Source organism: Massilia sp. GER05 (assembly GCF_052056005.1).
GTDB lineage: Bacteria > Pseudomonadota > Gammaproteobacteria > Burkholderiales > Burkholderiaceae_D > Telluria > Telluria orientalis.
The window spans coordinates 4,984,072-5,041,335 of sequence record NZ_CP178858.1; the positions used below are offsets into that span (position 1 = coordinate 4,984,072).

Genomic DNA, 57,264 nt, shown 5'->3' on the forward strand with positions numbered 1-57,264 from the left:
ACCTCGCCATAGCTGTCGTCACAGGTGCGAGCGCCTCACGCTTGTGGCTTGGCCGTGACGTATCCAGCTGGGTCGAGGCGCGTCGCCAGCCCGTCCGCAAGGCCGCATTCGCCGGTGCCGCGGTCGCGTTGGTCGCCAATGTCGTGCTTCTGTGGCTGGAATCGGCGTCGATGGCTGAGGTCCCCGTCACTGAAGCGGCCGGTGCTGCGTGGTCGATGCTGACTTCGACACACCTTGGGCTCGCGTGGTCCATTGGGATGTTCGGGCTGGCCATGGCTGCCGTGGGGACTTGCTTGCGCGGCGATCGAAACCAGGGTCCTGCACTACTGACTTTGGCGTCGCTCGCCGTGTTCTGGTACACGCGCAGCATGGTCAGCCACGCTGCCAGCGAGGGCGACTTCAGCCTGCCCTTGCTGGCGGACTGGATCCACCTCGGCCTGATCAGCCTGTGGGTCGGGGAAGTGTTCCTTGCTGGCGGGGTCATGTTGAGGGCAAGCGAAAACATGGCCGCGGCCGACAGGTGTGCGCGGGCGGCTTATGTGGCGTCCCTGTCCAGCTCGGCGACGTTGGCGCTCACCGGCATTTTCGCCACAGGCCTGTATGCAAGCTGGCGGAACCTGGGCGGATTCGAGCACCTGTCCGGCACCCCGTATGGCAACACCCTCGTGGCGAAGCTGCTGCTCGTGGGCATTGCGGCGGTGCTGGGTGGGATCAATCGCTTTTTCGTGATGCCGCCATGGCTCGCACGCGAGTCCACAGGAACTGCCGTGCCGGAGCTTCTGCCGATGCGCTTCAAGCGCATACTTTGGATCGAAGCCCTTGTCTTGCTGGCCGTTGTCATTCTGGCCGCCTGGCTTGCATCGACATCGCCCCCGGGCGAACAGATGTAGGACGTTCCAGCTGACTGGTAGTCGTTTTTACGCCGGCAGCCGACCACATCCGTCGGCTGCCGGCACACTGGAGAAGAATTATGTTCATCGGAAAATTCAAGAACCTCGCGGTCGCTGCCCTGATCGGGCTGCCGATGCTGGCCAGCGCCGCAACCCAGGCCGTCGAGGTCTACAAGACCGCAACCTGCGGCTGCTGTGAAGCGTGGGTCAAGCACCTGCGGGCCAACGGCTTCAAGGTCAATGCGCACGATGTCGCCAATCCATCCGACACCCGCGAGAAAATGGGCATTCCCGATCGGCTAGGCTCATGCCACACCGCAGTCGTCGGCGGGTATGCGATCGAAGGGCATGTGCCAGCCGCCGAGATCAAGCGGCTGCTTGCTGCGAAGCCGAAAGCGAAAGGTTTGGCGGTCCCGGCAATGCCGCCAGGTTCTCCGGGAATGGAAGGCCCGACGCGCATGCCGTACGACGTTCTGCTGGTCCGCAACGACGGCAGTACCACGGTCTACAAGCACTACAACTGAGCGATCGGGCGCCTGCAGCTACTTCGCTGTGCCGCGCAGGCGCAGCGCGTTGGTGATCACGGATACCGAGCTCAGACTCATCGCCAGCGCCGCGATCATCGGTGACAGCAGGCGGCCGGTGAACGGATAAAGCGCGCCTGCGGCCAACGGAATCCCGAGCGCGTTGTAGAAAAAGGCGAAAGCCAGGTTCTGCCACATGTTTCGCACAGTCTCCAGCGACAGCAGGCGCGCCCGCGCGATACCGCGCAGGTCGCCCTTGACCAGGGTGACGTGGGCCGAATTGATGGCGACATCGGTTCCGGTACCCATCGCGATACCCACATTGGCCTTGGCCAGTGCGGGGGAGTCGTTGATGCCATCCCCCGCCATCGCGACCGTCTTTCCTTCAGCCTGAAGCCTTTCCACCAGTGCCAGCTTGTCCTGCGGCTTGACCTCGCCATAGACTTCCTGGATCCCGAGCTTTGCCGCAACCGACCTGGCGGTGGTGACACCGTCACCGGTCGCCATGACGACCGTGATGCCGGCGTCCTTGAGGGTTGCCAGCGCTTCTGGCGTGGTCTGCTTGACCGGGTCGGATACCGCCACGAGCCCGAGGAGCTGCCGGTTGACTGCCAGGTACATGACGCTCGCGCCTTCCTGGCGCCAGCTTTCCGCTTGAGCCGCGAGGGGTTTCCAGTCCACCCTTTCGATGTCCATGAGCGCTGTATTGCCAAGGGCAATGTGCTTGCCCTCGACAACGCCACGCACGCCGATGCCGCTGGACGACTCGAAAGTCTCCGGCTTTGCCAGGGACAGGCCGCGGGTGCGCGCCTCAGTGACAATTGCATGGGCCAACGGGTGTTCGCTGCCCTGGTCGATGCTCGCTGCGATCCGCAATACCTCCTGTTCGTTCCCGCCGGGCACCGCGGCAACCGAATGGAACGCCGGCTTGCCTTCGGTGAGTGTCCCCGTCTTGTCCACGATCAGGGTATCGATCTTGCGCATGTCCTCGATGGCCGCCGCATCACGGAACAGGATGCCCTGCGTGGCGCCGCGGCCAGTGGCTGCCATGATGGACATCGGCGTCGCCAGCCCAAGCGCACAGGGGCAGGCAATGATCAGCACCGAGACCGCATTGACGAAGCCGTACACCCAGCTCGGTTCTGGCCCGAAAAGCCCCCAACCGAGCAGCGTCAGCAAGGCAATGGCCACGACAATCGTCACGAAGTAGCCTGCCACCACGTCGGCCAGGCGCTGCATCGGTGCGCGCGAACGCTGTGCCTGGGCGACCATCTGGACGATTTGCGACAGCATGGTTTGTGAGCCCACTTTTTCTGAGCGCACGATCAGGCTGCCACTGGCATTGATGGTGGCGCCGATCACCTTGTCGCCCGGGCGCTTGGTCACGGGCACAGGCTCGCCGGTCAACATGGATTCGTCGACCGCGCTTTCGCCCTCCAGAACAGTGCCGTCGACCGGCACCTTTTCGCCCGGACGCACACGCAGCGCATCGCCGACGTGCACATGAGTCAACGGAATGTCTTCTTCCGTGCCATCGGCATTGATGCGCCGCGCCGTCTTCGGCGCCAGGCCCAGCAGCGATTTGATCGCAGCGGATGTCTGTGATCTTGCCCGCAGCTCGAGGATCTGACCCAGCAGGGTCAGGGAAATGATGACTGCGGCCGCCTCGTAGTACACCCCGATGCGCCCATGCATGAGGAAGGTTTGTGGGAACAGGCCCGGGGCCACGGTCGCAACCACGCTATAGCCGTAGGCCGCGGCGACGCCGAGCCCGATAAGCGTCCACATGTTGGGGCTGCGATTCCTGATCGACTGCACCGCGCGCGTAAAGAACGGCCACCCGGCCCACAGCACGACCGGCGTGCTCAGCACGAGCTCGATCCAGCTTTGCCCAGGCAGACCGTCCGGGAAAATACGATGCCCCGCCATCGCAAGCACGGTCACGATGACCGTCAGCGGCAGGGTCCACCAGAAGCGGCGCTTGAAATCCACCAGTTCCGGATTTTCCTCTTCTTCCAGCGACGGAAGCATGGGTTCGAGCGTCATGCCGCAAATCGGACAGTTGCCGGGCTGCGGCTGCCGAACTTCCGGGTGCATCGGGCAGGTATAGATCGCGCCTTCCGGCGCGCTCGTCGGCGGTTCATGGGCAGCGGAGCCTATGTACTGCTGGGGCGCCATCCGGAACTTGTCCATGCACCTGGAACTGCAGAAATGATAGGTCTGCCCTTCGTGCCGAATTTCTTTGGCGGGGTCGGGACCGACTTTCATCCCGCACACCGGATCGGTGAACGGCTTGTCACCGGTTCCGCTCCTGTGATGCATGTCGTGGCCAGTTCCATGGCCATGATGATGTTCGTGGCCGTTGTGGTCGTGATGCGAATGATCGTTCATATCGAAACCTTTTGTGGGTTCGTTATTGAAAGCTCACATTAGACGCTCACCCGGACTCAGGCCGCGTCTACCTGGCTTGCAGGATAGCCGGCAGCGGTAATCGCGACGGCGACTGCGTCCGGTGCTTCCACGCTTTCCACGCGGACCAGCCTGTCTTTCAACAGCACCTCGATTTTTGCGTTCGGATCCAAGGCCTGCACGGTACGGGTAACCCGGTTGGCGCAGCCGCCGCAGGACATTTTTTCTACCTTGAGCGTGTACATGGCGTTCCTCCTGTCTGATTGCTCTGGCTACAATGTAGACCTTCCCATGATGGGAAGGTCAAGCCTGATCTGCGCGGCCAGGGCCAAGACGTTTCAATGCTCGCTCGACTGTTGCTACGTCGGTCGGCCGTTCGACATTGACCCTGCGCGTTTTCAAATCGATGCCGACTTTTAAGCAGGGGTCGATTGCCCGGATTGCCGCTTTCAGCCGGTAGGCGCAAAACATGCAATACATACCGTTCACTTGAAACTCAACCATATAGCCCTCCTGAGGGGTAAGTTCAGGGAAGCGTAAACCTTCCAATAATGGCAAGGTCAATGGGTTCCGAAATCGGGCGATGTCGTAGCAGAGCCATGGCTCTTGCGTGTCGCACGTTAACTTGCTCGTTCCGACACAGCCTGCTTGATCCTTGACTGTTGACGCAAACCTCGTCGCCGAATCAGCAAGTAGACCACCGGCACCACGAACATCGAAAGCAAGGGCGCCGTAATCATCCCGCCAACCATCGGCGCGGCGATCCGCTGCATGATCTCCGAACCGGTGCCGGCCCCGACCATGGCCGGCACCAGGCCGCCGATGATCACCGCGACCGTCATCGCTTTCGGCCGCACGCGCAGCACGGCGCCCTCGCGGATCGCGTCGACCAGGTCGGCCTCGCTCCCCTTGCCTTCCGCCAGGCGCACCTCCCAGGCATGCTTCAGGTACAGCAGCATGATCACGCCGAACTCGGCCGAGACGCCCGCAAGCGCAATGAAGCCCACCCCGCCCGCCACCGACAGGTTGTGCCCCAGCAGCCATAACAGCCAGGCCCCGCCGGCCAATGCGAACGGCAGGGTCGCCATAATCAGCGCAGCCTCGTCGAAGCGGCCGAAGGTCAGGTACAGCAGCACGAAGATGATGGCCAGCGTCGCCGGCACGACCACCTTCAGCTTCGCAACCGCGCGCTCGAGGTATTCGAATTGTCCGGACCAGGACACAGAGTACCCGGCCGGCAGCCGCACCTCCTTCGCGACGACCTGCTGCATCTCCCGCACCGCCGACCTCAGGTCGCGCCCCCGAACGTCGACGTACACCCAACCCGACAGGCGGGCGTTCTCGCTCTTGAGCATGGGCGGCCCATCGTTGATGCGGATGGCGGCCACGTCGCCAAGCCGGATCTGGGCGCCCGCTCCGGTGAGCACAGGCAGCTCGCGCAGCTTCTCCAGCGAGTCACGCACCTCGCGCGGGTAGCGCACATTGATCGGGAAGCGCTGCAAGCCCTCGACCGTTTCGCCGATGTTCTCGCCGCCGACCGCGGCGGAAATCACGCTTTGCACGTCCGCCACGTTCATGCCGAAGCGGGCCGCGGCTGCGCGGTCGATCTGCACGTCGATGTAGCGCCCGCCGTTCAGCCGCTCGGCCAGCGCCGACGAGACGCCAGGCACCTTGCGCACCGCAGCCTCGATTGCGCCGGTGACGCGGTCGATCTCCTGCAGGCTATTTCCCGCCACCTTGATGCCGACCGGGCTTTTCACGCCGGTCGCCAGCATGTCGATGCGGTTGCGGATCGGCGGCACCCAGACGTTGGACAGACCCGGCACCTTGACGACCCGGTCGAGCTCTTCGACCAGCTTGTCCGGCGTCATCCCGGCGCGCCATTGGTCCCGCGGCTTGAACTGGATGGTGGTTTCGAACATCTCGAGCGGAGCAGGATCGGTGGCGGTTTCGGCCCTGCCCGCTTTTCCGAACACGGTTTGGACCTCGGGCACCGTCTTGATCAGGCGATCGGTCCGCTGTAGCAACTCCGCCGTCTTGCCCACGCCGATGCCCGGCAGCGCCGATGGCATGTACAGCAGGTCGCCTTCGTCCAACGGCGGCATGAACTCACCGCCAAGACGGCTGACCGGCCAGATCGTCGCGATGGCAATCAAGGCAGCGACCGTGAGCGTGCCCTTCGGGTGGCGCAGCACGGCGTCGAGCAGCGGCCGGTACGCGCGGATCAGGAAGCGGTTGAGCGGGTTCGCGTCTTCCCGCGGAATCCTGCCGCGGATGAGGTAACCCATCAGGACCGGAATCAGGGTTACCGCTAAGCCCGCGGCCGCGGCCATCGCATAGGTCTTGGTGTATGCCAGGGGTGCGAACAGCTTTCCTTCCTGCGCCTCCAGTGCGAACACGGGAACGAACGAGAGCACGATGATGAGCAGCGAGAAGAACAGTGCCGGCCCGACCTCGGCGGCCGCCTGTTCGATCACCTGCCAGTGTGCGGCGCCTTCCAGCCTCTTGCCAGGATGCCGGTGACTCCAGGCTTCCAGGTGCTTGTGGGCGTTCTCGATCATGACCACGGCCGCGTCGACCATCGCGCCGATCGCAATCGCGATGCCGCCCAGCGACATGATGTTCGCGTTCACACCTTGGTAATACATGATCGTATAGGCAGCAAGAATCCCCAGCGGCAAGGAGACGATGGCCACCAGTGCCGAGCGCAGATGGAACAGGAACAGCGCGCAGACCACTGCGACGACAATGAACTCCTCGACCAGCTTGTGCTCCAGGTTCGTCACCGCACGCGTGATCAGGCTAGACCGGTCATAGGTCGGCACGACTTCGACCCCCGCAGGCAGGCTGGTCTTGAGCTGGGCTAGCTTCGCCTTCACGGCACCGATGGTCTCAAGTGCGTTCTTCCCAGAGCGCATGACGATGATGCCGCCGGCGACCTCGCCTTCCCCGTTCAGCTCCGCGATCCCGCGCCGCATCTCGGGACCGACCTGCACGCGCGCGACGTCTCCCAGGGTTACCGGCACACCGCCGGCGCCGGTCCTCAGCGGAATGTGCCGGAAATCGTCGAGCGTCGCTAGGTAACCGGAAGCCCGGACCATGTACTCGGCCTCGCCCAGTTCGAGCACGGAGCCGCCGGCTTCCTGGTTCGCTTTCTGTACCGCATCGACAACGGTAGCGTGCGTGATCCCGTAGGCGCGCAGTTTGTCGGGGTCCAGTTGGATCTGGTACTGGCGCACCATGCCCCCGATGCTAGCGACTTCGGACACGTTCGGTACCGTCTTCAGTTCGTACTTCAGGAACCAGTCCTGCAGGGCGCGCAGTTGCGACAGGTCGTGCTTGCCGGTGCCATCGACCAGCGCGTATTCGTAGACCCAGCCGATGCCGGTCGCATCCGGCCCAAGCGCCGGCTTGGCCTGCGGCGGCAGGCGCGACTGGATCTGGTTCAGGTATTCCAGCACCCGCGAGCGCGCCCAGTAGGGATCGGTCCCGTCCTGGAACAGGATGTAGACGAAGGAGTCGCCGAAGAACGAGTAGCCGCGCACGCTCCGTGCGCCCGGCACCGACAGCATGGTGGTCGTCAGCGGATAGGTCACCTGGTTCTCGACGATCTGCGGCGCCTGGCCCGGATAGGTCGTGCGGATGATCACCTGTACGTCCGACAAGTCCGGCAGGGCATCGACCGGCGTACGCTGAACGGACCAGATACCCCACGCCACCAGGCCGACGGTCGCCAGCAGCACGAGGAAACGGTTGGCGATCGACCAGCGGATCAGGCGCGCGATCATTTACCGTCTCCAGACGCGCTGGCGGTGCGCGAGATAGAGATGATCTTGAACATGCCGTCATCCGACGCCTGGAATTCGAACTGCACGGTGTCCCCGACCTTGATCTCCTTAGGCAGGCCGCCGGCCGGCGGCGCGAAGCCCATCGTCATTGGCGGCCACTTCAGGCTGGGAACGGGCCCATGCGAGATCGTCACCTCGTCCTTGGCTATCTGTTCGACCTCGCCGGTTGCCCGATGCGTCGGGTTTTTCGCCGTTATGGTTGGCATGGGCTCCGCGGAGGCGGCTCCGCCAAGTCGCTGCAAGGTGCCGCGCAGACTCGCCTCCGAATCGATCAGGAACTGGCCCGACACCACGACTTTCTGGCCTTCGCTCAGGCCTTTGACGACTTCGGTCTGTCCGTTCGCCTCCGCACCCGTGGCGATCTCCATAGGCGCGAATTTTCCTTTCTCAGGCGCAGTAATCACGACGGTACGTGTACCAGTCTGGATGACGGCTTCCGATGGCACCAACAGCGTTTCACTGCTCTGCGCAGGCGCCATGTGAATGGTCGCGAACATTCCCGGCACCAGTTTCCCGCCAGGGTTGGCCAGTTCGATACGGGCCTTCAGCGTACGCGTGGCCGTGTTCACATCCGGCAGCAGTGCCTCCACCTTGCCGCTGAACTCCGTACCAGGAAAAGCCGGGCTGGTTGCACGGACGGCCATCCCCGGTCGGACCTGCGCCGCTGCACTCTCCGGCACCTCGGCATTGACCCAGACCGTGCGCAGGCCGTTAATCCGGAACAGCGGGGCCCCGAGCGAGACTGCCATTCCTTCGCGTACCGTCAGTTCGCTGACGACGCCGTCGACCGGCGCGGTGACGGTAATGCGGGGGCTGACCTTTGATCGTGCACTCACCTGCCTGACCTGTTGTTCGGTCATGCCCACCAGGCGCAACCGCTGTAGCGCGGCATCGAGCAAGCCCACGGTCTCGCCACCGGCCGGCATGCGCTTGATGGCCAGGTATTCCTCCTGTGCGGCCACCCAGTCGGGCACATATAGCTGGAGCAATGCCTGGCCCTTGCGCACCGGATCGAGCGGCGCGCGCACGAACAACTTTTCCACGTAGCCGCTGCTGCGGGCCTGGAGCAGGACGAGGTCGCGTTCGTTGAACGCCACATTGCCCACGGCGTCCAGGGTACTGGCCAGGGAGCCCTTCCGGACCTCGGCGATCCGTATGCCGAGATTCTGCTGGACGCCTGGGCTGACGGCCACGCCGCCTTCCGACTGGGCTTCGTCCGCATAGACGGGCACCAGGTCCATGTCCATGAAGGGCGATTTGCCAGGCTTGTCGAACTTCTGGCCAGGCACCATCGGATCGTGCCAGTACAGGACTCTCCGTTCCGTTTTATCGGTTCCGGGGGTGGCGATGGCTGCCGGGGCTGCGCCGTGTGCGCCCGCCCGAATACCGAGGTGATAGGCTCCGGCGCCAGTCAATCCGAGCACAACCAGCGCGCCGATGACTGAAATGATGACGCGACGGTTCATGGCCTTGCCTCCGGCTGATTCATGGAAGGCGGCATGCTGCGGCCCGACGGATAAAGAAAGTTTAGCTGCGCCCAGCGCTTTGCCGTCTCGGCCTCAAGCTGCAAGGCTTGGAGGCGGACGTCGAGTTCGTTGCGGCGCGCTGCCAATACCTCGGCCAGCCCGGCCTTGCCGCCACGGTAGGCGGCGAGAACGGCCGTGCTCTGGTCGGCGGCGATGGGTTCAAGCTCGCGTTTGTAGCGGGCGAGGCGCTCACGGCCGCTGCGCCACTCGTCCAGCATCACCCGCACTTCCGCGGCATGGGCGCGCAGCACCTCCTCGCGCTCGTCCCTGACCTGGTCGGCTTGCATGATCTTTGCCGCGAGTTCGCGGTCCTGGCGGTTCTTTCTATCCCACTGCAGCGGTACCGATAGCCCCACAGACAGCATGTTCGAATAACCCTGCCCCCGGTGCTGCAGCGACACCTCGACCGACCAGTCAGGATGCCGGTTTGCCGCGGCAAGCTGGGCTTCCGTGCGCACGATCGCTTCCTGGCGGTCGAGCACAGCGATCTCGGGGTGGTGCGCAAGCTGGCTGTCGATCGAGTCGGGATCGAGCCGGACCTGGTCGATACTTGGAAAACTTTCAGGCGCGACGTCGACATCGGGGCCCGCCCAGCGCGCTAAGGTGCTCTGCGCTGTTCTGACACGCGTATCGAATTCGCTTACCTTGTCCTGGGCAGCGCCGATACGGCCTCGGGCCGCGAATACATCGCCCTGGCTGCCCTTCCCGGCCCGGTATGCGGCTTCTGCGGCCTCGAGATCGAGCTGCGCCTGGCTGACCTGTTGGCGGACGAGGTCGGCCATCTGCTTCGCGAAATACAGGTCGATCCAGGCCTGCGCGGTTTCGCGTTCAATCCGGGCGATGGCCACTTCCTTTTCCGCTGTGGCCTTATCCGCCGTCCGGTCCAGCTGCGCCGCTCGCAGGCGCCGCTTGTCGGACCCGATCAGTTCCTGCATCACGCCGATCCTGCGCATGGTCATGAAGTCGGAACCGATATTGAAGCGGTCGGAACCGCTGACCGGCAGATTGTCGATGCCGGCACGGAGGACCGGGTCGGGCAAGCGGCCGGCGGCGACCGCGAGTGCCCGAGCAGCTGCGATGGAGGCGTCCTGTGCTGGCAATGAGCGCGAGCGCTCCAGGGCGCGCTTCTGCGCCTCCGCCAGCGTCAGGCGTGCGCTGGCGGCGGCGGCCTGATCATTGGGTAAGGCAAGGCACAACAGCATTGCGAGCGCAAGCGTCGAGCCGAACACGTCGGGGCGACAGGGGGTGCGCCTCCTGGTGAGGTGAAGGAAATGCATGTAATAGCTCCAGAGTGCGAAGAACGGCACCGCCGCGTACTTAACGCGGCGGAACGATGACTCGGCAACTGAAGGCTATAGACGGAAACAGCAGTGGCGTATCGCTATCGGTGGCGACGTGCCGGAGGCGTGCAGGAAGACTAAAGGAGGTGTCGGCATCGCGCCCCTGTCCTCTGGCCACAGAAGGGACAGCGCAAACCCAGCCGCGACGAAAGGCATCACCGAAGGACTAGCCGGCTTCTCGAGCGAGACGGTCTGCTTGTGCGTGTCCGCGTAGCACAGCGTGGGGCTTTGCTTGTCGGCCTCCGGGCAATTTGCCATCGGCTGGCCGGAACTGTCCAGCATCGGCATGCTTTGGGCTGGCGTCAGATTTGGACAGGCGTAGGCCGCCAGGGCCACCTGCATGAACAGGAGGCTCAACAGCGCGACAAGGGCGCTCACGAGGCGGATTCGGCGGGGATAGCGCATTGGACGATAACAGGTTCGTCACATTATATGAGTGCAATCGGGGTTGTGCTAGCGGGCGCTGCAAGGTGTCCAAACAACGTCACTAGCAACTGCGCTCTCCGTAGACATTATTCCCATAATGTCTGGAAAATACAGGCGCAGTGTAAGCGCATCGTTTGGCCTGTACTGCGCCAGGCCCTCAGCAATAAGTGTGGCTCAAGTGGTAAAGTTCGGTTAAAATCAACCATACGGAATTTACCAGTAATGCTATCTCATTGTTTCCAAAGGATCGTCGTGGAAAGCTTCCCGCGAAAAGAACTCGTTAATATTGTGCAGTCCGGCATGACCGGCTCGCGTAGCGCCTTCGCGCTCGCCGTCGGCCGGTTCGCGAGCAAGCTGAAACAGACAGACATGGCCCTGGCGCAGGAAATTGCACAGTTTCTCTCGTCCGAGAACGTCATGCGCGGCGCAGGCGACTTCGTGCCGGCACCTGTCGACGCGGACTCGCGCATGGAGCTGGTCGAGACCGTCTATCCGGTCGTCGTGCCGAAAAGACCGGTCTTCAACGGTACCGTGCAGGACGTGCTTGACGATGTACTCAAGGAATGGCGCAGCCTCGACGTGCTCATCCAGGAAGGACTCGCTCCTGCGCGTATGCTGCTGTTTTGTGGCCAGCCTGGCGTCGGCAAGACCCTGGCCGCGTACTGGCTCGCCCAGGAACTCAAACTTCCCCTGCTTACCCTTAATCTTGCGACCGTCATGAGCAGCTTCCTGGGCAAGACCGGGAACAACGTGCGCGCAGTGTTCGATCACGCCATGTCCAGGCCGTGTGTCCTGCTGCTCGATGAATTCGACGCCATTGCCAAGCGCCGCGACGACGACAGCGATGTGGGCGAATTGAAACGGCTGGTCAACGTCCTGCTGCAGGCGCTGGACGACTGGCCGGCCAACGCCCTGCTGATCGCTGCCACTAACCATGGAGAATTGCTCGATCCCGCCGTCTGGCGCCGGTTCGACCACGTCATCCAGTTCGCGCCGCCCTCCGTTGAGCTTATCGAAACCTACCTGGCAGACCTGGCCATGGAAGAGAAGATTCGCAAGAACTTGGCTGCGCTGCTACACGGGGAATCGTTCAGCGGTATCGGCCAGATCGTAAACGCTTCGCGCAAGACCGCGCTGCTGGAGAAAGTCGAGCTCGTGCCCACACTGGTCAAGAACGCCGTTAGGTTGCGACTAAGTAAAGGAGATATGGCAAAGCCCCATGAGGGCGAGATGTTGCTCATGTACTTGGCTGGTCACTCGCGCAGGGAAATTGCCACAAGCCTGGGCAAGACCCATCCAACAGTCAGCAGTGTCATCAAACGTTACCTCGGGGAGTAATCAGGAATGGCGGCAACGAACATCATCTTGGGCTATGGCGAAACACTGACGCATCCATTCAAACTCGATCGCGGCTCGGGTGACAAGAAATACCCGTATCAAATCGCAGAGCAGCGCGAGTCGCTCGGCAAGCAACTCGGAAGGCTCCTAGAGGGGCAGCAGTCCCAGCCAGCCATCGTCAAGCCGCGCGGCGAGTCCGTTGCCAAGTTCACACTCCATCCTGCCTTCCTGGCCAAGACGCATCACCCGAACGGTCTACTCAAGGCGAGCGGCCTGCGCTGCGTTGGCAGCCGGTCGGCCTATGTCGTGCCGCGCAAGGTTGCCAGCACCCGCCAGAAGAGTGGTGAGTCGCTCTTTACGGCTGCGCTGTACGTGGCGGGCCCGGATGAGGCCTTCCGGCGCCTGACCGACATGCTGTTTTCGACCAAGATCGCACAAACGCACCAGAAGGCGTTCTGCCGCTTTGAACTGATGCAGTTATTTGCAGCCTCCGACAAGAATTTCGTTGACGAGGGTACCCTGAACCAGCCGACACTTGAGGTTGTGCTCCATGCGTCGGCGCAGGATGACGATATCGTCAAGGCGTTTGCCCGCTACGCCGAATCGCTCGGCGGAGTGGCTGACATCGCGCGTGCGTTAAATGTTTCTGGCCTGACCTTTGTGCCGGTACGCCTGCCGGCGGCGAAAGCGCATGGCCTGTCCGCCTTCCAGTTCGTCCGCGCCGTGCGGGTGATGCCATCGCTACGCATCGGCGGCAGGGAGATGCGCACCTCGAGTATCGCGGCCCCTGCCTTGCCTGCCCTGTCGGCGATCGACACTTCGCTCAAGGTGGCAGTTTTTGATGGCGGGATAGGCCACTCCGACCTAAGTGCCTGGGTTCAGGAGACGGTGATGCCGGGTGCAGAGTCGACATCCGCAGCGTACTTGCATCACGGGAATGGCGTAACCAGTTCAGTCCTGTTCGGGCCGATCGATGAGGCGGCGAAAACGTTCCCCCGCCCTTACGCGAATGTGCACCACTACCGCTGCATCAGCCCTGCGTTGGCGACGCCCGACGGGATTCCTGACGCAGATCTGTACGACGTGCTTAAACATATCGATAACGTCCTCAAACGTGAGCAGCCGGAGTTCGTTAACTTGAGCATCGGGCCATACATGCCCATGAACGATGATGAAGTCCATCCCTGGACTGCCTTGATCGACAGCCACCTTGCCTCGGGGAAGACCTTCGCCGCTGTCGCGGTAGGCAATGACGGCGAAAAGGAATGGCCCGAATCGCGCGTCCAGCCCCCTTCCGATATGGTCAACGCTCTGGCGGTGGGCGCGTGCGACGTTACCGCATCAGGCTGGGACCGCGCCCCATACAGCTCGCACGGCCCAGGACGGAGCCCGGGCATGGTCAAGCCGGACGGTGTCGGATTCGGAGGATCGGAAAAGCAGCCGTTCGTCGTCTACAATGCGCTCACGGGGCAATACGCCCACACGAGCGGCACGAGCTTTAGCTCGCCGGCGACCCTACGGACGGCCATTGGCGTGAAGGTGTCCCTCAACTCGCCACTCAGCCTCCTCGCGGTGCGGGCGTTGATGTCGCACCACGCGACGCGACCTAAAGCCATGCTAATGAGTCACGTTGGCCATGGCCGCTTCCCTCAGAGTGTCGACGAGGTGCTGACCTGCGACGACAATGAAGTACGGGTCATCTACCAAGGCACCTTGCAGGCGGGGCAAAACCTCCGCGCCCTGATTCCCTTCCCGACCCTGCCCCTGAATGGCAGGGTGACGCTACGCGCCACGCTGTGTTTCGCCAGCCACACCGACCCGGAACATGCGGTGAACTATACCCGCGCCGGCTTGACAGTCATGCTGCGTCCGAAAAAATCGCAGAAAAAGACGGTCACGTTCTTCTCCTCGTCGAAAATGTACACAAGCGAGCTCGAAGCGCGCATGGACGACCAAAAGTGGGAAACGACGCTCAAGCACGAGCAGCGCTTCAACGTTGTCAGCAGCGGTTGTAAACTGATACAGGCAGCGATTGAAAACTGATACACCGATTTGAGAAGATGGCCGCTTTGCGGAGCGGCCTTGAAACCCAAAGAGGTGTACGTGGAAGTCAAGCTACTGAAGAAGCATGGGTTGAGCCTTCGGCAGATTGCCGCTGAAGTCGGCTGCGCAGTGAACACGGTGCGCCGGCATCTGGCTCTGGAGGCCGTGCCGAAGTACGAGCGCAAGGTCAAGCGCCAGACGAAGCTGGCGCAATTCGAGCGGTATCTGAGGGATCGGCAGCAGGCCGCCCAGCCCGATACGATTCCAGCCACGGTGCTGTACCGTGAGATCGCAGCGCGCGGCTACGAAGGCGGCATGAGCCAGCTGCGCGCCTTCATGCGCACGCTGCGCCCGACGCCGCCGGTAGATCCGGTGGTGCGTTTCGAGACGGCGATGGGCGAGCAGCTGCAGGTGGACTGGGTCGAGTTCCGCAAGGGCAGCGCGCCGCTGTATGCATTTTGCGCCACGCTCGGCTTTAGCCGGGCCAGCTATGTGGAGTTCGTCAGCAACATGAAGGTGGAAACCCTGATCGCTTGCCACGAGCGCGCTTTCGCTGCCTTCGGTGGCGTGACGCGGCGGGTCCTGTACGACAACATGAAGACGGTGGTACTGGAGCGCGACGCTTACGGCGAAGGCGAGCACCGCTTCCATGCCGGCTTCCTGGACTATGCCAGGCATAGCGGCTTTGTGATCAAGCTGTGCCAGCCGTACCGTGCCAAGACCAAGGGCAAGGTCGAACGCTTCAACGGTTATCTGCGCCGTTCGTTCTACGTGCCGCTGGTGAGCCGGCTGGCGCAGAGCGGCCAGAAGCTTGATGTCGTAACGGCCAACGTGGAAGTGGCTCACTGGTTGCAAGAAGTGGCCAATGCACGCATCCACGGCACCACCGGGGAGCCGCCAGCCGCGGCGTTGAAGCGGGAGTCGGAGCACCTGCAGCCACTGCCAGCACCGTGGCGGGCAGACATTGCGGCAGCCCGGCCGCAACCGGCAGTAACGGCGCCTGCGGCACCACGGCCGGCGGCAGTGGTGGAGCGGATCGCGCAACCTTCTCCGGTACAGCATCCGCTGCAGGTCTACGACGCGCTGCTGATGCGGGTATCGGAAGGAGTGGTGGCATGAATCTGCAGCATGAGCGGATCGCGGCGCTGTGCGAGAGCCTGAACCTGCCGTTCGTGGCGCAGGGCTACAGCGCCGCAACCCAGAAGGCAGCCAAGCAGGGAACGGCCTACAGCGACTTCCTGGAAGGCTTGCTGAGGGAGGAAGTAGCTGGACGCAATGTGCGCAAGCAAAGCACGCTGACCCGGCTGGCCGGATTCCCGGCAGTGAAGACGCTGGATGAGTTCAACTACGACTTTGCCAAGGGCGTCAAACGCAGCCAGGTCGAGGAGTTGGCCGGCCTGGGCTTCGTCGAACGGCATGAAAACGTGGTACTGGTCGGCCCCAGCGGCGTGGGCAAGACGCACTTGGCAATGGCCCTCGGTTACAAGGCCACGCAGGCCGGCATCAAGACGCGCTTCACGACGGCAGCCGACCTGTTGCTGGCGTTGACGACGGCGCACACGCAGAACAATCTGAAGGCGGTGATGCACCGCGCGATCAAGGCATATCGGCTCCTGATCATCGACGAGATCGGCTACTTGCCGATGAACCGGGAACAGGCCAATTTGTTCTTCCAGGTGATCGCGGCCATGTACGAGCGCAGCAGCCTGGTCGTGACCAGCAACCTGCCGTTCGGGCAATGGGACACGACCTTCGCGCAGGACACGACGCTGACTGCGGCCCTGCTCGACCGGTTGCTGCACCATGCGCATATCGTGCCGATTGCAGGGGAAAGCTATCGCTTGAAACACCAGCGACAGGCCGGAATGATGAGGGGGAACGACGTTGCAGAACTGGGCTGAACACGGACGGTGTTCGGCGACGGCGGTGTATCAGTTTTAAATCGCTGGCATGACGAAATCTGTATCAGTTTTCAATCGCCGTTGACAAACGTCGACACACTGGACGACCCCTTGTTCGATATTACTTATGGCGCCCGCGAAGACGGGCAAAGCGTCGATAACGAAACCCTGCCACCGCTTCCCTACGCCATGGTTGTGACGATTTCGGCCGAAGACACGCCAGGCGTCTATAACAATATCAGGCAACGCTACCAGACGCTCCAGCCCGTCGAGGTCCGTCAGGAGGTGCGGATCCAGAGCGGCACCGGTCGGCCGTGACGCGCACGCGGCCTTTGTCAGCGCAATGCACCGCCAATGCTGCCAAAGGCTTGCCCACCTCGCTGCCACGCCGCAAAATCCATCACGAGCCGGCATCGACCACGTGCAGTTGCGGCTGCCAGTGGCAGCGCATCGCCAAGAAGCTCGACTAAAAGCTGGGCGCGTTTGCCGTCGAACGTCATGTGCGCGGCAAATGGGTGTGCAAGCAGTGTCAGACGCTGGTGCAGGCGCCCGCGCCGCACGTCATCGACAAGGGTATCCCGCCCACCGGCCTGCTGGCTCATGTGCTTGTAGACAAGTATTCGGACTATCTCCGGCTGTACCGGGAGTCAAGTACCTTCGGACGCGCCGGCCTGGCGACCGCGCATCCCACGCTAGCCCACTGAGTTGGCAGCTGCGGCGTTGAACTGCAACCGCTCGTCAATGCGTTGCGGGATGTACTGCTGTGCGAGACAGTACTGCATGCTGACGAGACGCCGGTATCGATGCACGAACCCGGCAACGGCAAGGCGCACTGAGCCTATCTGTGGAGCTACTGCAGTACCAGCCTGAGCACGACGCAGGCGATGGCGTTTGACTTTGCTGAGGCACGCGCCGGAGAGTACGCCTGCAGCCGCCTAGAAGACAGGCGCGGGACTTTGGTCCGCGACCACTACAGCGACCACAAAGCCCTGTTTAGTGCATGCGTGACTGAAACCGGCTGTATGGCCCACGCACGTCGAAAATTCCACGAACTCTATGCCAGCAACCAAAGCCAGATCGCCGAGGAGGCGCTCAAGCTGTTTGGCCTGCTGTACGACATCAAGCGCACGCCTTGGGCCTGGACACCGACCAGCGGCATCAACTCCGACAACAGACGAAATCAATTAAGTATCTGTCGCTTGCTGTCTCGACGTCATAGGGACTGCTATGGCATCCTGAGATAGACTCGCTCAAGCTGAGCCATCATGGACCGCCAGCGATTGCCCCATACCCTGCAACCAACCCGGCCTTCTCGACAAGAAGGGCTAGTTCGGCTTCGGGGAGGTAATCGAAAAGTCATGCCACGTATGTTCCTCTTTGATTACGTGCGGCTTTGATGACGTCATTAGAACGATCTAATGCGTCTTTCGGCGCCATCGGCACGGCCTCGCTATCTACTTCATTCGCGATCCAGCTATTAGGAAAGTGGAACCATTTCGCGAGCGACCAGCTATCCGCGCATTCGCCGTATGCCTTCAATATCTTTCTGACGACGGGCAGAGGTTGAAACATCACGTTGAATTGGTAACGACGAAAATATTCTTTTCCATCATATGAAACACTGAAAATACGCCCGCTGCGCTTCCAATCAATCGCTGGCAGCGACTTTTTTGCTGGCGGCCTTCGCTGCAGCGTGTTTATATCTTCTGCTGTCAACCAGTCGCCTTCTTCGAACTCTTTTTTTACTGAACGCATCTGACAATTAATACGCTCTTCAAGCATGATGCCGCCCAGACGAACTTGGGTGACAACTAACCGTGCCAAGTTATACGCAGATTCGGAGATATCTTCAAGAGCAGAGCTTCCTGCAAGTATCTGGACGGCTTCCGCTATGCCCTTTTCCAGCGGTTCTGTAATGCCTAACGGAAGGTGTCGCGGAACTTTGACCGTCAAGCCAAGCACCACCATATCCTCTTCCCTCCACAGAGCGCTCATCGATTCCTCGCTTTTTAACTTTCTAAATTGGTGGTTTGCACTAAACTTGCCACTACCATACCAACCCACCGCGAAAAGATTTGTACACGACCTGCTAAGGTGAGAACGTATAAGCTAGCTGTCGATATACGACACTTGTGTGCACTACAAGCGCGACTTCGTGACTGTGCAGGAGCCGGAGTCTGCCTCCAGCTCAACAGTTACTACCGTAAGGCTCGTCATGCAAGAACGGGGCTAGAATTACCAGGGCGACCCTACGTCACCGCTATCTTCAACGCGGCATGGGTCGCCTGGTTGAGGCGGGTATACTACTCGCCAAGCCGGCTCATTAGCGTCGCGCTTATAGCTGCTGGCCCCTACGTAGTAGCTCGAGTGCTGCTGACAGTTCGTCCACCACGCCAGGCTGTGCAAGGCCCTGCCAAGAATCCGTTGGTGCTATAACCAGATGACGCCGGTCCGCGGGCCAACCCTCGATGTCATCGTCCAGTGCTAGCCAGCGCTCGCCCCCCCCCCGTTCTTCGGCATCGACGGTAATGGCGTCATGTCTCCGCTGCGGGGGGGAACCGCAGCATCGAACCCTGCCAGATTGTCCCTACTACTCGCGCGCGCAGCGCCGGTGGCAGCTGCTGCACAGCAAATTCGTAGCCCAGTATTCGCACCCAACTGGTCGCTAGCGATATACGGACCTCTGGAAATGCCTCCAAAATACATGCTAAAAGTGGTGCATTCTCGAAGAGAAGGCGATCCGTCGGCCGCCCATTTTGATATATCCGCGGCCGTAACGGCTCAGCCTTAGTAATCCGTACATCAGATGGGTGCAGAACGCCATCATAATCGAGATAGAGTATAGGGCCCATACAAAATAATCTACGCCTGCGAGAGCGAAAACACATACAACTCTCTACAGCATATTAAACTCCGGCCTCGATTTCGTTTAGACCCACTAAACCGTAAGTTCAAATCCATTTATCGCCAGCGGCTTGCCGCGACGATTACCGTGCTGCCGGAGCGCGTGGACCTCAAGGGACAGTGCGGCCAAAGCGTCAGTGCTCGGCTGCGCTCACGATAATGGACGAGCGCAGACTGGTTAACGCTATCCCAATCCATTAAAAACGCAAGCATAAGCGTACCGATTGTCGTCAATAAATTGATGATAACGGCCGAGAGTACATATACGCTAAGTGTACACGCAGTATTCCATTCTCAACAAATGCTCTCTTACCAACTGTACCTCACCAGCCTGTACTAAATCAGCTGGCCGCATTCCGTTGAAGGCGAGCGCTGGCTTGGTAAACCAGTCCCAAGCGGCTGAATAGTCATTTCCAAACACACGAAAAACATAGGGCGAGATGGCATTCCATATCTTTAGATTCCCGCCGAAGATTACATAAGTTTTTCGTACGTTGTAACGGATGGCGCGGTTAAGATGAAAATACCGCCGCCTCTTACGATTTCTTGTATTCATACTCTGGAACCTGGCTGCTATTGCGAAATAGTTGAATACCGGCAGGCGGGGTACTACACGGACGCCGACATGGGAACTGACCAATTTAGGATATCTCCCATGCGCCGAACAATCCACTTTGCTTCGCTCAATGTCATCCAAGATTTACTCAATATGTCCAAGTACCATTGGAGCATCTCGGATTCGGTCCGACGCGTCAACTTGTCGGCCTTATCTCGCTTGGCTTCAGAAGCGAGCTCTTGCGCAATCTCTTCACAGCCTATCCAACGCTCATACACCTCAGGAGGCGTAGACCCCGCAGGGTAGAAGGTACCTTTGTACTGCACTACAAGGATTTTCAGCTGAGTACCCGGAACCGCGCCGGTCGAGACGCCACGAGGAAAATCTGACGGAACTTTCGCATACTCGCTTTCGTCATATTCGGTCATAGCACGATCCCATTTTCACGTTTGACAAACACTCCGACTGCTGGGGATAGGAGCGGAAATGTAAAACGATCTTTCTACCGCATCTACCTTCGCCTCAAACCGCGAAGCTTACGAGCCTAAGTACAATAAAAAAACCATAAGTACCGATCCGACACCACGGGTCTCCGTCACTTAGAGCGACCTCCATGCCACACAACTTTAGTTTAATAGCATGCACGTTTACGCTTGCACAACTTAAATGCTGACGTCCTTAGAAACCCGGGTCAAATTCCTTTACCTCCGACCAAACACAGCGCGGAGCAACGATATCTTCCCCACTTACCTCAAGGAAATCATCTTTCTCGACTGACCCGTCGGCCGCTACAAAAATTCGCGCAAACCCGCCTTCGGCTACGGCCCCTTCCAAAATCTTAACAACTCGCTTTAACTGGAAATTTCCTCTACCATCTCGTCGCGTTTGAACATGAATCCGGAAATCAGAAATTTTCTCGCAAAGACAGAAATCAAAAATGTCCTCAACCTTATCGAATATGAAGCGCTGCTGCGGACCATACCCCCCCACAGGGGAAATATCTAAATGAAATATTTGCGAATTCAGCGGCACTTCAAAAAACCGATATCTGCGTAAGCCCGGCTGTTGAAACATCTGGCGTATCACTTCTAAACGATCGCTGTCTTCCCAGTTGTCGTAAGCATGGAACACTTGTAATACCTTCCAATATAAAGAGCCCGGCTGCGCATAGCGCGGCAAACCAGAGGAAGTACCGCTCACTGGCGCGCAAGCGCAGCGCTGTAGTAACGTTTGTAGACTATACACTACATTTAAATGTAGCGTATAGTACATCGTAAGAACCGTGGTCCGCGGGCATCATGCCAGCCATGACCTCGACACCCGAAAAAAATACCGAACACAGGGATCCGGTGTGCACGGCTGTTGGCAGGACGTTGAAGCGTCTACGAATCTCCTCAAAAATGAGTCAAGAGGGTCTTGCGTTCGCAGCGGAGGTCGACCGGGTTTTTGTCTCCAAGATTGAGCGTGGGATTGCGAACCCATCTCTTTTGACGCTAACTAGTCTATGTTTAGCGCTCGGCGTGACACTTCCGGATCTTCTCAAGGACGTAGATCTCTCATCAGTTTCGCGCAACGGACAGCGCCGACGGGCGAACTCAGCACAACCTGTTCTAAAAGCTCAAAAGGGACGTTTAAGGTAACAGACGCACCTGTTGATGGCTTACCATTATGTGTTCAGCAAGAAAATTCGCATTTACCGGCTGTGGATATGTTGGGCGAGCACCCGCCCAACACCGTGGGGATAAGCTATGCACGGGGGTGCACAACATGAACCCGTTGTACACGCCCCGCACACAGCTTACCCCCACTTACCCACAGCAGCCGGTTGGACCTCATGCATCTACAGCGACCACCACTATTGAGGGAGATAGCTTGTCCAAAACCAAAGAGCATCATATGAGTACAGAATCTCTGAGTTATGACAATGTGACCAAACCGTTCAACATCGCGTCGTACGCGCTGCTCACGCACATGATGGCGCAGCAGGCCGGCCTGGACGTCGGCGACTTCGTGTGGACGGGCGGCGACTGCCACCTGTACTCGAACCACATGGAACAGGTCGAGCTGCAGCTGTCGCGCGAGGAGCGTCCGCTGCCCAGGCTGGTCATCCACCGCAAGCCCGACTCGCTGTTCGACTACAAATTCGAAGACTTCGAGATCGTCGGCTACGACCCGCATCCGGCCATCAAGGCGCCGGTCGCCGTGTAAGCAAGGAGGTTCGCATGGCTCATCATCTGTCCCTCGTCGTCGCGATGGATGCCAACCGCGGCATCGGCGTCGACAACCAGCTGCCCTGGCACCTGCCCGAGGACCTCGCGCACTTCAAGCGCGTGACCCTCGGCCACCCGATCATCATGGGCCGCAAGACGTTCGAATCGATCGGCCGTCCGCTGCCGGGCCGCCGCAACATCGTCGTCACGCGCAATACCGGCTGGCGCCACGACGGCGTGGACGTCGTGCATTCGCTAGCCGATGCAGTCGCCCTCGTCGGCAACGATTCGGCCAGCATCATCGGCGGCGCGCAGATCTTCGCGGAGGCGATGCACGTCGCGGACCGGCTGGTCGTCACGCACATCGACAAGGCCTACCGCTGCGACACGTTCTTCCCGGAGATCGACAGCGCGCAGTGGGCCGCCGTGTCGAACGAACCCCTGCACTCGCCGACGGCCGGCGTCGACTACGCCATCGTCACCTACGACAAAGTCAGGTAACACATGTCCGGACACGGGGTGTCACGTACACGGGCCGCACGATCACGCGGTCGAACACGCCGCCCGGCCTCTGGCCACTGAGCGGCGCTCGCGGTAGTGCTTCCTCAGCACCGCGTGGCGGTGGCGGAAGAAGCGCTCGATGATCCAGCCGACGACGGGGCCGGCGAAGCGCGGCGTGAATTCCAGGCGGTCGACGACTTTCGAACCGTCCGGGGACGGCGTGATGATCCGTTCGTGCCGCCAGCTCTTCATCGACAGCAGCGGCGACTGCTCGACGAAGCGGCGCCCCGGCTCCATCTCGGTAAAGGTCAGCCGCGACAGATCGACCGGCACGACGCCGAACAGCAGGAACCGGTAATCGCCCAGCGGCCGCCCGAGGTTGCTGCCGTCGCGCGGGATGTGCGTCATCCCCTCGGGGAAATCGAGCTTCAGGACCGGTCCCATCTCGGTCACGACGCCCTCGACGGACGTGCTCCAGTCCCACAGCTCGGCGGGCGAACGGGGGACGTTGCTTTCCAACTGGACGCGGACGGTGGACATGATGGCCTCGGCTGCAAAAAGAGTCTCCACTCTATGCCCGCCGGGTGCCCGCTTCCGTTAATCCCTTAACGCAGCGGCAGCTCCGTCATCCCCTTTACACAAGAGTGCGCCACAATCTGCCCCGTGTGGCTAACCTATTAAAAATTTTTGCACGGGACCCCGCGATTTCTGCGAAAATCCGCTTCTTCATTTTTCCGGTGCCGTGCCCGGCCGCCTTCCCTCCCGGATAGCGGCGCGCACGGCGCTTCGCTTTGGAGCTGTCCATGAAATTTCGTTTCCCAATCGTCATCATTGACGAGGATTTCCGTTCCGAGAACACCTCCGGTCTCGGCATTCGCGCGCTTGCGGCCGCGATGGAAAAAGAAGGCATGGAAGTGCTCGGCCTGACCAGCTATGGCGACCTGTCGCAGTTCGCCCAGCAGCAGTCGCGCGCTTCCGCCTTCGTACTGTCGATCGACGACGAGGAATTCGGCGGCGGCACCATCGAGGAGACCAATTTCGCATTGAGCGGCCTGCGCGCGTTCGTGCAGGAGATCCGCCACAAGAACTCGGACATCCCGATCTACATCTACGGCGAGACCCGCACGAGCCGCCACATCCCGAACGACATCCTGAAGGAGCTGCACGGCTTCATCCACATGTTCGAGGACACGCCGGAATTCGTCGCGCGCCACATCATCCGTGAAGCGAAAGCCTACCTGGACAGCCTGGCGCCGCCGTTCTTCCGCGCGCTCGTCAACTACGCCAACGACGGTTCGTACTCCTGGCACTGCCCCGGCCACTCGGGCGGCGTCGCGTTCCTGAAATCGCCGATCGGCCAGATGTTCCACCAGTTCTTCGGCGAGAACATGCTGCGCGCCGACGTCTGCAACGCCGTCGAGGAACTGGGCCAGCTGCTGGACCACACCGGCCCCGTCGCGAAGTCGGAGCGCAACGCCGCGCGCATCTACAACGCCGACCACTGCTACTTCGTCACGAACGGCACCTCGACGTCGAACAAGATGGTGTGGCATTCGACCGTGGCGCCGGGCGACATCGTCGTCGTCGACCGCAACTGCCATAAATCGATCCTGCACTCGATCATCATGTGCGGCGCGATCCCCGTGTTCCTGATGCCGACCCGGAACAACCTCGGCATCATCGGCCCGATCCCGCTGGAAGAATTCTCGCCGGAGTCGATCCGCCGGAAGATCGAAGCGAACCCGTTCGCCCGTGAAGCCAAGAACAAGAAGCCGCGCATCCTGACGATCACGCAATCGACGTACGACGGCGTCGTCTACAACGTCGAGACCTTGCGCGAACTGCTGGACGGCGAGATCGACACCTTGCACTTCGACGAAGCCTGGCTGCCGCACGCGACGTTCCACGACTTCTACCGCAACATGCACGCGATCGGCCGCGACCGCCCGCGCGCGAAGCAGTCGATGATCTTCTCGACGCAGTCCACGCACAAGCTGCTGGCGGGCCTGTCGCAGGCGTCGCAGGTGCTGGTGCGCGAATCCGAGACCGTCGCGCTGGATCAGGACGCGTTCAACGAGGCGTACCTGATGCACACGTCGACGTCGCCGCAATATTCGATCATCGCGTCGTGCGACGTCGCCGCCGCGATGATGGAAGCGCCGGGCGGCACCGCTCTCGTCGAGGAATCGATCTACGAAGCGCTGGACTTCCGCCGCGCGATGCAGAAGGTCGACGAGGAGTACGGCGACGACTGGTGGTTCAAGGTGTGGGGCCCGCAGGTCACGAGCGAGGAAGGCATCGGCACGCAGGCCGACTGGATGATCCACGCGGACGACGACTGGCACGGTTTCGGCAGGCTGGCCGAAGGCTTCAACATGCTCGACCCGATCAAGGCGACGGTCGTCACCCCGGGCCTGTCGCTGGACGGCTCGTTCGGCACCTCCGGCATCCCGGCGTCGATCGTCACCAAGTACCTCGCCGAGCACGGCGTGATCATCGAGAAGTGCGGCCTCTACTCGTTCTTCATCATGTTCACGATCGGCATCACGAAAGGCCGCTGGAACACGCTCGTCACCGCCCTGCAGCAGTTCAAGGACGACTACGACCGCAACCAGCCCATGTGGCGCATCATGCCGGAGTTCACGGCCGCGAACCCGCGCTACGAATCGTGGGGCCTGCGCGACCTGTGCCAGCAGATCCACGACTTCTACAAATCGCGCGACGTCGCCCGCCTGACGACCGAGATGTACTTGTCGGACATGATCCCGGCGATGAAGCCGTCGGACGCCTTCGCGAAGATGGCGCACCGCGAGATCGAGCGCGTGGCGATCGAGGAACTGGAAGGCCGCATCACCGCGATCCTGCTGACGCCCTACCCGCCGGGCATCCCGCTCCTGATCCCGGGCGAGCGCTTCAACAAGACGATCGTCGACTACCTGCGCTTCGCACGCGACTTCAACGAGCGGTTCCCGGGCTTCGAGACGGACGTGCATGGTCTCGTCAAGCGCGAGGTCGATGGGAAGCTGGGATACTTCGTCGACTGCGTGAAGCAGGACTGATCGCTGGCGCTCGGTGGGCTCGGGGAGCCCACCCTACGGCAATCGACAAATCGTAGGGTGGGCACCCCGTGCCCACGATGCGGCCGCGTGCCACGAACGCAAAAAGGAGGCCTCGGCCTCCTTGTTTTTTACGTCTTCAACCTGTCAGGCCTTCGGCAGCGTCACGCCGTGCTGGCCCTGGTACTTGCCGCCGCGGTCCTTGTACGAGGTCTCGCAGACCTCGTCGCTCTCGAAGAACAGCACCTGCGCGCAGCCTTCGCCGGCGTAGATCTTGGCCGGCAGCGGCGTCGTGTTCGAAAACTCCAGGGTCACATAGCCTTCCCACTCCGGCTCGAACGGCGTCACGTTGACGATGATGCCGCAGCGCGCATAGGTCGACTTGCCCAGGCAGACGGTCAGCACGTTGCGCGGGATCTTGAAGTACTCGATCGTGCGGGCCAGCGCGAAGGAGTTCGGCGGAATGATGCACACGTCGCTCTTCACGTCGACGAACGAGTTCGAGTCGAAGTTCTTCGGGTCGACGATGGTGCTGTTGATGTTCGTGAACACCTTGAATTCGTCGGCGCAGCGGATGTCGTAGCCGTACGAGGACGTGCCCCACGAAATGATCTTGCGGCCGTCCGTCTCGCGCACCTGTTTCGGCGAGAACGGTTCGATCATGCCGTGTTCTTCCGCCATTCGGCGGATCCATTTGTCGCTCTTGATACTCATCGCTGGGGGTCTTCTCTAAAAAGGGGAATAACAATCCCGCAATTTTACGCGAAAAGCGCCGCCGGACGACCGGCCTTTTTTTCCTCGGACTGCGCCAGCAGCCGCGCGATCATCGCGCGCGTCAGCTGCGCCGTCAGCGCCGGCTTCTCCATCGGATACAGGTGCGTGCCTTCGATTGTGACGAGATTGTCGCCGACCAGCCGGCGCGTCCCGTCCAGGCCAGCCTGGCGCAGCTCCGTGGAATCCGTCCCCGCGATGAAGCCGACGGGCACGGGGAATGGCGCGCGCAGCACCCGGGCCATGTCGTGCGGCAGCGTGCTGTAGATCGCCGCTTCGACGTCGCGGTCGAAGCGGAGTTGCACGCCCTCGGCATGCGGTTTCAGGCCGTGCTCCAGGTAATCGTCGAGGGCACCCGGCGCCCACGCCTGGAACACGGGTTTCGCCATGAAATGCTCGAAGGCGGCCGCGCGCGACGGCCACACGTTGCGCCGCCGCCGGGCGACGTTCCCCGGCGACAGCCGCATGCGCAGTCCGAGCATCTTCGCGAACCGCCACACCCACGCCCGCCAGCCCGCGACGACGGGCGAATCCAGCATCACCACGCAGCGCACCAGGTCCGGCCGCCGGTGCGCCGCCAGCATGCCGACGGCGCCGCCCAGCGAATGGCCGACGAGGATCACCGGCCGGCCGTACCCCTCGAGCTGCGCGATCAGCTCGTCGATCAGCGTGTGCCAGTTGTCGCGCACGGGAAAGCGCGGGTCGTGGCCCAGCATGTCCGTCGTCCGCACGTCGAAATCGCGGCGCAAGTCGTCCAGCAGGCGGCCGTACGAACCGGACGGGTAGCTGTTCCCGTGGGTGAAATGGAGTAAAGGCTTGGACATCGGGAATGGGATGACGCGGCACCGCGTAGTCAAGACAACACCCATTGTAATGTCATTATCTCCGAGTATTTAGAGGGAAACGCCTACGGCCGCTCGCCCCCATCGTGCCCGCGCATGCGGCGCTGGCTCAGCTGCTCGCGCTGCTCCGGCGTCAGAACGGCCTGGATCTGCGCGTCGGTGCGTGCCCGCAGCAGCGCCTGGGCCGCCACCGCCTGGCCGAGGTCGCGCGACAGCGCGCCGGCCCTGGCCTCGTCGAACCGGTCGGCGCGGCCCAGTTCGCGCAGCGCGTCGTGCGCCTTGCGGATCGCCTTGTCGTAGTCGCGGTGCTGCGGCTCCTGGGCGTGCATGATGGCGAACACCTTGTCCTGCTGGGCTTCCGTCAGCTTCAGGCGGTGCAGCGGAACGTGGCCGAAGGGCATGCCCGGGCCCCGCTCGTGGTCGCCGCCGGGACCGCGCTGGCCGGCGGGCGGCGGCGCATCCGGTTCGCCGGTGGCGAAGGCCGGGGTGGCGGCAAGGCAGGCGGCGAGCAGCGCGGCTGCCGCGGAAAGGCTTGTGAATTTCATGTCTGTCATCCTTTTTTGTTCGGAGACGCCATTCTCGATTGTCTCGATGTTAAGGCGTGTTGTCGGCGTGTAAAAGCGCGTAAAGAGCCGGCGGCGGTCGTGGCCGGCACAGTCGCGCTGCGCTAAGATGCGAGCATGAACCAAGTCCTGCTTATCGACGACGACACCGAACTGGTCGGCATGTTTTCCGAATACCTGGAACAGGAAGGCTTTGGCGTCGCCTGCGCCCACGACGGCGAGACGGGCGCGCGCGAAGCGCTGACCGGCCAGTACGCAATCGCCATCCTCGACGTGATGATGCCCCGCATGAACGGCATCGAGACGCTGCGCCGCATCCGCGCCGCCAGCCGCATGCCGATCCTGATGCTGACGGGGCGCGGCGACGACGCCGACCGCATCCTCGGCCTCGAACTGGGCGCCGACGACTACGTCACGAAGCCCTGCACGCCGCGCGAACTGACGGCGCGCGTGCGCGCCATCCTGCGCCGCACGCAAAGCTCGCCCAACGACGGTCCCGGCATCACGCTCACCGTCGGCAAGCTGACGATGCTGCCAGAGCAGCGCCGCGCCATGTGGGACGGCCAGCCGCTGGACCTCACCAGCACCGAATTCAACCTGCTCGAAGTCCTGGCGCGCAACGCCGGCCGCCCGGTCAGCAAGAACGACCTCTCCGAGCAGGGACTGGGCCGCCCGCTGGCCCGCTTCGACCGCAACATCGACGTCCACCTGTCGAGCCTGCGCCATAAACTGGGCACGCTCTCCGACGGGCGTTCCTGCCTGCAGACCGTCTACCGTCTCGGCTACCAGCTGATCCGCGAGTAGCGATGGGCCGGCTGTTCTGGAAGTTCTTCCTGTCCATCCTGCTGGCCCAGGTGGCCGCGACGATCGGCGTCGGCGGCACCTTGTGGCTGCGCGACCAGGCGCGCCAGCGCGGCGGCGAACCCACGCTCGACAAGAGTCCGCCCGCCACGATCATGCTCGACGCCGCCGCCGCGACGCTGAAGCACGGCGGTGTCGACGCCTTGCGCGACCTCGCCGCCGGCAGCCGCCGCATGCATTTGTATGTGCTCGACGAACAGGGTCATGAACTGCTCGACCGGCCCGTGCCCGCCAGGCTGCGCGAGGAAGTCGAGCGCAACCTGAACGGCGACGGCCGCACACACGCCGTCGCCCAGCTGACGGGCGCCGACGGCCGCCGCTACACGGCCTTCGCCTCGCGCGCATGGCATATGCCGGGCATGGACGGTCCTGGTCCGCGCGGCTTCGGCATCGGAGCGAGCGCCGGGCCGCCGCCGGCCGGCGCGGGCGGCGGCGACCCGGGCGCGCGCATGGACGGCGGACCCGGCGGCCCGGGCGGCCCGGGCGGCGGCTGGTTCGGCCTGCCGCCGGAATTCAGCCGGCACGTGGGCCCCTGGCTGCCGATCGTCGCCGCCACGCTGGCCAGCCTCCTGTTCGCCGCCCTCCTCGCGTGGTATTTCTCGCGCCCGATCCGCGCCCTGCAGCGCGCCTTCGATGCCGCCGCAGCGGGCGACCTCGCGCCCAGGTTCGCCCACGCGGCGCCGCGCCTCATCGGCGACGAGCTCGCGGAACTGGGCCACGATTTCGACCGCATGAGCGCCCAGCTGCGCGCCCTGATGGACGGCCAGCGCCGCCTGCTGCACGACGTCTCGCACGAACTGCGCTCGCCGCTCGCGCGCCTGCAGGCCGCCATCGGCCTCGCGCACCAGCGGCCGGACCGGCTGCAGGCGTCGCTCGAACGCATCGAACGCGAAAGCGTGCGCATGGACCGCCTCGTCGGCGAGCTGCTGACCTTGTCGCGCCTGGAAGCGGCGACCACGTTACCCGCCGCCGAAGCCGTGGACCTCGTCGAGATGGTCGACCAGATCGCCGACGACGCCCGCTTCGAAGCCGGCGCGGTGGTGGACGTCGACGCGCCGGAACCGGTCACGATACGCGGCGCCCCGGACCTGCTGTGGAGCGCCGTCGAAAACATCGTGCGCAACGCCGTCAAGCACGGTCCGGGCGGCCCCGTGGACGTCCGCGTGCATCCGGACGGCGACCTCGTTCACATCGAAGTCCTCGACAAGGGCCCCGGCATCGCGGCCGAACACCTGGGCGACGTGTTCGAGCCCTTCTTCCGCTCCAACCCCACGCGCAACAACGTCGACGGCCACGGGCTCGGTCTCGCGATCGCCAAGCGGGTCGTGGAGACGCATGGCGGACGGATCTCGGCCGCCAACCGGGCCGAAGGCGGCTTGCGGGTCACGATCACGCTGCCGCGCGTGGTCTGATCAGCGCCCGTACCAATAGCGCGCGTGGTCGGTGCGGTAGCCGCGCCAGGCCACGTCGGCGCCGACCTCCAGCGCAAGCGCGCCCGCGTCGTCGGTCCTCAGTCGCTCGACCCCGAGCGCACCGTAGCGCTCATACACCTCCAGCTTCGGGTGATGGTAGCGATTGCGGTATCCGACCTGGAACACCGCGACTTCCGGCCGCACGGCCTGCAGGAAGGCCAGCGTGGACGACGTGCCGCTGCCGTGGTGCGGCGCCAGCAGGACGTCCGCGCGCAGGCGATCCCGAGCACGCTCGACCAGCGCCGCTTCCTGCGCCGCCTCGATGTCGCCGGCCAGCAGCACCGTGCGCCGGCCGTTGCTGATGCGGAGCGTGCAGCTGCGGGCATTCGTCTTCAGGTGCGCGTCATCGTAGCTGGCCGGCGTCGGATGCAGCATGTCGAACGCGATGCCGTCCCACTCCCAATGCTGGCCGGCGCTGCAGCGCACGTGGCGCGGCGCCGCGCGGACGATGGCGTGATCGGCGGGCAGCGACGAGGCGAGCCAGCCGGCGCCGACGCCTTCCAGCACCGCCAGCGCGCCGCCCGTGTGGTCCGTGTCGCCATGGCTGACGACGATCCCGTCGAGCGTGGCGATGCCGCGCATCCGCAGGTAAGGCAGGATCACGCGGCTGCCGCCGTCCGCGCCGGGGGCGTACGCGGGGCCCGTGTCGTACAGCAGGCGGTGCCGCCGCGTTTCGACGAGCAGCGCCATGCCCTGCCCCACGTCGAACGCGGTTACGCGAAAGGTGTTGTCGCGGGGATGGTCCGGGAGCTGCAGCAGCATCGGCAGCAGCGCGGCGGCCCCGGCCCAGCGGTGCGGCCAGCCGCGCGGCATCAGCATCCACAGGATGCCGCCGAGTCCGAGCGCGAACACCCACGCCTGCGGTGCCGGCGCGCGCCACACGGCGCCGGGCCAGCCGGCCAGCAGCCGCAGCAGCCAGGCGAGCATCTCCACCGTCCAGTGCGCGAGCAGGAGCAGCCAGTCGCCCGGCGGCCCGGGCACCAGGCTGCCGGCCAGCGCGAGCGGCGTCACGACGAAACTGACGAGCGGAATCGCCACCGCATTCGCGGCCGGGCTCACGATCGACACCTGGCCGAACAACAGCAACGTCAACGGCACCAGCCCGGCCGTGACGGCCCATTGCGTCCGTCCGGCCAGCAGCAGCGCGCCGCGCGGACCCGCGGGCGGCGGCCCGATGCGGCCATGACCCGCGAACAGGATGACGGCCACGGCCCCGAACGACAGCCAGAACCCCGGCCACAGCACGGCCCACGGATCGAGCAGCACGACGACCGCGAGCGCCGCGCACAACACGTGCGACACGGCCGCGAGACGCCCCATCCACAACGCGAGCGCGACGACGGACAACATGTACAGGGTGCGTTGTGCCGGCACGCCGAAGCCGGCCAGCAGCACGTACAGGAAGGCGACGGTGGTGCCGGCCAGCGCGGCGGCCTTCTGTGCCGGCAGCCGCAGCGGCAGGCGCGCATCGGTGAAGAACGAGCGGCGCCACAGCGCCGACATGGCCCACGCGGCCAGTCCCGCGATCATCGTGATGTGCAGGCCCGAGATCGAAATGAGGTGGCCGATGCCGGTGCGGTTGAACACCTGCCAGTCGGCCTGCTCGATGCCGCGCTGGTCGCCGATCACGAGCGCCACGATCACGCCCGCGTACGTGCGTCCCGCGAGCGCCGCCTGGATGCGCGCACGCAGCGCCGCGCGGACGCGCTCGACGACCGCGCCGGGACCGGCCACGAACGCGTCCAGCAGCCGGTTGCCGTCGTCGGCCCGCACATAGCCGGTGGCGCGCACGCCCTGTTCCAGCAGCCACGCTTCGTAATCGAATCCGCCCGGATTCGCGTTGCCGTGCGGGCGCTGCAGGCGCACCGTCAATTGCCAGCGCTGGCCGGGCTGGACGTCGCCCACGGCCTGGCGTATGCCATAGCGGCCCTGGTACCACGACAGCGCGATGTGGGAAGGCACGCGTACCGGGTCATCGATGGTGCGCTCCACGCGGAAATCGAAGCGGACGCCCTGGTCGAAGCGGTAAGGCAGCGTCTCGACGATCCCGACGACCCGCACGTCGCGGCCCTCGTCGCGCCTGGCCAGCTCCGCCGACAGCGTCGCCTGGGCCAGGAAGGCGGCCCACGCGTAGCCGGACAGCAGGCCCGCGGCGGCGAGCGCGATGATGCGTGCTGGCGGGGGGCGGATCATGCCGGCGCAGGCCAGCACCAAGAGCGCCGTCGCTGCGCCGGTGGCCAACTGACCGGATGTCGGCAGCGTGGCGCTGGTTTGCAGGTACGTGACGCCGGTGACGAAGCCCAGGATGCAGCTGCGCATGGCAGGCGGGCCGGGAGCCGGCAGCCCTCACGCGAGCCGCGACGGCCCGACCGGGGGCGGCGCCATGCCGTCTTGCGCCTCCTGCCCACTATCGGCAAGAAGCGCGGCACATTCGGCTTCGGCAAGGCGCATCAGTTGCCAGGTACTGCGCCGCTGGATCACTTCCGGACCGGCGGAACGGCCGAATACGCCGACCGGTATCTGGAACGTCGCGGCCGGAAGCGTGCTCCCACGGGGAAACCAGCGTGTCCCGTCGAGGGCATGCGTCTCTCCGCAGCGCCACCAGCCGCTGGCGGGACAGACCTCGCCGGTCCGGACGTTCGCGCCGAGTGCCGCTGCCGGTGCGTGGACGGCGTCGTCTTCCAGGGCCGCACCGACCGGTCCGGGCGGGGCAAGCGTAACCAGCGTAGGCGTACGCGGGCGCAGGCGCTTGTCGACCAGTCTCCACATGGTCGGCCGCGACGGTTCGATGCTCGGCTGGAGGCCACGCAGCTTTTGCCACAGCGTCTGCCGCGGTAACAGCAACGCCTGCGGCATGCGGTCGCCTTTGCGAATCCACTGGACTGCACCGCCTTGCACATCCACACCGGGTCCGCCTTCACGGCATTTCCACCAGCCTGACTGTGGGCAGACGTCCCCGGCCGAAGCCAATGCTCCCAGCGCCGGTCCGGGCGGTTCTGGCGGAGGCTCGGCCGCCGGCGCCGGGCCGGACTTGCGCAAGCGGATGCTGGACGAGATACTGTCCCATAGGGCCAGAACGGCGTCTTCGTGCAGGCTGGAGTCGACTGGCTTACCGCCCGGACGCGGGTTGGTGCCTGTCTCCATATTCAGCAACAGATGTGGCTGCAACAAATCGTCGGCGCCCCCACCGGCCTCCCACATGAAGCCATAGCCGGTCGTAAAATTCAGTTCGCGCACGCGCTCGAGGACCTCTTCGCCCTCGATTCCGTTGATGTTGCGTTTGCCCGAACGTAGCTTGGTTACACGCAGCATCTCGTCGGCACTCGCTTCTGCATCCGCGAGAGCGACGCGCTCGAGCAACCCGTCGTCGACGTGGCCGCCCGCGACGCTGCTGAGAGCCAGCCCCATGTCAGGATGGCCTGGCAGGCCGAGATGAAAGACGACGTGTTCGTTCGTATGCTCAGGCAGCGGCTCCGCGAATACGCCGCGCCAGACACAAAACCCTGGAAACGCCGGGATGTCGTCGCTGCCACGCACGTGCAGGCGCGTCAATAATGCTTCAGCCAATCTTGTGTCGCCCTCATTGGCAACTTTTTTCGACAGGGTAAAACTGACCCCTTCCAGGTGAGCATGGACCTCCACCGATACCCATTCGACATCGACACGACGCCCACCCTCGAATCCATAGGTGCGATCCCTGCCATATTCGAGCGCGCGCCCAATCATTCCGGCAATTCGTAGATCGCGTGCTGCGATCATCCCTCCTGCCCGGGCCGGGTCCGCATCGTTTTCTTGCGCAGCTATGGCGGACTCTCGTGTGTTGACCCGTGCCCGAAACGCCGCCTCGCTTTCTTCGACCGTATCGATCGAGAATCCGGATATCATTTCCCCGGAAAGGCTCGTTTCTGCCTCGCTCGGCACATCGACCAAGTAGCGTCCGACACATACCGTTTTCATCTGTTCGGTCATTTTTGCCACCTCGGATCTGTCTCGTATGCTGCGGACCTGACCGGCGGCCCAGGTTCCCGCACAGGCGAGAGCTGCGCACAATACGATGAGCTCTCGCCATCCGCGCTTCCACGTTCGCGTCATGGCAACATCGACACCAGCTTGACGACAGGGTCGAAGGCTGACGATCGCGGCGACTGCCGCTCGAGCGCAGTCCTGTCGTCAAACCTACCGGTGTCAAACATTACCTCACCTGACCTGCATACTGGTTTGTCCAATGGCAAGCAAGCCCGTTGCCCTGCCGCGTACGCGTCGACACAGCCCGACACCAGGGGCAAGACAACTGCCTTCCGCAATCCGCGTTTCAATGTGCGCTTCATGGCAGCTTTTGCACCAGCTTGACGATAAGGTGATGTGTCAGCAACAGGATCGCGTCGGCATTGAACGCGCCCTGATGATCGAAACCACGGACATCGAATAGCTGGCCAACTTTACCGCGTGGACCCGCACCGGACTGGTGCGGCACGGTACCGTCGCCAGCCACATCCTGGCGTGCCGGCACGAAGTGCAGATTGGTGCGCCCCTCGACTTGCACGCGGCGCCCTCCGGACGGGCCGTAGCCGTGACCGACCGCGCCTCGCAGGTTCGATTCCGTGAAAACGGCACCGGTGCCGGGGTCGCGCGCGACCCAGCGAACGGCGCCGAAGGACATATGTCCGGGATCGGCACCATAGAAGGCATACGTGTTCGGATGATAGTAGGTGCCCAGCGTCTGGCGATGAAACTCTTCGGCACTGCCGATTGCCTTCCACATGATTTCCCTGATTCCGGGACTGCCCTTGTACTTGCCGGCAGGGTCTGCGAGATCCGGGTCTGCCAGGCGATACCATGCGTCGAAGTCGCGATACATGTCATATGGATTACTGACCGGTAGATGCACAACATCCCTCGGTACATCCTTGTTATTGATCCGGCTGACCAGCGAGACATGCAGCCACGGTTGCGGATACAAATGGTTGGGCAGTAATTGCAAAGCACCTGGCGCGGTGGCCATGACCGCCATTGTGTCTTTCGGCATTTCACCGAGGATTTCAGCGATGTGCTCAGCTTTGACGTTGTCCACTTTCCCATTGCTTGGGCTCCACTTCTCGGTTCCGCAAGCGATCCGGCGATAGCAAACAGGTGCGCCGAGTGCCGGCATCGCGCCATGAATCACCCCAAGGATCAGATCGGGTATCTCCTTGGCGCAAGCGCGCGCGACCAGGCCGCCCATCGAATGGGTCACCAGGATGACTTGTCGGCACTCACGCCTGCGCTCCGTCCAGAACGCAATGATGCGCTCGATGCGTTGACGCAGCCGCCTGGCCGAGTCCGCGCACGATTCGAGCCAGTTATAGCCACACGCGTAAACCGGATAGTAATAGCCAGCGTGCTTTTCCAGCTCTTCCTCGCTGACCTTGTCGATACCGCGCACGCCCCACTTGGCGGGGTCGCACTCCATGACGTCCTTCCAGTGGCGGCATATCACGCGCACGTTGTCGAGCTGATCCATTTCGAACGTATGGTTGAGACCCACATGCAAGCCGTAAAGCAGGTTTCCGTAGGAATCCCAGTGCACTTCGCCCCACGACCGTTGGCGCACTTCGGCCTCCGTCATCCCGTAATTGCGTGCCTCAAGAGGCAAATGGATGTCGCCGCGATTATCGGTCTCGAGTGTTCGGCCATCCAACAGGAGTTGCCGTGTCCCGGCATCGTATTTCTTCCATTTACGCGACGTGTTCAACCCCTCGAACGTCCCATTCGGTGCCCGCCACGCCGGCTCCCCCGGATCCAGCAGCTCGTTCGCCCGCATCGCCGGACTGGTCGCGGCCCGCAGATTGCTCCCCATGATCCCCGGTACGACGATGACCGGAACGACCTTCGACGGCGGCAAGGTGAACAGCCCGCGTGTCGTGAACGAGGTGGGGGTCAGGACGGTTCGGCCCGTCCAGCTGCCGTCGGGCTGCGGGACGAGGTTGGGCAAGGGGCGGGTCGGGTCTGCCATGCGCGCTCCGTGGTCTGGGTTGAGTATGCGGAAAATTCGGCGTCAACGGGCCGGGTCGTCGTCGGGGAGGAAGGCCATGGCGACGTCGCCGATCATTTCGCCGATCAGCAACGAGGTGCGGCCCTGTTCGTCGGTGCGTCCGGTGACGGTGCGGCCGCCTTCGAACGTCGCCTGGTAGCGTTGGTTCGGGACCGGCCTGCCGGTCTGCTGGTGGCGCAGCACGACGTATTCGTCCGTGTGCAGGTGCGACGTCGGCATGCGCACGCCCTCCGGTGTCGCGCCGCCGGGGCCGACCTGGTCGAATTCGCTCGCCTTGAAGACCTGGCGGCCGCTCGTCTGCTGGGTGACCGTGCCGTCGGCCCAGTCGGTCTGCGCGCCCGGCGCGATGATCTTCACGGCCGGCGCTTCCAGCTCGATGCGTTCGGCGGCGATCAGGCTGATGCGGCCCGCCGACTTGATCTGGATATTGCCCACGTGCGTGTGCACGATGATGTCGCCGCGGCCCGCGACGAGGCGCACGCCCAGTTCGTGGGCGAACAGGCTCAGGCGGCGGGCGGCGCGCACGAAGATGTTGGCGCCGGCCGCGACCTCGGCGTCGCCCGCGCTGACGACGTCCACCTTGCCGCCCGCGCCCAGCGCCAGGTTGTCGTTGCTGGCGACGATGACGCCGTTCGGCGCCGTCGCGGCCAGGATAGGTTCCCCGCCCCCCGCCGCGCCTTCCGCGACGTTGCTGCCGGCGTGCCACCGTTTCAGCTTGTCGACGAGGGCGGCAAGGCGCCGGCCCGTCGGCTCGTCGTCCGTGTGGACGGCCGCCAGCTTGCCCACTTCGTCGAGGATGCCCTGCATGACGTCGGCCAGGCCCGCCAGTCCGGCGCGGTCGAGCTGGCCCCCTTCCGCCTGCGGGCTCGCCTCCGCGCTGATCAGGACGCCCTGGGCGCCGCGCACGGCCACCGACAGGTCGCTGCGCAGCTCGGCGCCCTCCCCGCGCGGCGTGCCGGTGCCGTCGGCGCGCGGCCGCGTCAGCCAGCCGAGGTTCAGTTCCGACGTGCCGTGGTCGCTGGCCAGCTGCGCGCTGATCTCGCCGCGCGTGTCGTCGAAGCGCAGCTGGTTGCCGCGCGCCCCCTGGATCTCGTGCGTGCGCGTGCCGGATACGTAGCGGTTGCCCGGCAGCGCGCCCGCCTGGCTGAACGCGGGCGGCGCCGTGCGCTGGTTGTACAGCTGGGCGAGGATGATCGGGCGGTCCGGGTCGCCGCCGAGGAAGGCCACCAGCACTTCGGAACCGACGCGCGGCAGCGCCAGCGCGCCGGCCTGCTGCTGGCTGCCGTTGCCGTTGCCGGCCCAGTTGGAGGCGACGCGGACCCAGGCCGAATCGGAGGGCGAATCGGACGCGCCGGCGCCGTGCGCATGGCGATGGTCGGCGACGCGCATGCCCGGGAAGCGGATTTTTACCCGGCCCAGCGCGTCGCAATGGACGTCCTCGCCGGCCGGCCCGACAACGATGGCGCTCTGCAGCGGCGGCTGCGGCAGGTCGGTGCGCGGATCGTAAGCGGGCACGATTGGAATGCCGCGCCGGACGGCGGAAAAGCTGACGCGCACGCGCGCCTGCCCGTCGCCAGCGCGCGGCGCCGGCAGCGCGCTCAGGGCGGCGTCCGCCGACACCTGCCTGGCGTGGCGTTCCAGATCGCGCGGCAGGTTGTTGTCGGCCACGACGTGCAGTTCCGTGATCACGAAATCGCGCTCCGCGGCGGGGTGCGTGTCGATCTCGGGATGGCCTTCGAGCGCAAAATACTGGCCGGCACAGAAGTCGCGCACGCTGCCCTCGCCCAGGAAGCACTTCGATTCGAATTCGTGGCGGCTCATGCGCACCTGGCCCAGGCGCCAGTGGTCCTCGACGTCGTTGCCCGCGTGCGGCATCTCGATCAGGTAGTCGTCCAGCGACGCGGCGAGCGTGTTGCCGCTCGGGCCCTGGTCCACGTTGCTGCGCGCGGAGGCCGTCATGAACTGCGCGGCGCCGGGATTCTTGTAGTCCCAGCTGTGGCGCGTGGCGACGCCCGGCTGCAGGCGGCGCGCGGCGCGCCAGGAACTGACGGTGTCGCGGCCGTCCGCCATGCTGTCGCGGTGGTAACGCACCGTGCCGGCCGCGTTCCGCGGCAGGCCGTTCGGGTCGTTGAACAGCACCAGCGTGTGCGCGGGCGTGCGGTCGTGCGCGGGATCGACGGGGCTGCCGCGGCTGCGTCCCGGCCGGAACACCCACGCGATGCCGCGCCGCTTCAGCAGGCGGCGCACGAACGCGGCGTCCGACTCGTTGTACTGCATGGTCTGTTCGCGCGGCGGGAACTGGCGCATGTCGAACAGCGGATCGAGTTCGAGTTCGAAGGCGTTGGCCAGCACCGTGTTCGACTGGCGCCATTCGTCGCACAGCACCTGCACGATCTCCAGCTCGTTCTGGTAGCGGAACACGCGGCTGTTGGTGCGCTTTTCCATCACGGCGAACACGTCGCGCAAGACCAGCTCGTAGCCGGCCAGGCCGCCGTCGGCGTCGCCCGCGCGCGCCTCGGTGACGACGCCGCACACGCTGCGGAGCATGCCGCGGTCGGTGACGAACCGCAGTTCGGCCGGCAGCGCGATCAGGTCCTTCAGCGCGATGTGCGGGCTGCTGGCGAGGCAGGCGACGCGGTAGTCGATGCCGCCGCAGATCGCCTCGTGGCCCACGACCCGCTGGGGCAGCAGCACGTCCTCCGCGAGCTGGCCGCCTTGGGCAAGGCGCAGGCGCAACGGCCGGTGCGCGGTGCTCAGGACCTTCTCGTGCTGCAGAACCCGCAGGAACTCGCTCGCGCTTTCCACTGTCTCTCCCGTGAACACGCCGCGGCTGCGGCACGAGAATGGATTCTTCCATGCTTCAACCGGCGCGAGATTAACGTGCGTCAGGGTGTACAGGAGCGAACTTCGGCGCATGCGCATGGTCCCACGCTACGCGCCGCGCGGGTGCGCACCGCGCGCCGGCGCGACTCGATGGAACCGGACACTCCCGGCGCGGTCGCGCCGTCATGAGGGCCGGGTAGGACCCATGTGCTTCATGCGCGGCGCGTGGCCGGCCCGGCATCAGCCCGGCATCAGTCCGGCATCAGCCCAGCAGCGCGGCCAGGCGCGGCATCGTCGCCAGCGCGCTCGCGTGCGTCGCCGCGCGCACGGCGTCCGGATCGAGCCCGCGCAGGTCGGCGAGCGCCGCACCGATCGCGGGCAATTGCTCCGGGCTGTTGCGGCCCGGGTGGACCCACGCCGGCGCGATGTCCGGCGCATCCGTCTCCAGCACGATGGATTCCAGCGGCAGGTCCACGGCGAGCCTGCGGATCTGCAGCGCGCGCGTAAAGGTCATGGCGCCGCCGAAGCCGAGGTGGAAGCCGGCGTCGATGAAGGCCTTCGCCTGCTGGAAGCTGCCGTTGAAGGCGTGCGCGATGCCGCCCGCGGGACGGATCTGGCGCACGTGCTTCAGCACCTGGTCCTGCGAGCGGCGCACATGCGTGAGCACGGGAAGGTCGAAGTCGCGCGCGATGCGCAGCTGCTCGCGCAGGAAGCGTTCCTGCTTCGCGCGCATCGCGGGCTCGCACAGCATCGGGATGAAGAAGTCCAGGCCGATCTCGCCGATGGCCACGAAGTTCGGGTCCGCCAGCGACGCCTCGACCTGGCGCCGCAGTTCGGCGAGGTCGTCGTCCGTCGCCTGCGGCACGTAGATCGGATGGATGCCCAGCGCATAGCTGGCGTTGGGCAGGCTGCCTGCCAGAGCGCGCACGACGCCGAAGTTATCGCGCGCGACGGCCGGTATCACGATCATGCCGACCCCGAGTTCCTGCGCACGTTGAGCGATGGCTCCCGACTCCGTGCCGAATTCGTGGGCGTCGAGGTGGCAGTGCGTGTCGATCCACATGGAAGGGTCAAGCCCCGGCCGGCTGCAGGCCGTGCTCCGTCATGCGCAGCACGCGGTCGCAGCGGCGCGCCAGTTCCGGGTCGTGCGTGACGATGACGAAGGCGGTGCCGAGGGTCTTCGACAGTTCGAGCATCAGGTCGAAGATGCCCTGCGCCGTCGAGTGGTCGAGGTTGCCGGTGGGTTCGTCCGCCAGCACGCACGCCGGTTCCGTGACGAGGGCGCGGGCCAGCGCCACGCGCTGGCGCTCGCCGCCGGACAGTTCGCCCGGCCGGTGGATGGCGCGCTGCGTCAGGCCCACGCGCGCCAGGATCGCCTCGGCGCGCGCGACGGCGTCCGCGCGCTTCATGCGCCGGATCAGCAGCGGCATCGCGACGTTGTCCAGCGCCGTGAACTCCGGCAGCAGGTGGTGGAACTGGTAGACGAAGCCGAGCGAGCGGTTGCGCAGCTCGCCGCGGCGCGTCTCCGACAAGGTCGCGAAGTCCTCGCCCTGCAGCGTGACGCTGCCCGTGCTGGGCGTGTCCAGCCCGCCCAGGATGTGCAGCAGCGTGGACTTGCCGGAGCCGGACGCGCCGACGATGGCGACGCGCTCGCCGCGGGCGATCGAGAAATCGATGTTGTCCAGCACCTGGACCGAGTAGTCTCCCTGGCGGAAGGTCTTGGCGACATTGCGGCAGGCAAGTACAGCGGTATTCACATTCATGTCATTCATAGCGGAGTGCCTCCGCCGGTTTCACGCGCGACGCGGACCAGCTGGGATAGATGGTCGCGACGAAGGCCAGCAGCACGGAGACGCCGCCGATCTTGGAGACGTCCGGCCAGCGCAGGTCGGACGGGATTTCGCTGATCAGGTAAATATCCTTGGACAGGAACTGCACACCGAGCAGGTGCTCGATGAACGGGACGATGACGTCGATATTGAGCGCCACCAGCACGCCCAGGCCCACGCCCGCCGCGGTGCCCATGATGCCGACGAGGGCGCCCTGGATCATGAAGATCTTCGTGATCGAGCGCGGCGACGCGCCAAGGGTGCGCAGGATGGCGATGTCGGGCTGCTTGTCGGTCACCGTCATGACGAGGGTCGAGACGAGGTTGAACGCGGCGACGGCGATGATCAGCGTGAGGATGATGAACATCATGCGCTTTTCCGTTTGCACGGCGGCGAACCAGTTGGCGTTCAGCTGCGACCAGTCGCGCATGATCAGCTCGCCCGACATGCTGCGCTTGAGTTCCTGCGCGACGAACGGGGCCTGGTGCATGTCGGCGATGCGCAGGCGCAGGCCGTTCGGCGCGTCGATCCGCACCATGCGCTGCGCGTCCTCGATGTTGATGAACGCGAGCGCCGAATCGAATTCGTAGTGGCCGGCCTCGAAGATGCCGCTCACCGTGAACACGCGCGAGCGCGGAACCATGCCGGCCGGCGTCGTCTGGCCCTGCGCCAGCAGCATGTTGACCTTGTCGCCGATGCCCACGCCGAGCGAGCGCGCGAGCGCGTAGCCGATGACGATGTTGTACTCGCCGGACTTGAGGCTCTCGATGCTGCCCTGGCGGATCTGCTTCGCCACGTCCGACACCTTGTGCTCTTCCGACGGCAGGATGCCGCGGATGACGGCCGGCTTCATCGTGTCCTCGCGCACCAGCAGCCCCTGCGTCTCGACGAACGGCGCGGCGCCGCGCACGGCCGGGTTGCGGAAGGCTTCCTGCTCGGCCTGGCGCCAGTTCGGCATGGTGCCGCTCGCGTCAAACACTTCGATGTGCGCGAGCACGGACAGCATGCGGTCCGTGACCTCCTTCTGGAACCCGTTCATCACCGACAGCACGACGATCAGGGCGGCCACGCCGAGGGCGATGCCGGACACGGAGATCAGCGAGATGAAGGAAATGAAGCTGTTGCGGCTGCTGCGCTTGCCGGCGCGCGTGTAGCGCAAGCCGACCAGCCATTCGTACGGCAGTTTGTGGATGAGGCTCATGGGCTCCATGGTAAATGCTTGGGTCCCGCAGTTTGCCACACAACGCTCATCCATGTGGGGCGTTGTCACAATTGGAAGTACTTTTTCTATCTTGCACACACCATAAAAAGTCCGGAACTCCGGGCGCGGCAAGACTATCGAACGCAGACAGGAGGCCCACCATGGCATTTTCCGTCTTCGATTCGAAGGGCACGCCGCTCGACCGGCAGCACACCACGTGGCGCGACATGGTGCGCAGGCCGATCAGCAAGCTGGACGACGATGCCTTTACCCGCATGCGCATCATCCTCATGAACGGCGTCGAGCTCGAGGCCCTGCGCTTCTCGCACATGGCCGCGCGCTGCAACATGGCGCTGCGCCAGCCGCTGGCCGACGTCAGGCGGGTCGAACAGCACCAGGCCACGATGGTGAACTGGCTGCTGGCGCCCGATCATTCTCCGCTCGAGACGACCATCGCCTACGAACAGCTGGCCATCGAGCTGACGGCGAGCGTGGCCCGGGCCGAGCCGGACGACTACCTGTCCGGCGTGTATCGTTTCGGCCTGCTGGAAGACTTCGACCACCTGTACCGCTATGCGGCGCTGCTCGACCGCGTGGAGGGCAAGGATGCGAACAATATCCTGCAGAGCTATACGGACATCCTCCCCGGCCGCCCCACGCCCGAGCACCACCGCGCCCCGCGCGACGACCTGCGCATCCCGTACGACCGCAGCATGGCCGCGATGCTCAGCAAGCTGCATGCGCTGACGATCACGGCGGCCGAGGCGCAGACCCACAACTATTATATGAACGTGGGCCCGACGTTCGCCGACCCGGTCGCGCGCCAGCTGTATGCGGAGATCGCCTCGGTGGAAGAACAGCACGTCACGCAATACGAATCGCTGCTGGACCCGACGGAGACGTGGGTCGAGCAGTGGATGCTGCACGAGGCGAACGAGTGCTACACCTATTACAGCTGCGTCGAGACGGAGACGAACCACCACGTCAAGGCCATCTGGGAGCGGTGCCTCGACTTCGAGCTGGGCCACTTCCACATGGCCGCCGACGCGTTCCGGCGCTACGAGCGGCGCGATCCGGCCGAGATCGTCGGCGATTTTTCAGGCCCGATCCCGTTCCGCAGCCAGCGCGACTACGTGCGGCAGGTGCTGGCCAGCGAAGTCGACCTGCGCGCGCTGGGCACGCAATTCGTGCCGAAGGCGCACGAAGACCAGGCCAGCATCGATTACCGCCGGCAGATGAACGGCGACGGCTCGCCCAGCGCGGCGGTGGCGGCCGGCTACGTTTGGACGCCGGGCACGGAACTCGTGAGCCATGGCGCCGCCACCACGACGGCCGTCACGACGACCCTGCCCGCCAACCAGGGCGGCGTCGTCCAGCCCTGAACCGCAACGGAGACACCATGGCACAGCAGACCGAACACCTCGGCATGAACCGGACGGGCGTGCAGATGTCGCCCATCGACACGGCGGCCATGCAGGGCAGCGACAACGCGCCGATCCGCGGCGCGCCGGGCGACGAGCGCGCCCTGCTGGACGCGCGCGAAGCGCTCATCATGGACGCCGGCGACATCGGCTCCATCCCCATGCCGGGCTCGGTCGCCGGCGCCGTCAACATGGGCATGCACATGCTCAAGGGCGACCGGCCGCAGATCCTGCTCGACAAGCTGGGCGAACGCCTCGCGTTCGAACGCACGGGCACCCGTTTGTACGACGCGCTGCTGGCGAAATGCGACGTGATGCAGGGCGGCCCCGCCGGCATGACGCGCGACCACGTCGCCGCCATCCGCCGCGACGAAGCCCGCCACTTCCTGCTGCTGAAGGACGCGATCGAATCGCTGGGCGGCGATCCGACGGCGCAGACGCCCAGCGCGGACGTGACCGGCGTCGAGTCGCTGGGTTTCGTGCAGGTGCTGAACGATCCGCGCACGAGCCTCGCCCAGTCGCTGCACGCGCTGCTGACCGCCGAACTGGCCGATCGCGCCGGCTGGGAGACGCTGATCGCGCTCGCGGGCGAGGCCGGCCAGGACGACCTCGTGGCCGGCTTCACGCTGGCGCTGGAAGACGAGCACCGGCACCTCGTCCTCGTCCAGGGGTGGTATCACGAGGCGATCGGGCTGACGCCCGTTCCCGGGATGCTGCCGCCGGGCGGGTCGGCCGGCATGCCGCCCGATTCGACGACCGCGCCAACGACCTCGCCGGACGTGACGACGCCGGGACCGGGGGCGGACATCTGAGTCCATTTCGCCTAAAATAGAGGGATGGCCCACATTTCGCTCGTCCTGCCGTTCGCCCTCCCCGCTCCCGAATTCGCGCCCGACCTGACCCGCGCCCTGCAGGCGCCGGCGCTGGCCGCGCTGTTATCGAAAGTATCAGACGCGCGCTACCGCCCGCTCGACACCGACGCACGCGTCCTGCCGCATGAGCTCTGGATCGCGCGGGCGCTGGGCGTCGCGCACGGGCTCGTGCCGGGGGTCGCGACCAGCGCGATGCGCGCAATCGGCCTCGATCCGGAGGACGGCATGTGGTTCGTCGTGAACCCGACCCATATCCAGATCGCGCGCACGCATTTGCAGATGGACGACATGCGCCAGCTCGACCTGCGCGAGGACGAAGCGCGCGCCCTGTTCGACAGCGCCCGGCCCTGCTTCGAGGACGCCGGCTACGCGCTCGCATGGGGCGCCCCCGACACGTGGTTCATGCGCGCGGACGACTGGACCGAGATCGCGACGGCGAGCCCGGACGCGGCCGTCAACATGAACCTGACCGACTGGATGCCGTCCGGCCCGCAGGCGCGCGCGTTCCGCAAGCTGCAGAACGACGTGCAGGTGACGTGGTTCACGGACCCGGCCAACGCGGCGCGCGAGGCGCGCGGCCAGTTGCCGATCAATTCCTTCTGGCCGTGGGGGAATGCGAGCATGGCGACCGAACACGCCCAGCAACTGGTGGCGAAGGTTTCCGGCAAGCCGCTCGTGCGCCCGCGCGTGGCGGCGTTCGACACGCCCGGCTGGCTGACGGCGCTGGCCGACCGCCGCCTGGACAGCCTGGCGAACGTCGACGCGCTGCTGGACGGCGGCGACGACTGGCTGCTCGCCTGCGGCAACGTGGCGGCGCCCGGCATCGCGGCCGACTGGCATGGCTGGCTGCAGCAGATGCAGCGCCTGGAGACCGGGCTGTTCGCGCCCTTGCTGGCCGCATTGAAAACCGGCCGCATCAAGGAGGTGCGCCTCGTGCTGAGCCACCGCGACGGCCACCTCGAAACGACGACGACCCCGCTGGCGCAACGTAAATTCTGGCGCCGCCCGACCCTGGAACGACTGCTTTGAAAACCCGCATCACCATCCGCCCCTGCCCCGTAAGACTCTCCGAAATGCTGCGCCAGGGCGGGATCCACCCGGTCCTCGCGCGCGTGTACGCGGCCCGCGGCCTGACCGACCCGCGCGAACTGGAGACCGGACTTCAAGCATTGGTACCGCCCGGCGCGCTGCGCCAGATCGACGCGGCGGCCGTCTACCTCGCCGACGCCATCGCGGCCGGCAAGAAGATGACCATCGTCGCCGATTACGACTGCGACGGCGCCACCGCCTGCGCCACGGCGATCCGCGGCCTCACCGCGATGGGCGCGCGCGTCGACTACATCGTGCCGAACCGCTTCGAATACGGCTACGGCCTGACGCCGGAAATCGTCGAACTGACGGCGCGCGAGAAAGCGCCGGACATCATCATCACGGTCGACAACGGCATCGCCAGCATCGACGGCGTGGCGGCGGCAAAGGCGCGCGGCATCGACGTCGTCGTCACCGACCACCACCTGCCGGGCGACGCGCTGCCGGACGCGCGCGTGATCGTGAACCCGAACCAGCCGGAATGCGGCTTCCCCAGCAAGCACCTGGCCGGTGTCGGCGTCGTGTTCTACGTGCTGCTGGCCCTTCGGGCGGAATTGCGCAAGCGGGGCGTGTTCGACGCGCAGACGCAGCCCAAGCTCGACAACCTGCTCGACCTCGTCGCGCTGGGCACCGTCGCCGACGTGGTGAAACTCGACACGAACAACCGCATCCTCGTCGCCCAGGGGTTGAAGCGCATGCGCGCGGGCCGGATGCACGCGGGTGTCGCGGCGCTGTTCCGCGTGGCGGGGCGCGAGGCGCGCTGCGCGTCGCCGTTCGACCTCGGCTTCGCGCTCGGCCCGCGCCTGAACGCCGCCGGCCGCCTGGAGGACATGGCGCTCGGGATCGAATGCCTGATCACGGACGACGAGGGCCGCGCCTGGGCCATCGCGCAGGAACTCAACGACATCAACCTGAAACGGCGCGAGATCGAGGCCGACATGCAGGGTACGGCCCTGCTGCACCTGGACGATTTCGAGCCGGCGGACGCCAGCACCATCGCCGTGTTCGACGACGGCTGGCACCAGGGCGTGATCGGCATCGTCGCCTCGCGCCTGAAAGAGAAATTCTACCGCCCGACGATCACGTTCGCGCCCGCGGGCGACGGCTGGATCAAGGGTTCCGGCCGCTCGATCCCGGGCTTCCACCTGCGCGACGCGCTCGACCTCGTGTCGAAGAAGGTGCCGGGGCTGATCGACAAGTTCGGCGGGCACGCGATGGCAGCCGGCCTGTCGATCCGCGGCGACCATTTCGACACGTTCGCGCAGGCGTTCGAAGCCGTCGGCCGCGCGTGGCTGACGGAGGCGCAGCTGGAGCGCGTCGTCGAGACGGACGGCCCGCTGGAAGACGATTTCTACAGCACGCAGTTCATCGAACTGCTGGACAGCCAGGTGTGGGGCCAGGGGTTCGCGCCGCCCGTGTTCTGCGACGAATTCCGTGTCGTCAGCCAGCGCATCCTGAAGGACAAGCACCTCAAGCTGCTGCTGGAGCGGAACGGGCGGCGCTACGATGCCATCTGGTTCGGGCATACGGATGCGCTGGGCGACAAGGCGCGGGTGGCGTTCCGGCTGGATGCGAACGAATACAACGGGGTGACCAAGGTTCAACTGCTCGTCGAGCACGCGGAACCTGTATAACCCGCTTTCCGCCTGGTAGGGTGGGCACCCCTGTGCCCACGGGACGTTTGCAGTTCGCCGGCGTCCGCGTGGGCACGGGGTGCCCACCCTACCCGCCGTTCAACGCGTAAAAATCGGCGCCTGCGTCACCGTCCCCATCCCTTCGCCCAGGTAGAAACTCGGATGCGGCGGCTGGTTGTACCCCGCATTCTGCCCCGCGACCTGCGCCCGGTACTGCGGATCGTGCATCAAGGTCGGGATGCGCGTCGTGGTCGGCGCCGTCGTCGTGAACACGAGCAGGGCCGAGTTGTCCGCCGTGCGCCACACGACTTCCTCGCGCCAGTCGCCGAGGATGTCGGCCGACAGCACCGGCGTCGCCTTGGTCCCGTTGTTCGACGCCGCCCCGTACGGCGCACCGTCGAGCAGGCGCACGACGCTCCCCGTCGCCGGCTGCCATTTGTTGATCACGGTGCCGTCGAGCAGTTCGCGGCCCAGGTCGCCATCCCACCAGCTGGCGAAATTCATGTTCCCCGGACGCGCCGTGGAAATCTGGTGCCCGTTCGCCGCCATCAGCCCGCCGCGCGACGCCCAGCATTCCTCGCCCAGGTAGTTCGGATCGATGTCCGCGCACACGCCGCGCCCCACGTCCGCACCGCTGCCGCTGACGCCCCACAGGATCCGGCCCGTCGCCGCGTCGTGCATCTCGGAGCCGGTGGCGCCGTAGCAGGACGGGGTTTCGTGCACCATGTACGCCTGCAGGCCCGCGCGGGTCGGGTCCAGCTTGCCGACGTGCAGCGCGTCGCCGTGGCACAGGCCGGTGCTGTACAGCATGTGTCCATCGCTGCCGATCGCGGCCGCGCCGTAGACGATGTCGTCGCGGCCGTCGCCGTCGACGTCCGCCACGGCGAACCAGTGCGAGCCCTGGCCGCGCACGGCGCTGCCTTCCTTGTCCGTATCGAACACCCAGCGGCTGGACAGCACGCCGTCGCGGTAGTCCCACGCCGCGACCACGGCGCGCGTGTAATAGCCGCGCGAGAAGATGGCGCTGGGCCGGCGGCCGTCCAGGTAGGCGACGCCGCCCAGGAAACGGTCGACGCGGTTGCCGTAGTTGTCGCCCCACGCCGCCACCGAGCCGCGCGCCGGCAGATAATCCGTGGTCGCCAGCGCCTTGCCCGTGCGGCCATCGAATACCGTCAAATACTCGGGGCCGGACAGGATGTAGCCGTTGGCATTGCGGTAGTCGGCATTGGCGTCGCCGATCACCTTGCCCTGCCCGTCGACGGTGCCGTCGGCCGTCTTCAGCATCACCTCGGCCTTGCCATTGCCGTCGAAGTCGTACGCGACCACCGTCGTGTAATGGGCGCCCGCGCGGATATTGCGGCCCAGGTCGATGCGCCACAGCCGCGTGCCGTCGAGTTTATAGGCGTCGACATATGTGTTGCCGGTATAGCCCGACTGCGAATTGTCCTTGGCATTGGTCGGCTGCCATTTGACGATCAGCTCGTACTGGCCGTCGCCGTCCAGGTCGGCCGGCGTGCCGTCGTTGATGTCGTAGGTGTAGGCCTCGCCCTTCGGCGTGACGCCGCCCGCCGGCCGCTGCACGGGAATGCGCAGGACGGGCTGGCTCCACGTGGCGCCGGCCGCTTCGTCCTTCTTTTCGTGCCCGTCGACGATCGCGCGCACGGTGTAGCGGGCCGCCGGCGTGCCATTGGTGTCCGTGAAATTGCTCGCCGTAAGTGGCGCGCCGTTCAGGCGGACGCCGTCGCGGTAGAGGTTGAAGCGGGTATCGGGGTCGTCGACGCCCAGCACGCGCCAGCTGACGAAGACGCCGCCGCCGGTGGCGACGGCGACGACGCCGCGGTCGAGTTTTTCAACCTGCTTGCCCTGCGCGGCAAACGCGGATTGCGCGAGGGCGAGCGCCAGCAGCCCTAGCGGTGCAACGGTTCGGATCGGTATCATGTCTCCAGCCTGCTCGTCGTTGTTGTTGGGCGTTCGAGTATCTGGATTGGCCCGGGGAGTGTCAATTCGGTCCAGGCAAGCAGTCACAATGTTGAGCGGGGCGACTACTCTTTCTTGCCGCACTGACAGGGCGGCGCCTCGCCCCGGTCGAACACGATCTTCCACCGCCCCGGCGCTTCCAGCCGCCAGATCGAGTTGTAGCGTCCGACCACCCTGCCGCTGGGATCGTAGACAGGCCCGCCGCTATAGGCCAGGGTGCCGGAATCCACGACTTCCACCTGCTCCGGCTCCCACGAGAATGGCGCGCGTTCGCCGTCGTAATACTTGCGCCACGCATTGGCGACGGCCTCGCGCCCGCGCAGCGGGGTCGGGCCGGCAAAGAAGATGGCCTCGTCGGCCAGGAAGGATGTGAACGCGGCGTGGTCGCGCGCCTTCATCGTCGCGGCGAAGGCACGTTCGGTGTCCGCCACCTGTTTCTTCAGCTCGTCGTGCGACGGCCGCGCCGCGCTCGCCATAGCCAGCATCAGCGTGCTGATGCACATGACCCCAATCGACAGCAGACGCATCGCGCCCCCCTTTGATGTCGTTTACCAGGATGATGATTTGACAAGCCTTGAATTCTGGCACGGCAGTACGGTTTGTACAAGATGCTTGCACGATGTCCGAAAGCGGAGTATATATAGTCCATAACCGGAGGATTCCTCATGAGCTACGCCTACGCCTACCCCAAGAGCCGGTTCGAACCGGCGGTTCTTGTCGACCTGTCCGCCCGCTCCGAGCGCGAACGGCTGTCGGAATCGGCCCTGAAAGGTTTCTTTCGCCTGGCCGGCGCCTGGCAGATCCGCGACGAGGATGCGCGCGAGCTGCTCGGCGGCCTGTCGTCGTCCTCGTTTTACGAATGGAAGAAGCACCCCGCACGGGTGCTGGAAGTCGACCGCATCACGCGCATCTCCTACCTGCTCGGCATCTATAAAGCCCTGCACATCCTGTACGGCGACAAGCTCGCCGACGAATGGATCCACCTCCCCAACACCAATCCCATCTTCAACGGCCGCACGCCGCTGGCCTACATGCTGGGCGGCGGCCTGCTGGCGATGCAGACCGTGCGCCGCCTGCTCGACGCCCGTCGCGGAGGGCTGTGAGTGAAACTCATCCCGCGCCTGACCGCGCTGCGGCAGTTCGATACGTGCCGCCTGATCCCGTCGCGCTTCGCCGACCTCGAAGACTCGGTGCTGGCCCCGCTCGCCGATGACGATGGCATGCTGCGCGACCTGTTCGACCTCGACAACGCCACCAACGACCGCCTGCGCGGCGAGTCCGGCCTGCTGCCGGGGATCGGCGTCGACGAACTCGTGTTCGGCGTGCCGAACTTCCGCATCATCAACGCGGCCTACACGTATGCGCGGCCGGAAGGCAGCCGTTTCAACGACGGCGAACGGGGCGCGTGGTATTGCGCGTTCGAGATCGAGACGGCGCTGGCCGAGGTGGCGTTCCACAAGGCCGTCGAATACCAGGAAATCGGCCGCTTCGACGACAGCGTGAGTTACCAGGCCCTGCTGGCCGACTTCAGCGCCAGCTTCCACGACCTGCGCGGCGCCGATACCTGGGACGACTGCCTCGCGGCCGGCAGCTACGTCGCATCGCAGGCGCTGGCGGCGGAGCTGCTGGAGGCGGGTTCGATGGGCGTCATCTACCCGAGCGTGCGGCGGCCCGAGGGCACGAATCTCGCATGCTTCCGCCCCGCATTGGTCGGTAATGTCCGCAAGGGCCATGCATATCGGTTAACATGGGCGGGTTCGCCGCTTCCCGCCATCGAACCCCTCTGAATCAGACATCGCCATGAAAACCGATCCGCTCAAAGACACCGAACTGCACGACAAGATCAACCGCGAGACCGCCCGCGTGCACTGGTCCGAACTCGAACGCCATTTCGCCCACGGCTCCGTCGTGTACGTGAGCGAAGACCTGGACCTCGTCGAAGTCGCCCTGCGCATCGCCCATGATGACAAGGATGCCATCAACCGCTGGATGAACGAAGGCAAGGTTGCCAAGGTATCCGACGTGCAGGCGAGCACCTGGCAGGCGTCCGACACCCTTCTGTGGGCGTCCGTCGTGAGCCCGTTCGTGCTCGTGCAGCCGGAAAAGCACGCCGTTCACTGAGAAAGTGTTGGCCAGCAAACACATTACCTTGAAGCAACTAGTTTTTAAGAAATGTGATCCCTCCGAATCCGCTATACTGGCGTGAAGTGAGGAAGTTTATGCAAAGCAACTTACAAGAAGACGATCCGATCCTGACCACGAGCGAAGTCGCGCGCCTGCTCGGCGTGGCGACGAGTACGGTGCAGATCTGGATGGAAAGCGGCGCGATCGAATCGTGGAAAACGCCGGGCGGACACCGCCGCACGCGCCTCTCCCTCGTGCAAGGCCTGATGCATGGCGACGACCAGGCCCGGTCGACCCCGAATCCCAGCACGGACAAGGAATACCAGCCGGCGCCGCAGCCGGGTTACCCCATCGGCGCCAACGAACGTTCGCGCCTCGCCGCGCTGGCCGCCACCGGCCTCGTCGACACCGACGAGGAAGCCCGCTTCGACCGCCTCGTCCGCCTCGCCTCGATGGTGACCGGCTCGCCGATCGCCCTCATCTCCCTGCTGACGTCGACCCGCCAGTGGTTCAAGGCCCGGGTCGGCCTCGCCGCCCGCGAGACGCCGCGCGACTGGGCGTTCTGCTCGCACGCGATCCTGAAAAACGAGCTGTTCGTCGTCGAAGACGCGATGGAAGACGAGCGCTTCCGCACGAATCCGCTCGTGCTGCAGGAACCGCACATCCGTTTCTATGCCGGCGTGCCGCTGCGCGACAAGTCCGGCCAGCCGCTCGGCACCTTGTGCGTGATCGACCGCGAACCGCGCCGCCTGCGCGCGGCCGAAGTGCAAGGTCTCATCGACCTGGCCGAGATCGCCTCGGGCGAGATCCAGGCCACGGGCCGCAACAGCCGCAACTGATCAATGCCGGTCTGCCGCGTGCGCGCGGTGGGCCAGCGCGTGCGCGGCCGCGCGCATGAGCATGTCCGCCCGCCGCGGGTCCGGCTCGGACAGCGCCAGCTCCTGCAACGCTTCCGGGTACTCCAGCTCCGCCGCCCGCGCCAGCCACGCGCGCGCGGCCACCGCGTCGGGCGGCCCGCCTTCTCCGTCCGCCAGCATGTGCGCCAACAGGAACATCGCGGCAGGTTCGCCGCCTTCCGCCCGTTGTTGCAGGCGATGCCGCCGGGCGTCCACGCCTGCGTCCGCGAACGCCGGCAGCGCCAGCGCGCCCAGCAGCATGGCTGCGAACATTCTCTTCATTTCGACAGGTCGACCGCGTACAGCGCGAAGCCCCTGCCCTGGCCGTCGTCCGCGCGCAGTTCCGTGACGCTGTCGATGCCTGCGGCGCGCGCCAGGTCCAGCTTACCCGGCGGCGCGTGGAACACGACCGGTCCGGCCGTCGTCACGGGCGTGAAGCGCCAGCTGCGCGCCGCGCCGTCGGCCGCCCGCGTGAGCCGCTTGTGCGCGCGGATCCAGGCGATCAGCACGTCGCGGTTCGTGTCCGGCGACGCGATCACCGTCTTGCTGCCGTCGAGGCCCGGAAAGTTGCCGCCGCCGCTCGCCCGGTAGTTGTTCGTCGCGACGAGGAACGCCTGCCCGCCGGCCACCGGCTTGCCTTGCCACTCGAGGTTGCGGATGCGCTGGCCGGGCGGGCGCGTCACGTCGATCTCGTAGCGCAGATCGGGGTCGGTGACCGTGTCGAAGTTATAGCTGGGGAAGCCGCCGTTGACGAGTTCCTGCGGTTCGGTGCGCGCCGGGTCGATGGTGTTGAAACGGTGCGCCGCCTTTTCCAGCCAGGCCGTCAGCGCCGCACCGTCGACTTTGACGGCGTACAGCGCATTCGGGTACAGGTAGAGGTCCGCCGCGTTGTTCAGCGCGAGGCTGCCGGGCGCCACGTCGGTGTAATCGCCCGGTCCCGCCGCGCCGGCCTTGAACGCGGCGGACACGGACAGCACCGGCAGGTTCGCGTACTGCGGCAGGTTGGCCTTCACGTAGGCGCGCACGTAATCCGCCTGCGCGGCGTTGACGGGTTGCAGCGCCGACGGATCGCCCAGGTCGGCGAAATACGTCGACATGCGGAAGTCCGTGCTGCCGACCGGCGTTTTCACATAGCGGATCGTCGCCTCGTGCTCGGCGCGCACGAGGTCGAGCACGGCCGGGTCGGCTGCCACGTACGATTTATCCGCCTGCTGCGTGGCGCGCGTCTCGACGACGGTATTGTCACGGGCGATCGTCCAGCCCTTGCCGTCGTGGCGCAGATCGAAACGGATCACGCCGAGGTGCTTGCCCCACAGGCTCGCCATCACGGTCGGCACGCCGAACACGGTGCCGCGCGCCTTGTCGACGTTCGGAAGATTGAACTGCGCCACCGTGCTCGTGGGGTTCGGGAACTGCTGGTGCGCGTGGCCCAGCAGCAGCGCGTCGATGCCGGGGACCTGCGCGAGGTAGTAGTTGCCGTTTTCCATCGTGGGCGAGTACGGGCTCGCATCGAGGCCGCCGTGCGAGATCGCGACGATCACGTCGGCGCCCTTCCCGCGCATCTCCGGTATGTAGCGCCGCGCCGTCTCGACGACGCCTTCCGTGGTGACGCGGCCTTCGAGCCAGCGCTTGTCCCAGGACAGGATCGTGGGCGTGGTGAAGCCGATGATCCCGACCCTGACCGTTGCCTCGACGGGCTTGCCGGCGGCGTCCTCGGCCCGCACGCGCTTCTCGATGATGCGGTACGGCGCGAACAGGGGCTGGTGCGTCCGGACGCTCACGACGTTCGCCAGCACGATCGGGAAGCCGGGACCGGCGCAGGGTTTCTGCGCGCGCGGGACGCCGGGCACGTCGAAACGGTTGCCCGTGACCTGGCCGAGAAAGCCGAGGCCATAATTGAAATCGTGGTTGCCGACGGCGCCGCCGTCATAGCCGAGCCACTTCATCACCTTGTGGATGCCCAGCAGCTCGCCGCATTTCACCGGCGCGACGACGGCCTGGTAATCGCCCAGCGCGCTGCCCTGGATCGTGTCGCCGTTGTCGAGCAATACCGTATTCGGGAACTCGCGCCGCGCCTGGGCGATCAGGGTCGCCGTCCGGTCCAGGCCCAGCGACGGATCGGCCGCCAGCTTGAAATAATCGTAACCGACGACGTTCGCGTGCAGGTCGGTCGTCTCCAGGATCGCGAGCGTGGCATGAGTGCCTGCTGGCAAAGATGCGCGCGGCACAGGTGCGGCGCCGGCGGCGGCGGCCATGGCCGCGAGCGGCAGCAGGCGGAACAGGTGGGAAAGGTGGCGCGTCATGGGCTCGCATGATAAAGCATGCGCGCACTAAGGTATAATCTCCGGTTCGATTCAACCACAGAAAATTGCCACAGACCATGGAAGCTGAACGCATCAATGCCCTCTCCTCCCTGCTGAACGACCTGACCAGCCGTGAAGCCGAACTTCGGAGGTATCTTTGACTTCGACCGCAAAGCGGAGAAGTTAGAGCAGGTCAACCAGGAGCTGGAAGACCCCGCCATCTGGAACGACCAGAAACGCGCCCAGGAGATGGGCCGCGAGAAGAAGGCGCTGGAAGGCGTCGTCCTCACGCTGGAAAAGGCGCGTGCCGACCTGACGGACGCGGCCGACCTGTTCGAGATGGCCCGCGAAGAAGGCGATGACGCCACGATCGAAGCGGTCGAAGGCGATGCCGGGGAAATCAGGAAGGTCATCGAGGCGATGGAATTCCGTCGCATGTTCAGCAACCCGATGGACCACGCCAGCTGCTTCATCGACATCCAGGCCGGCGCCGGCGGCACCGAGGCCCAGGACTGGGCGTCGATGCTGATGCGCCAGTACCTGCGCTATTGCGAGCGCAAGGGCTTCAAGGCCGAGGTGATGGAACTGTCCGAGGGCGAGGTCGCCGGCATCAAGACGGCCACCATCAAGGTCGAAGGCGAATACGCCTACGGCCACCTGCGCACGGAAACGGGCGTGCACCGCCTCGTGCGCAAGTCGCCGTTCGACTCCGCCAACGGCCGCCACACGTCGTTCTCGTCGATCTTCGTGTACCCGGAAGTCGACGAATCGATCGAAATCGAAATCAACCCGGCCGACGTCCGCATCGACACGTACCGCGCGTCCGGCGCCGGTGGCCAGCACATCAACAAGACCGACTCCGCGGTGCGCCTGACCCACGCCCCGTCGGGCATCGTCGTGCAGTGCCAGAACGACCGCTCGCAGCACCGCAACAAGGCCGAAGCCTTCGACATGCTGCGCGCCAAGCTGTTCGAACTGGAACTGCGCAAGCGCATGGCCGAACAGCAGAAGCTGGAAGATTCGAAGACCGATGTGGGCTGGGGCCACCAGATCCGTTCGTACGTCCTCGACCAGTCGCGCATCAAGGACTTGCGCACCGGCTTCGAGACCGGCAACACGAAGAACGTGCTGGACGGCGACCTCGACGACTTCATCTCCGCTTCGCTGAAGCAAGGGGTGTAAGCCGATGGCCTTCATCTTCGACATGGACGGCACCATCGTCGACAACATGGCGTTCCACACGGATTCCTGGCTGGCGTTCTTCGAGCGCCACGGCAAGACGTACGACGCCGACGCGTTCTTCCGCGAGACGGCGGGCGCGCAGGGTCGCGAGATCCTGCGCGAACGCCTCGGCCCGGAGATCACGGACGACGAGATCGCCGTGCTGGCGCACGAAAAGGATGAACTGTACCGCGAGATGTACGGCCCGCACCGCAGCGCGATCCAGGGCTTCGAGGCTTTTGTGACGGCCGCACGCGCGCAAGGCGTGAAGCTGGCGGTGGCGACGTCCGCCCCGCCCGCGAACATCGTCTTCACGCTCGACGAGCTGGACCTGCGCCGCCATTTCGACACCGTCGTCGGCGCGGCCGACGTCGCGCGCGGCAAGCCGCATCCGGACGTCTTCCTGAAAGCGGCCGAGAAGCTGGGCGTCGACCCGCGCGACTGCATCGTGTTCGAAGACGCGCCGATGGGCGTGGAAGCGGCGCGCCGCGCCGGCATGAAGGCCGTCGTCATCACGACCACCCTGCCCGCCGAGGCCTTCCGCGAATTCGACAATATCGTCCGCATCGTGGAGCACTACGAAGACTTGCGCGTAGGCGACCTGAACGTCGGCGAGCTGCTCGGCACCCGTGATTCCAAACTAGACAGACACTGACATGAGCAACGAAAACCAAGAACAGCAGAACGAGCCCACGACTCTCGCGGCCGAGGACAACAAGATCATCGCCGAGCGCCGCGCCAAGCTGGCCGCGATCCGCGAAAAAGGCATCGCGTTCCCGAACGACTTCGTCCCCCAGCACAAGGCGGCCGATCTCACCGAGCAGTTCGGCGGCTGGACCCGCGAACAGCTGGAAGCGGAACCGCAGCAGGTCGTGCTGGCCGGCCGCATGATGCTCAAGCGCGAAGCGGGCAAGAAGGCCGCCTTCGCGACCTTGCAGGATGCGTCGGGCCTGCGCGCCGACGGCCGCATCCAGATCTACGTCACCCTCGACAACACGGGCGAGGAAGCGATGGAAGCGCTGCGCCACTACGACCTGGGCGACATCCTCGGCGTCGTGGGCACGCTGTTCAAGACCAAGACCGACGAGCTGACCGTGAAGGTCACCCTGCTCCGCCTGATCACCAAGTCGCTGCGCCCGCTGCCGGACAAGTTCCACGGCCTCGCCGACCAGGAAACGAAGTACCGCCAGCGCTACGTCGACCTGATCATGAACGAGGAAACGCGCCGCACGTTCAAGGCACGTACGGCCGCGATCTCGTCGATCCGCCGCTTCATGCAGGACCACGGCTTCATGGAAGTCGAGACGCCGATGCTGCACCCGATCCCGGGCGGCGCCGCGGCGAAACCGTTCATCACGCACCACAACGCGCTCGACATGCAGATGTTCCTGCGCATCGCGCCGGAACTGTACCTGAAGCGCCTCGTCGTGGGCGGCTTCGACCGCGTGTTCGAAATCAACCGTAACTTCCGCAACGAGGGCGTGTCGATCCGCCACAACCCGGAATTCACGATGATGGAGTTCTACGCCGCGTGGACCGACTACAAGTGGCTGATGGACTTCACGGAAGCCGTGATCCGCCAGGCCGCCATCGACGCCCACGGCACGGCCGAACTGACGTACGGCGGCCGCGCGCTGGACCTGTCCAAGCCGTTCCACCGCCTGACGATCGTCCAGGCCATCAACAAGTTCGCCCCGCACTACATGGACGAACAGCTGCACGACATGGACTTTTTGAAGGCGGAACTGGCGAAGTTCGGCGTTAAGCCGCACGCCATCTCGGGCCTGGGCGCGCTGCAGCTGTCGCTGTTCGAAGAGACGGCGGAAGCGCAGTTGTGGGAGCCGACCTTCATCATCGACTAC

50 protein-coding genes and 2 pseudogenes (2 of these 52 cut by a window edge) are annotated in these 57,264 nt (G+C 64.8%); 25 read left to right on the forward strand and 27 right to left on the reverse strand.

The features are described from left to right. Positions 1-890 carry the 3' portion of a copper resistance D family protein gene (locus ACL58G_RS22065; protein WP_440963180.1) on the forward strand. It extends 49 nt beyond the left edge of the window, so only the last 890 of its 939 coding nucleotides appear in the window; the start codon falls outside the window, past its left edge; the stop codon is at positions 888-890. A gap of 80 nt (positions 891-970) precedes the next feature. Continuing rightward, positions 971-1,414: a DUF411 domain-containing protein gene (locus ACL58G_RS22070; protein ID WP_440963181.1), complete on the forward strand. Its 444-nt coding sequence runs from the start codon at positions 971-973 to the stop codon at positions 1,412-1,414. Between the two features lie 18 nt (positions 1,415-1,432). Here ACL58G_RS22070 and ACL58G_RS22075 read toward each other — a convergent pair whose 3' ends face one another. From ACL58G_RS22075 to ACL58G_RS22105, 7 genes are all read right to left on the reverse strand, one after another. Next, entirely contained in the window at positions 1,433-3,805 is a 2,373-nt protein-coding gene (locus ACL58G_RS22075) for a heavy metal translocating P-type ATPase (RefSeq protein WP_440963182.1), read from the reverse strand. Between the two features lie 56 nt (positions 3,806-3,861). Further along, a complete protein-coding gene (locus ACL58G_RS22080; RefSeq protein ID WP_440963183.1) occupies positions 3,862-4,068 on the reverse strand; it encodes a heavy-metal-associated domain-containing protein in 207 nt (68 codons plus the stop codon). Between the two features lie 58 nt (positions 4,069-4,126). Continuing rightward, a complete protein-coding gene (locus ACL58G_RS22085) occupies positions 4,127-4,327 on the reverse strand; it encodes a heavy-metal-associated domain-containing protein (RefSeq protein ID WP_440963184.1) in 201 nt (66 codons plus the stop codon). A gap of 116 nt (positions 4,328-4,443) precedes the next feature. Then, complete coding sequence (locus tag ACL58G_RS22090) at positions 4,444-7,611, reverse strand: efflux RND transporter permease subunit (protein WP_440963185.1); 3,168 nt, start codon at positions 7,609-7,611, stop codon at positions 4,444-4,446. Continuing rightward, entirely contained in the window at positions 7,608-9,137 is a 1,530-nt protein-coding gene (locus tag ACL58G_RS22095) for an efflux RND transporter periplasmic adaptor subunit (RefSeq protein WP_440963186.1), read from the reverse strand. Before ACL58G_RS22095 ends, ACL58G_RS22090 begins: the two co-directional genes overlap by 4 nt. Next, complete coding sequence (locus tag ACL58G_RS22100; RefSeq protein WP_440963187.1) at positions 9,134-10,474, reverse strand: TolC family protein; 1,341 nt, start codon at positions 10,472-10,474, stop codon at positions 9,134-9,136. The genes ACL58G_RS22095 and ACL58G_RS22100 overlap by 4 nt, the downstream gene beginning before the upstream one ends. Positions 10,475-10,549: 75 nt before the next feature. After that, complete coding sequence (locus tag ACL58G_RS22105) at positions 10,550-10,915, reverse strand: hypothetical protein (RefSeq protein WP_440963188.1); 366 nt, start codon at positions 10,913-10,915, stop codon at positions 10,550-10,552. A gap of 300 nt (positions 10,916-11,215) precedes the next feature. Here ACL58G_RS22105 and ACL58G_RS22110 point away from each other — a divergent pair, with 300 nt between their 5' ends. The 5 genes from ACL58G_RS22110 to ACL58G_RS22130 are packed head-to-tail and all read left to right on the forward strand — an operon-like array spanning position 11,216 to position 16,563. Further along, positions 11,216-12,301: an AAA family ATPase gene (locus tag ACL58G_RS22110; RefSeq protein ID WP_440963189.1), complete on the forward strand. Its 1,086-nt coding sequence runs from the start codon at positions 11,216-11,218 to the stop codon at positions 12,299-12,301. Between the two features lie 6 nt (positions 12,302-12,307). Then, on the forward strand, positions 12,308-14,344 hold the full coding sequence (locus ACL58G_RS22115; protein WP_440963190.1) for a S8 family peptidase: 2,037 nt from the start codon (positions 12,308-12,310) through the stop codon (positions 14,342-14,344). A gap of 39 nt (positions 14,345-14,383) precedes the next feature. Next, positions 14,384-15,463, forward strand: a complete 1,080-nt coding sequence (gene istA / locus ACL58G_RS22120) for an IS21 family transposase (protein ID WP_440962794.1) — start codon at positions 14,384-14,386, stop codon at positions 15,461-15,463. Beyond that, entirely contained in the window at positions 15,460-16,245 is a 786-nt protein-coding gene (istB, locus tag ACL58G_RS22125) for an IS21-like element helper ATPase IstB (RefSeq protein WP_413382469.1), read from the forward strand. Before istA ends, istB begins: the two co-directional genes overlap by 4 nt. 9 nt (positions 16,246-16,254) lie before the next feature. Then, entirely contained in the window at positions 16,255-16,563 is a 309-nt protein-coding gene (locus ACL58G_RS22130) for a hypothetical protein (protein ID WP_440963191.1), read from the forward strand. A gap of 17 nt (positions 16,564-16,580) precedes the next feature. Here ACL58G_RS22130 and ACL58G_RS22135 read toward each other — a convergent pair whose 3' ends face one another. Continuing rightward, positions 16,581-16,847, reverse strand: coding sequence for a hypothetical protein (locus ACL58G_RS22135; RefSeq protein ID WP_440968189.1), 267 nt, complete (start codon positions 16,845-16,847; stop codon positions 16,581-16,583). Here ACL58G_RS22135 and ACL58G_RS22140 point away from each other — a divergent pair. After that, a pseudogene (locus ACL58G_RS22140) lies at positions 16,848-17,489 on the forward strand (IS66 family transposase). Between the two features lie 112 nt (positions 17,490-17,601). Here ACL58G_RS22140 and ACL58G_RS22145 read toward each other — a convergent pair. From ACL58G_RS22145 to ACL58G_RS22160, 4 genes are all read right to left on the reverse strand, one after another. After that, positions 17,602-18,240 (reverse strand): hypothetical protein, encoded by a 639-nt coding sequence (locus ACL58G_RS22145; protein WP_440963192.1) that lies wholly within the window; start codon positions 18,238-18,240, stop codon positions 17,602-17,604. Positions 18,241-18,779: 539 nt separating this feature from the next. Next, a complete protein-coding gene (locus ACL58G_RS22150; protein ID WP_440963193.1) occupies positions 18,780-19,133 on the reverse strand; it encodes an HAD domain-containing protein in 354 nt (117 codons plus the stop codon). Positions 19,134-19,417: 284 nt separating this feature from the next. Further along, positions 19,418-19,705: an antitoxin Xre/MbcA/ParS toxin-binding domain-containing protein gene (locus ACL58G_RS22155; protein ID WP_440968091.1), complete on the reverse strand. Its 288-nt coding sequence runs from the start codon at positions 19,703-19,705 to the stop codon at positions 19,418-19,420. 678 nt (positions 19,706-20,383) lie between these two features. Next, a complete protein-coding gene (locus ACL58G_RS22160) occupies positions 20,384-20,905 on the reverse strand; it encodes a hypothetical protein (protein WP_440963194.1) in 522 nt (173 codons plus the stop codon). Between the two features lie 107 nt (positions 20,906-21,012). Between ACL58G_RS22160 and ACL58G_RS22165 the strand changes: the two genes are divergently transcribed. The 3 genes and pseudogenes from ACL58G_RS22165 (at position 21,013) to ACL58G_RS22175 (ending at position 22,416) form a co-directional block, all read left to right on the forward strand. After that, positions 21,013-21,345, forward strand: a complete 333-nt coding sequence (locus tag ACL58G_RS22165; RefSeq protein WP_440968093.1) for a helix-turn-helix domain-containing protein — start codon at positions 21,013-21,015, stop codon at positions 21,343-21,345. Between the two features lie 295 nt (positions 21,346-21,640). Continuing rightward, positions 21,641-21,913: pseudogene (gene thyA / locus ACL58G_RS22170) on the forward strand (thymidylate synthase); the annotation flags it as partial. A 14-nt stretch (positions 21,914-21,927) separates the two neighbouring features. Then, entirely contained in the window at positions 21,928-22,416 is a 489-nt protein-coding gene (locus ACL58G_RS22175) for a dihydrofolate reductase (RefSeq protein WP_413388418.1), read from the forward strand. A gap of 42 nt (positions 22,417-22,458) precedes the next feature. Here the strand turns inward: ACL58G_RS22175 and ACL58G_RS22180 are convergent, their stop codons facing one another. Next, a complete protein-coding gene (locus tag ACL58G_RS22180; protein WP_413388417.1) occupies positions 22,459-22,956 on the reverse strand; it encodes a hypothetical protein in 498 nt (165 codons plus the stop codon). A gap of 263 nt (positions 22,957-23,219) precedes the next feature. Between ACL58G_RS22180 and ACL58G_RS22185 the strand changes: the two genes are divergently transcribed. Next, a complete protein-coding gene (locus tag ACL58G_RS22185; RefSeq protein WP_440963195.1) occupies positions 23,220-25,475 on the forward strand; it encodes an Orn/Lys/Arg decarboxylase N-terminal domain-containing protein in 2,256 nt (751 codons plus the stop codon). 144 nt (positions 25,476-25,619) lie between these two features. Here the strand turns inward: ACL58G_RS22185 and dcd are convergent, their stop codons facing one another. The 3 genes from dcd to ACL58G_RS22200 all read right to left on the reverse strand — a co-directional run bounded on the left by dcd (position 25,620) and on the right by ACL58G_RS22200 (position 27,630). After that, positions 25,620-26,186 (reverse strand): dCTP deaminase, encoded by a 567-nt coding sequence (gene dcd, locus ACL58G_RS22190; protein WP_056131857.1) that lies wholly within the window; start codon positions 26,184-26,186, stop codon positions 25,620-25,622. 44 nt (positions 26,187-26,230) lie between these two features. Further along, on the reverse strand, positions 26,231-27,067 hold the full coding sequence (locus tag ACL58G_RS22195) for an alpha/beta fold hydrolase (RefSeq protein ID WP_440963196.1): 837 nt from the start codon (positions 27,065-27,067) through the stop codon (positions 26,231-26,233). Between the two features lie 83 nt (positions 27,068-27,150). Continuing rightward, positions 27,151-27,630: a Spy/CpxP family protein refolding chaperone gene (locus tag ACL58G_RS22200; RefSeq protein ID WP_440963197.1), complete on the reverse strand. Its 480-nt coding sequence runs from the start codon at positions 27,628-27,630 to the stop codon at positions 27,151-27,153. A gap of 135 nt (positions 27,631-27,765) precedes the next feature. Between ACL58G_RS22200 and ACL58G_RS22205 the strand changes: the two genes are divergently transcribed. Further along, positions 27,766-28,452 (forward strand): response regulator, encoded by a 687-nt coding sequence (locus ACL58G_RS22205; RefSeq protein ID WP_440963198.1) that lies wholly within the window; start codon positions 27,766-27,768, stop codon positions 28,450-28,452. Between the two features lie 2 nt (positions 28,453-28,454). Next, positions 28,455-29,921 carry a HAMP domain-containing sensor histidine kinase gene (locus ACL58G_RS22210; protein ID WP_440963199.1) on the forward strand — a complete coding sequence of 489 codons (1,467 nt, stop codon included), beginning with the start codon at positions 28,455-28,457 and terminating at the stop codon, positions 29,919-29,921. Here ACL58G_RS22210 and ACL58G_RS22215 read toward each other — a convergent pair whose 3' ends face one another. The 7 genes from ACL58G_RS22215 to ACL58G_RS22245 all read right to left on the reverse strand — a co-directional run bounded on the left by ACL58G_RS22215 (position 29,922) and on the right by ACL58G_RS22245 (position 41,865). Beyond that, positions 29,922-32,300, reverse strand: coding sequence for a DNA internalization-related competence protein ComEC/Rec2 (locus tag ACL58G_RS22215; RefSeq protein ID WP_440963200.1), 2,379 nt, complete (start codon positions 32,298-32,300; stop codon positions 29,922-29,924). 27 nt (positions 32,301-32,327) lie between these two features. Continuing rightward, a complete protein-coding gene (locus tag ACL58G_RS22220; protein ID WP_440963201.1) occupies positions 32,328-33,950 on the reverse strand; it encodes a T6SS immunity protein Tli4 family protein in 1,623 nt (540 codons plus the stop codon). 355 nt (positions 33,951-34,305) lie between these two features. After that, entirely contained in the window at positions 34,306-35,973 is a 1,668-nt protein-coding gene (locus ACL58G_RS22225) for an esterase/lipase family protein (protein ID WP_440963202.1), read from the reverse strand. Between the two features lie 42 nt (positions 35,974-36,015). Continuing rightward, positions 36,016-38,928 (reverse strand): type VI secretion system Vgr family protein, encoded by a 2,913-nt coding sequence (locus ACL58G_RS22230; protein WP_440963203.1) that lies wholly within the window; start codon positions 38,926-38,928, stop codon positions 36,016-36,018. 169 nt (positions 38,929-39,097) lie between these two features. Then, positions 39,098-39,898 (reverse strand): TatD family hydrolase, encoded by an 801-nt coding sequence (locus ACL58G_RS22235; protein WP_440963204.1) that lies wholly within the window; start codon positions 39,896-39,898, stop codon positions 39,098-39,100. 7 nt (positions 39,899-39,905) lie between these two features. Next, entirely contained in the window at positions 39,906-40,598 is a 693-nt protein-coding gene (lolD, locus tag ACL58G_RS22240; RefSeq protein WP_413389109.1) for a lipoprotein-releasing ABC transporter ATP-binding protein LolD, read from the reverse strand. 1 nt (position 40,599) lies between these two features. After that, a complete protein-coding gene (locus ACL58G_RS22245; RefSeq protein WP_413388406.1) occupies positions 40,600-41,865 on the reverse strand; it encodes a lipoprotein-releasing ABC transporter permease subunit in 1,266 nt (421 codons plus the stop codon). A 161-nt stretch (positions 41,866-42,026) separates the two neighbouring features. On the opposite strand from ACL58G_RS22245, the gene ACL58G_RS22250 reads away from it, so the two are divergent. The 4 genes from ACL58G_RS22250 to recJ are packed head-to-tail and all read left to right on the forward strand — an operon-like array spanning position 42,027 to position 46,881. After that, complete coding sequence (locus ACL58G_RS22250) at positions 42,027-43,247, forward strand: hypothetical protein (RefSeq protein WP_440963205.1); 1,221 nt, start codon at positions 42,027-42,029, stop codon at positions 43,245-43,247. A gap of 17 nt (positions 43,248-43,264) precedes the next feature. Continuing rightward, positions 43,265-44,098: a ferritin Dps family protein gene (locus ACL58G_RS22255; RefSeq protein ID WP_413388404.1), complete on the forward strand. Its 834-nt coding sequence runs from the start codon at positions 43,265-43,267 to the stop codon at positions 44,096-44,098. Positions 44,099-44,122: 24 nt separating this feature from the next. Beyond that, the gene (locus ACL58G_RS22260) at positions 44,123-45,187 is read left to right on the forward strand and encodes a hypothetical protein (protein ID WP_440963206.1); all 1,065 of its coding nucleotides are present in this window, start codon (positions 44,123-44,125) and stop codon (positions 45,185-45,187) included. 44 nt (positions 45,188-45,231) lie between these two features. Continuing rightward, positions 45,232-46,881 (forward strand): single-stranded-DNA-specific exonuclease RecJ, encoded by a 1,650-nt coding sequence (gene recJ / locus ACL58G_RS22265; protein ID WP_440968095.1) that lies wholly within the window; start codon positions 45,232-45,234, stop codon positions 46,879-46,881. A gap of 99 nt (positions 46,882-46,980) precedes the next feature. Here recJ and ACL58G_RS22270 read toward each other — a convergent pair whose 3' ends face one another. Then, positions 46,981-48,819 carry a rhamnogalacturonan lyase gene (locus ACL58G_RS22270; protein WP_440963207.1) on the reverse strand — a complete coding sequence of 613 codons (1,839 nt, stop codon included), beginning with the start codon at positions 48,817-48,819 and terminating at the stop codon, positions 46,981-46,983. 104 nt (positions 48,820-48,923) lie between these two features. Further along, complete coding sequence (locus ACL58G_RS22275) at positions 48,924-49,361, reverse strand: YybH family protein (RefSeq protein WP_440963208.1); 438 nt, start codon at positions 49,359-49,361, stop codon at positions 48,924-48,926. Positions 49,362-49,523: 162 nt separating this feature from the next. On the opposite strand from ACL58G_RS22275, the gene ACL58G_RS22280 reads away from it, so the two are divergent. The 4 genes from ACL58G_RS22280 to ACL58G_RS22295 all read left to right on the forward strand — a co-directional run bounded on the left by ACL58G_RS22280 (position 49,524) and on the right by ACL58G_RS22295 (position 51,821). Next, complete coding sequence (locus ACL58G_RS22280; protein ID WP_413388400.1) at positions 49,524-49,961, forward strand: MbcA/ParS/Xre antitoxin family protein; 438 nt, start codon at positions 49,524-49,526, stop codon at positions 49,959-49,961. Then, positions 49,962-50,645 (forward strand): RES family NAD+ phosphorylase, encoded by a 684-nt coding sequence (locus ACL58G_RS22285; RefSeq protein ID WP_440963209.1) that lies wholly within the window; start codon positions 49,962-49,964, stop codon positions 50,643-50,645. Between the two features lie 13 nt (positions 50,646-50,658). Continuing rightward, positions 50,659-50,979, forward strand: coding sequence for a DUF2288 domain-containing protein (locus ACL58G_RS22290; protein ID WP_413388399.1), 321 nt, complete (start codon positions 50,659-50,661; stop codon positions 50,977-50,979). Between the two features lie 98 nt (positions 50,980-51,077). Further along, positions 51,078-51,821, forward strand: coding sequence for a GAF domain-containing protein (locus tag ACL58G_RS22295; protein WP_413388398.1), 744 nt, complete (start codon positions 51,078-51,080; stop codon positions 51,819-51,821). On the opposite strand, the gene ACL58G_RS22300 is transcribed toward ACL58G_RS22295, so the two are convergent. Together ACL58G_RS22300 and ACL58G_RS22305 are read right to left on the reverse strand one after the other, a co-directional pair. Continuing rightward, positions 51,822-52,160, reverse strand: a complete 339-nt coding sequence (locus ACL58G_RS22300) for a hypothetical protein (protein WP_440963210.1) — start codon at positions 52,158-52,160, stop codon at positions 51,822-51,824. Further along, positions 52,157-54,181, reverse strand: a complete 2,025-nt coding sequence (locus ACL58G_RS22305) for a bifunctional 2',3'-cyclic-nucleotide 2'-phosphodiesterase/3'-nucleotidase (protein ID WP_440963211.1) — start codon at positions 54,179-54,181, stop codon at positions 52,157-52,159. Before ACL58G_RS22305 ends, ACL58G_RS22300 begins: the two co-directional genes overlap by 4 nt. Positions 54,182-54,258: 77 nt before the next feature. Here ACL58G_RS22305 and prfB point away from each other — a divergent pair. The 3 genes from prfB to lysS form a co-directional block, all read left to right on the forward strand. Further along, positions 54,259-55,363, forward strand: a protein-coding gene (gene prfB / locus ACL58G_RS22310) for a peptide chain release factor 2 (protein ID WP_440963212.1) whose coding sequence is annotated in 2 segments (ribosomal slippage) — positions 54,259-54,339 and positions 54,341-55,363 — 1,104 coding nt in all. Because the reading frame shifts where the segments join, the coding sequence is not laid out codon by codon here. A 4-nt stretch (positions 55,364-55,367) separates the two neighbouring features. After that, positions 55,368-56,057, forward strand: coding sequence for an HAD family hydrolase (locus tag ACL58G_RS22315; RefSeq protein ID WP_440963213.1), 690 nt, complete (start codon positions 55,368-55,370; stop codon positions 56,055-56,057). Between the two features lies 1 nt (position 56,058). Continuing rightward, positions 56,059-57,264, forward strand: the 5' portion of a protein-coding gene (gene lysS, locus ACL58G_RS22320; protein WP_440963214.1) for a lysine--tRNA ligase. 339 nt of this gene lie beyond the right edge of the window; only the first 1,206 of its 1,545 coding nucleotides appear in the window; the start codon lies at positions 56,059-56,061; the stop codon falls past the right edge of the window.

Excerpts from the sequence above, each read along its gene's own strand:
- ACL58G_RS22070 (WP_440963181.1), top strand. The coding sequence starts at position 971 with ATGTTCATCGGAAAATTCAAGAACCTCGCGGTCGCTGCCCTGATCGGG.
- ACL58G_RS22075 (WP_440963182.1), bottom strand. The coding sequence starts at position 3,805 with ATGAACGATCATTCGCATCACGACCACAACGGCCACGAACATCATCAT.
- ACL58G_RS22080 (WP_440963183.1), bottom strand. The coding sequence starts at position 4,068 with ATGTACACGCTCAAGGTAGAAAAAATGTCCTGCGGCGGCTGCGCCAAC.
- ACL58G_RS22085 (WP_440963184.1), bottom strand. The coding sequence starts at position 4,327 with ATGGTTGAGTTTCAAGTGAACGGTATGTATTGCATGTTTTGCGCCTAC.
- ACL58G_RS22090 (WP_440963185.1), bottom strand. The coding sequence starts at position 7,611 with ATGATCGCGCGCCTGATCCGCTGGTCGATCGCCAACCGTTTCCTCGTG.
- ACL58G_RS22095 (WP_440963186.1), bottom strand. The coding sequence starts at position 9,137 with ATGAACCGTCGCGTCATCATTTCAGTCATCGGCGCGCTGGTTGTGCTC.
- ACL58G_RS22100 (WP_440963187.1), bottom strand. The coding sequence starts at position 10,474 with ATGCATTTCCTTCACCTCACCAGGAGGCGCACCCCCTGTCGCCCCGAC.
- ACL58G_RS22115 (WP_440963190.1), top strand. The coding sequence starts at position 12,308 with ATGGCGGCAACGAACATCATCTTGGGCTATGGCGAAACACTGACGCAT.
- istB (WP_413382469.1), top strand. The coding sequence starts at position 15,460 with ATGAATCTGCAGCATGAGCGGATCGCGGCGCTGTGCGAGAGCCTGAAC.
- ACL58G_RS22135 (WP_440968189.1), bottom strand. The coding sequence starts at position 16,847 with ATGAGCCAGCAGGCCGGTGGGCGGGATACCCTTGTCGATGACGTGCGG.
- ACL58G_RS22145 (WP_440963192.1), bottom strand. The coding sequence starts at position 18,240 with ATGAGCGCTCTGTGGAGGGAAGAGGATATGGTGGTGCTTGGCTTGACG.
- ACL58G_RS22150 (WP_440963193.1), bottom strand. The coding sequence starts at position 19,133 with ATGTGTTTTCGCTCTCGCAGGCGTAGATTATTTTGTATGGGCCCTATA.
- ACL58G_RS22155 (WP_440968091.1), bottom strand. The coding sequence starts at position 19,705 with ATGAATACAAGAAATCGTAAGAGGCGGCGGTATTTTCATCTTAACCGC.
- ACL58G_RS22165 (WP_440968093.1), top strand. The coding sequence starts at position 21,013 with ATGACCTCGACACCCGAAAAAAATACCGAACACAGGGATCCGGTGTGC.
- ACL58G_RS22175 (WP_413388418.1), top strand. The coding sequence starts at position 21,928 with ATGGCTCATCATCTGTCCCTCGTCGTCGCGATGGATGCCAACCGCGGC.
- ACL58G_RS22180 (WP_413388417.1), bottom strand. The coding sequence starts at position 22,956 with ATGTCCACCGTCCGCGTCCAGTTGGAAAGCAACGTCCCCCGTTCGCCC.
- ACL58G_RS22185 (WP_440963195.1), top strand. The coding sequence starts at position 23,220 with ATGAAATTTCGTTTCCCAATCGTCATCATTGACGAGGATTTCCGTTCC.
- dcd (WP_056131857.1), bottom strand. The coding sequence starts at position 26,186 with ATGAGTATCAAGAGCGACAAATGGATCCGCCGAATGGCGGAAGAACAC.
- ACL58G_RS22195 (WP_440963196.1), bottom strand. The coding sequence starts at position 27,067 with ATGTCCAAGCCTTTACTCCATTTCACCCACGGGAACAGCTACCCGTCC.
- ACL58G_RS22200 (WP_440963197.1), bottom strand. The coding sequence starts at position 27,630 with ATGAAATTCACAAGCCTTTCCGCGGCAGCCGCGCTGCTCGCCGCCTGC.
- ACL58G_RS22205 (WP_440963198.1), top strand. The coding sequence starts at position 27,766 with ATGAACCAAGTCCTGCTTATCGACGACGACACCGAACTGGTCGGCATG.
- ACL58G_RS22210 (WP_440963199.1), top strand. The coding sequence starts at position 28,455 with ATGGGCCGGCTGTTCTGGAAGTTCTTCCTGTCCATCCTGCTGGCCCAG.
- ACL58G_RS22215 (WP_440963200.1), bottom strand. The coding sequence starts at position 32,300 with ATGCGCAGCTGCATCCTGGGCTTCGTCACCGGCGTCACGTACCTGCAA.
- ACL58G_RS22220 (WP_440963201.1), bottom strand. The coding sequence starts at position 33,950 with ATGACCGAACAGATGAAAACGGTATGTGTCGGACGCTACTTGGTCGAT.
- ACL58G_RS22225 (WP_440963202.1), bottom strand. The coding sequence starts at position 35,973 with ATGGCAGACCCGACCCGCCCCTTGCCCAACCTCGTCCCGCAGCCCGAC.
- ACL58G_RS22230 (WP_440963203.1), bottom strand. The coding sequence starts at position 38,928 with ATGCGCCGAAGTTCGCTCCTGTACACCCTGACGCACGTTAATCTCGCG.
- ACL58G_RS22235 (WP_440963204.1), bottom strand. The coding sequence starts at position 39,898 with ATGTGGATCGACACGCACTGCCACCTCGACGCCCACGAATTCGGCACG.
- lolD (WP_413389109.1), bottom strand. The coding sequence starts at position 40,598 with ATGAATGTGAATACCGCTGTACTTGCCTGCCGCAATGTCGCCAAGACC.
- ACL58G_RS22245 (WP_413388406.1), bottom strand. The coding sequence starts at position 41,865 with ATGAGCCTCATCCACAAACTGCCGTACGAATGGCTGGTCGGCTTGCGC.
- ACL58G_RS22250 (WP_440963205.1), top strand. The coding sequence starts at position 42,027 with ATGGCATTTTCCGTCTTCGATTCGAAGGGCACGCCGCTCGACCGGCAG.
- ACL58G_RS22255 (WP_413388404.1), top strand. The coding sequence starts at position 43,265 with ATGGCACAGCAGACCGAACACCTCGGCATGAACCGGACGGGCGTGCAG.
- ACL58G_RS22260 (WP_440963206.1), top strand. The coding sequence starts at position 44,123 with ATGGCCCACATTTCGCTCGTCCTGCCGTTCGCCCTCCCCGCTCCCGAA.
- recJ (WP_440968095.1), top strand. The coding sequence starts at position 45,232 with ATGCTGCGCCAGGGCGGGATCCACCCGGTCCTCGCGCGCGTGTACGCG.
- ACL58G_RS22270 (WP_440963207.1), bottom strand. The coding sequence starts at position 48,819 with ATGATACCGATCCGAACCGTTGCACCGCTAGGGCTGCTGGCGCTCGCC.
- ACL58G_RS22275 (WP_440963208.1), bottom strand. The coding sequence starts at position 49,361 with ATGTGCATCAGCACGCTGATGCTGGCTATGGCGAGCGCGGCGCGGCCG.
- ACL58G_RS22280 (WP_413388400.1), top strand. The coding sequence starts at position 49,524 with ATGAGCTACGCCTACGCCTACCCCAAGAGCCGGTTCGAACCGGCGGTT.
- ACL58G_RS22290 (WP_413388399.1), top strand. The coding sequence starts at position 50,659 with ATGAAAACCGATCCGCTCAAAGACACCGAACTGCACGACAAGATCAAC.
- ACL58G_RS22295 (WP_413388398.1), top strand. The coding sequence starts at position 51,078 with ATGCAAAGCAACTTACAAGAAGACGATCCGATCCTGACCACGAGCGAA.
- ACL58G_RS22300 (WP_440963210.1), bottom strand. The coding sequence starts at position 52,160 with ATGAAGAGAATGTTCGCAGCCATGCTGCTGGGCGCGCTGGCGCTGCCG.
- ACL58G_RS22305 (WP_440963211.1), bottom strand. The coding sequence starts at position 54,181 with ATGACGCGCCACCTTTCCCACCTGTTCCGCCTGCTGCCGCTCGCGGCC.
- ACL58G_RS22315 (WP_440963213.1), top strand. The coding sequence starts at position 55,368 with ATGGCCTTCATCTTCGACATGGACGGCACCATCGTCGACAACATGGCG.